This is a genomic window from Massilia niastensis DSM 21313, from assembly GCF_000382345.1.
In the GTDB taxonomy this organism is placed as follows: Bacteria; Pseudomonadota; Gammaproteobacteria; order Burkholderiales; family Burkholderiaceae_D; genus Telluria; species Telluria niastensis.
The window spans coordinates 56853-113605 of record NZ_KB908087.1 but is presented as its reverse complement, the minus strand read 5'-3'; the positions used below and the strand labels follow the sequence as shown (position 1 = coordinate 113605).

The following is a 56753-nucleotide window of genomic DNA, read 5'->3' as shown; positions in this document are numbered from 1 at the left end:
GGCACCTAGCTGCTCCGCGCCGAGCGCGCCGTTGGCAAGGGCCACCAGCACCGGCGCGCTGCCGCGCATCAGGGGATAGGCGTGGCTGATGTCGGCGTCGCGGTAGATGGCCGACAGCAGCAGGTAGTAAACGGTTTGCAGCAGCGCCGAGGCGGCAATGAAAGGCCAGCTTGCCATGGCCGGGCCGGCAAGGAAAGGCAGCGCCAGCGCACCCAGCACGCCGGCGCCCGCCGTCACCGCGACAGCGGCGCAAAAGCTGTCGTCCTGCGCCTTGAGCACCGCGTTCCAGCCGGCGTGCAGGAGCGCCGCGAACAGGATCGCGGCCAGCACCGGGGCCGGGATGGGCGCCGCCATCAGGCCGGGATGCGATGGTCGCGGAAGGTGCGCCGCGCCACCATGATCGCCACGATCTGCATCGCCGCGCACAGGAAGAAGCTGCTGCCGATGCGCCAGTCCGAGGAGGGCAGGTGGCTGACCGCGCCCAGGATGCCGGTGCCCACCAGCGGCGTGACGATCACGCCCAGGCTGCTGATCGACTGCAGGGAACCCATCAGCTCGCCCTGCTGCTCGGCCGGCGTGGACTTCGACACCAGCCCCTGCAGGGCGGGCCCGGCGGCGAACGCCAGCAGGTTACACAGGATGAACACGTACATCATCCAGCCGCTGGTGGCGAGGCCGTACAGCAGATAGGTGATGGCGCCCGAGCTCAGGCCGAGCAGGGCCAGGCGCACCTCGCCGAAGCGCCGGATCAGCCATGCCAGCAGGCCGGCCTGCACCACGGCCGAGGCCAGGCCGACGCAGAACATCGCGATCCCGTTGTCGCGCGGCGTCCAGTCGAAACGGAAGGTGGTGTACAGCACCCAGGTCGACTGCAGCATCATCTGGGCGAAGGTCACCAGGGTGAACACGATCACCAGGCCGCGGATGTCCTTGCGCCGCACCAGGCGCCCGAGCGCGGCGAGCGGGTTGATGCGCGCCAGGCGGAAGGGTTCGCGGCGCCCGGGCGGCAGCGACTCGGGGACGAAGAAATAGCCGTACAGGAGATTCGCGGCCGACAGCGCGGCCGCCACGTAGAAGGGCAGGTGCAGGCCGGCGTCGCCGAGCAGGCCGCCCAGCATCGGGCCGCAGATGAAGCCCAGGCCGAAGGCGGCGCCGATCTTGCCGAAGCTTTTCGAGCGGTTCTCGTGGGTCGAGATGTCGGAGGCGTAGGCCGCCGCCACCGACATGCTGGCCGAGGACATGCCGCCGATGACGCGCCCCACGAACAGCCAGGCGAGGCTGGGGGCCCAGGCGGTGATCAGGAAGTTCAGGCACATGCCGCCCATCGAATACAGCAGCACCGGACGGCGCCCGACGCGGTCGCTGAGGGCGCCGAGGGCCGGCATGAACAGGAACTGCATCAGCCCGAAGATGGTCGCCAGCGCCCCGAACCACAGGGCCTGCTGCTCGCGCCCCGCGACGAACTGCCCGACCATCAGGGGCATCACGGGGACGATCAGCCCGATCCCGAGCATGTCGATGAAGATGCAGACCAGGACGAAGTTCAGCTTGCCGGTACCGGACTTCTCGGGCGTGGTCGATCTGGGCATGGACACCTCGGGCTGTTGGCGGGTCGCCTATCTTAGCATTGCGTAAACACGCTCAGGCATCGGGGCCGGCGCCCCACTCGGCGGCGAAGGCGGCGCGGAAGGACTCCAGCAGCGCCATGCGCTCGCGCGCCAGCGCGCGTCCGCCCTCGGTCTGCATCATGCCGGGCAGGGTGGCCAGCTTGACCGGGATGTGGTCGAGCGAAAAGGCGCGGTCGTCGAGCGGACGGTCGAGCGCCAGCGGATCGTCGGGATGCGCGAGCGCACTGCCCATCCGTCCGGCGATGTAGAACATGCGCGCCAGCCCGACCGCGCCGAGGGCGTCGAGGCGGTCGGCATCCTGCACGATCTTCGCTTCGATGGTCTCGGCGGGAATCGCGGCCGAGAAGCTGTGGGCCTCGATCGCATGCGCGACCGCGTCCAGGCGGTCGGCCGGGAAGCCCATCCAGGCCAGCTGGTGGCGCGCCAGCTGGGCCGAGCGGCGCGAGGCCTGGGCGCGCTCCGGGTCGTCCTTCGGCAGGTTGACCAGGTCGTGCAGGTAGCAGGCGGCCATCACCACCAGGCGGTCGGCTTCCGGGTGGCGTTCCAGCAGGGCCTGGGCGCTGCGCCAGACGCGTTCGAGGTGGTTGGCGTCATGGGCGCCGTCGTCGCCGGCGGCGCCCGCGGCCAGGGCCGCGAATTTGGTGCGCCAGCCGGCCAGGTCGTGGCTGGTGTCGGTATCGCTGGTGTTCATGCTCATGCGGGTTGTTCCATGGTGGTGAGCGGGATGGCGCGCTGCGACAGCGCGTCGGCCCGGCTGTTCTTGTGGCGCGGGATCCAGCGCAGGGAGGCCTGCGGCAGGCGCGCCAGCAGGGCCAGCGCTTCGCTGCGCAGGGCGCGCAGCGCGGGGGCGCCGGCGTAGTCGGGGCCGTTGACGTCGTCGACCACGACCTGGCTGTCGCCATGGATCGCCAGGTCGCTGGCGCCGTGCAGCACGGCGGCCTGCAGCACGGCGATCAGGGCGCGGTACTCGGCTTCGCTGCTGTTGCCGTAGCCGGCGTCGGACGACAGTTCGATGTGCTGGCCGTCCGGGCCCTCGAGGATGGCGCCGATGCCGCAGCGCCCCGGATTCGGGCGCGCCGAGCCGTCGAACCAGGCATGCCATGCGGCCTGGCGCGGGTCCGGACGGCGCGCCCTGGCGGTCGCGGCGCTGGCGGCGCGCGCGGCGGCGCGCTGGAGGGCATGTTCGCGCTGGGCCAGGCGCTCGGCCAGCAGTTTTTCCAGCCCGGCCGCGCCGGCGCGCAGGCTCAGGACCTGGCGCAGGGCTTGCGCCTCGGGCATGCCGGTGCGCTGGGCCAGCTGGCGGCTCGCGGCGAGCTCGGCCTTGAAGGCGGCGGTTTGCAAAGTCACGAAATCAGGCATGCCGAGAGGATAACCGGTTTCCCGTCTATTGACACATGTTAAGGGTTTTGCAAGACTGCAACTTTGTATCCCGTCCCTTCCAATAGGAGAAACCATGCGTCCGTATCGCCATGCAGTCCGCCTGTCCGCGCTCGTCCTGCTCGTTTCCGCAGCCTTCGCTCCCGTCCACGCCGCCGGCACCGCCGCCAAACTGGAAAAAGCCCAGCCGGCGAAGAAAGCGACGAAACGCTATACGATCGAGCAGTTCATGGCGACGACCTCGATGAGCGGCGCATCGTTCAGCAAGGACGAGAAGCAGATCCTGTTCAGCAGCAACGAATCCGGGATCTTCAACGCCTACACGATGCCGGTCGGCGGCGGGGCGCCGCGCGCGCTGACGGCGTCGACCACCGACAGCACCTATGCGCTCGGCTACTTCTACGACGACGACCGGATCCTGTTCACGCGCGACCAGGGCGGCAACGAACGCAACCACATCTACGTGCGCGAGCTGGACGGCACCGAAAAGGACCTGACGCCGGGCGAGAAGCACAAGGCCTCGTTCGCCGGCTGGCGGCCGGACGGCAGCGGCTTCTACGTCGTCACCAACGAGCGCGATCCCAAGTTCTTCGACGTCTACCTGTACGACGCGAAGACCTATGCGCGCAGGATGGTCTACCAGAACGAGAGCGGCATGAACGTCTCTGCCATCAGCCGCGACGGCAACTGGCTGGCCTTCGACAAGCCGAACACCACCTCGGACAGCGACGTCTACCTGTACAACCTGCAGACGCGCGAGATGAAGCACATCACGCCGCACAAGGAGACGGCCAGCTATTCCGCCGCCACCTTCGATCCGGAGTCGAAGCGCCTGCTGTTCACCACCAACGACGGCGCCGAATTCGAGCGCATCCTCGGCTACGAGCTCGCCAGCGGCGCCACCGTCGAAGTCGAGAAGGCCGACTGGGACCTGATGGGCACCAGCTACTCGCGCAACGGCCAGCACCGCGTGAGCCTGGTGAACCGCGACGGCAGCACCGATGTGCGCGTCTACGAGGCCGCGAGCGGCAAGGCGGTGGCGCTGCCGAAGCTGCCCGGCGGCGAGATGCGCGGCGTGACCTTTTCCCCGAGCGGCAAGCTGATGGCCTTCTACGTCAATGGCGACCGCTCGCCGAGCAACCTGTACGTGCACGACTTCAGGTCGGGCAAGACTTCCCGGCTGACCCGCAGCCTGAGCAGGGAGATCGACCCCGACGACCTGGTCGAAGCGCAGGTGGTGCGCTTCCGTTCCTTCGACGGCACCGTGGTCCCGTCGATCTTCTACAAGCCGAAGGGCGCCTCGCCCAACGCGAAGGTGCCGGCCGTGGTGTACGTCCATGGCGGCCCGGGCGGGCAGACGCGGCGCGGCTACAGCGCCCAGATCCAGTACCTGGTCAACCATGGCTACGCGGTCCTGGGCATCAACAACCGCGGCAGCTCCGGCTACGGCAAGACCTTCCACCGCGCCGACGACCGCAAGCACGGGCGCGAACCGCTGTGGGACTGCGTCGAGGCCAAGACCTGGCTGGCCAGCCAGGGCTATATCGATCCCGAGCGCATCGGCATCATGGGCGGCAGCTACGGCGGCTACATGACCCTGGCGGCGCTGGCCTTCCGTCCCGAGACCTTCAAGGTGGGGGTCAACATCTTCGGCGTCAGCAACTGGGTGCGCACCCTGGAGAGCATCCCGCCTTACTGGGAAGCGCAGCGCAAGGCGCTGTACGACGAGATCGGCGACCCGGTCAAGGACAAGGACCTGCTGGTCGCCACCTCGCCGCTGTTCCATGCGCACCATATCCGCACGCCGCTGATCGTGATCCAGGGCGCGAACGACCCGCGCGTGATCAAGCCGGAGAGCGACGAGATCGTCGAAGCGGCGCGCAAGAACCAGGTCGAGGTCGAATACGTGGTGTTCCCGGACGAGGGCCACGGCTTCTCGAAGAAAAAGAACCAGATCGAAGCGAATGCCAGGATCCTGGCCTTCCTCGACAAGCACCTGAAGCCTTGATCCTGGCGCGGACAAGGAAAAAGCCGTCCAGGTCACCGGACGGCTTTTTTTTGGTTCATCGCTGTTTGCCGGGCCCCGATCCGCTTCAATCGCGGTAGGGATTGTCGGGACGGTCGTCACGGCGGTTGCGCACGCCGTCGCCATCGCGGTCGCGGTCGTACTCGTTACGGATGCCGTCGTTGTCGAGGTCTCGGTCGTAGCGGTTCGGCACGCCGTCGCGGTCGAAGTCGCGTCCACCGCCGTGGCCGTAGCCGTAGCGCGGACGTTCGAAGCGGTCCGGCACGCCGTCGCGGTCACGGTCGCGGCCCGCGTAGTGCGGCTGGTAGCCATGGCGCTCGTAGCGGTCCGGCACGCCGTCGCGGTCGCGGTCATGACGGTTCCACTGCGCGGGCCGCATGTACCAGCCGCCGTTGCCCCGGTGCCAGGCCGGCGGCGCATACACATAGCCGGGACGCGCGGCGACGTAGTTGCCAGGGATCCAGTGGTGGCGATGGTGGCGCCACTCCCAGTAACCCGGCGTCCACACGTACCCGTGGCGCGGGGCAGGAATGCGTTCGTACACCGGCGCCGGTGGCGCCGACCCGATCACCACTTCGACGTGGGCCTGCGCCAGCGACGGCAGCGGGGCGAAGGCGGCGCCGGCTGCGATCAGGACGGCAAGGGCAAGGGTGGGTTTCATGTTCGGTCTCCAGATCCAAAAGTGGATGACTGCACTATAGCAATCCGGGATCGGGACGAGGAGTCTTGAAGCAGATACTTACAACTGAAACAGTCAGCAGGGAGAGCCTGTAACAAGCGCGTAACAGGTGCGCCCGCGTGACCGCCGCGCGCAGGACCGGGGCGCGGCGCGGCGGTCTGCTGCGGTCACATCCGGCTCCCGGCGGCGGCTTTCTCGTCGGCGGTCAGGCGCCTGGCGGTGACGGTCACGACGGCCGTCTTGCCGGAGGTGGCGATGGCGTCCGCGCTCGCGCTGTACGGGCGGGCGTGGGCTTCCGGGATGGCGCCGTCCAGGGTGCTGGCCGACACGGCCATCGTGGCGGCGACGATGAAGACGGCTTCCATGTGCTTGAGGATGTTCATGGCCTTGCTCCTTGCTGTGTGCGGGTTGTCGATGTCTGCACTGTAGGACAGGCGCGCCCTGGCCTCCAGCGGTGTGCGACGAGACGCGCAAAAGGCGGCATGACCTGCACAAAAGGGCGCGTGAACGCGCCCCCGGAATCCGCCAACCCGGCCGTGTTTCCATGGCCCTCCGCTAGGCCTGCCCATGGCGGCCACCCGGCGCCGCCCGCACCCCGGACATCCGCATGACAGGCATGCTCTTCTCGATGATCGACCAGCTCGCGGCCAGCCGCACCGCCTGGCGCCGCGCGCGCAACCTGCGCGCCGGCCGGCGGCGGCCGGTGCGCGCCCGCGCCGCATGGCGCCTTGCGCCGCCTTCCGCGTGGCGCCTGCCGCTGCCTGCCGGGTGGGCCTGGGCGGCGCTGGCGCTGGCGGCGGCGGGAGCGCTGGCGCTGGCGCTGCATGCGCGCGCGCTGGCGCTGGCGGGCGGCGACGGCGGCGATGCCGGCCTTGCCAGCCTGCAGCCGCTGCTGCCGGGCGTGCGGATCGAGGTGCCGGCCGGCGGCGGCGCCACGCTGACCCAGCACGACGGCGCGGCGCTGCTGGTCGCCCCGGGCATGCGCGCCGATCCGCCCGTACGGGTCGACCTGTGCACCCAGGTGCTGGCTCCGCAGCGTCCGCTGTTGCTGCCGCTGCGCATCGGCTATACCGTCGAGGAAGCGGCGGCGCTCGCCCGCGCCAGGGGCCTGCCGCCCCGCAACGTCCTGGCGACGCAACCCGGCTCGACCATGCCGCGCGTCGAGATCAGCGGCAACGCGGCCCCCGGTTCCCAGCTCAAGCTTGCCTGGGACGCCGGCGGCAGGGCGGCCTTTGGCGGCGACGCCACCCGGGGCGCCGTGATCCGCGCCGCGCGCGGCCAGGCCGCGCTGTGGCAGGCCGGCTGGCTGGTCTGGCAAGGCGAGGCGCTGCGCTTTTCACGCCGCGCCACGCCGGGCTGTCCGCAGGCCGGCGAACTGGTGGTGCAGCGCTACCGGCCGGACGCCGCCGCCGCCGGACCTGCCCTGGTCCAGGCTTTCGGCGCAGGCGCCGCGCCGGTGCGCCTGCACCTGGCGCCGGGGCGTTACCAGGTGCCCGCGGCCGCCGCGCCCGGGATGGAAGACCAGGCGCTGTTCGACCAGCTGTACCGGCGCGGCCTGGTCCGGCTCGGGAAGGATGGCCTGGCCGAACTGGCCCCGCGCGACCTGGCTGCCTGGGGCGCGGCCGGGGCCGGGGTGCGCGCCGACCTGCCCGGCTGGGAAAACCTGAGCCTCGACGAGGGCGACCGCCGCCTGCTCGAGCGGCTCTACCACCGCGCCGACGGCACCTACGTGCGCGAGCAGGTGCGGATCTTCAACAGCGAACGCCGGCTGGTCGCCTGGCGGGTGCGGCCCGGCGGCTCCGCGCCCTGGCATGCGAGCCTGGGCGGGGCGCCGGCGGCGCTGGCGGAAGGCTTGCCGGTGGCGGCCATGCGCCTGTTCGCGCGCCTGCCGGAAGGCTGGAAGCCGTGGACCCGGGTCGCCGGCTGGGATGGCGGCAGGACGGGAACCAAGGTCACCCTGCGCGCGCCGGCCGGCGCCGGTCCCGTGGAACTGCTGCTGGCCGGGCGTCTCCTGGCAGTGAGCGGCGCCAGGGTGATGGCGACCGACGCCTGCGACGGCCGCGCCTGTCCCGCGCCGGGAGCGGTGCAGCGCGTGGTCCTGGCGCCGGAGCCGGGCGCGCGCCAGGTCGCGCTCGAGGTCGAGCCGCTCGACCTGGCCGCGCTGTCCGGCGCGGCCGACGCGGCCTACCGCCACCTGCGGCTGGAAGAGGGCTACCTGGTCTGGCGGCCGCTGCCGGGCGCCGCCGGCGCACCGGGCGTCGGCGCCGTGCCGGTACGCCTGGCCGATCGCGAAGGCGCCGTCCTGTGGGCCGACGGCCAGCCGTCCGGGCCGGCCAGCGCCGCCGGCCTGGCGCCGCTGCTGGGCGTGCACCGCGAACATGCGGGCAGCGTGGCCGGGATGCTGGCGCGCCTGCCAGGCGCCGGGCATGCAGCGCGCCTGAGCCTGGACCTGGGCATCCAGACCCTGGCGCAGGCGGCGCTCGACTGCGTCGGCCTGCGCCAGGGCCGCTGGGATGGCCGCGCCTGCGAGGCCGGCCAGGCGCCGCCGCCGGAGCGCAGGGCGGGCCTGGTGCTGCTCGACGCGGCTTCCGGCGATATCCTGGCCGCGGCGTCGAGCGGCGCCGGCCGGGCCGATCCGCGCCGCTGGCGCGAGCTGCGCGACTTCGACCGCGCCGACCCGGCGCGCAGCCCGCTGCGGGTGGCGGCGTTCCAGCACGACGGCGGGGCCCACCGGGCGCCCGGCTCGACCTTCAAGGTGATCAGCGCGCTGGGACTGGAGCAGGCGGCGCGCCACGACGGCCGGCTCGACGCCATGCTGTCCGGACTGCCGCTGGCCGAACTGGATGCGCTGGCGCGCGCGCAGGGCTATGCCTTCCGCAGCGGCGCCGCCACCTATCCGGCCGACAGCACCCGCGCCCACATCACCAACTTCCGCGAGCAGGTGGCCGGCAGGCGCGCCGACGGCGGCCGGCTCGGCCTCGGCCCGGCGCTCGCGCACAGCGTGAATACCTGGTTCGCCTGGGGCGCCGAACTGAGCGACCGTACCCTGATGGGCCGCCCGGAAGGGGGCGTGCCCGGCGCGCGCGCGCTGGAGCCGGGCGCGCTCGACGCCCTGCGTCCGGTGGCCGGGATGGCGCGCCGGCTCGGCTTCGGCCAGCCAATGCGGCTGGACGGCGGCCTGCTGCCGCCGGATTACCGCTGGGCCGAATGGGACGCCCTGCAGGCCAGCGCGTCCGGCCTGGACCCGGTCCATACCCGCCACGAGCTGCGCCAGATGGCGATCGGACTGCGCATGCAGGCCACCCCGCTGCAGATGGCGCTGGCGGCGGCGGCGGTCGGGGAGGGGCGGATCGTCGCCCCGCGACTGCTGCTGGCGCTGGACGGCCGGGCGGCCGTCGCCGCGCCCGGCGTGGTCCTGGACGTGCGGCTCGACCGGATCCGCGCCGGCATGAAGGGGGTGGTCGACGCCGGCACGGCGGCCGGCGCCTTCCGCGCGCCCGGGTTCGACGCGCTGCGGCCCGGCCTGTACGGCAAGACCGGGACCGCGCCGGCCGGGACGGACGGGCTGGCCACGGTCTGGTTCATGGGCTGGCTGGAGCCCGGCAGCCTGCCGGGGCAGACCCGGCGCCTGGCGTTCGCCGCCTTCGTCAGCCATTCCGGCGCCACCGGCGGGGCCCACGCGGCGCCCGTCATCGCCACGTTGTTGCACGCCTTGCAGGACCAGTCCGTCAAACAGAAGGGGAAATAGCCGCTTCCTGAACGCCTCGAGACTGTGTTTGTATGGCATTATTTGTTTCACACCGCCAGCGTGCGGGTGCCAGTGAGGATGAGGAAGGTATGCGTTTGCCGGGAACCCGGTATCAGGAGCACGGTTGGGAGCAGGTCCGCAAGCTGTTGGGACAGTGCTCCCTGCAGGCGCTGGGATGTGTCGATGTCGCCCGCCTGCTCGATGCCGACACCGATGCCACGCTCGTCCTGTATGTCGAGGCGGTGGCCGCCAGCCTGCACGCCAACGCGGCGCGCGGCGCGCAAGCCGGCAACAGCTATGGCGACACGGTGCTGGAGCTGGCGCTGAACCTGGTGGCCGAGCTCCAGGCCCGCCCCGGCGACTGGACCGCCCTGTGCGCGGCGCTGGGCGGCGACCACGCGCGCAATCCGCACTTCTGGCGCCAGCCCGGCGGCGAAGGACTGCTGCGCAAGAAATTCAACGACCTGTACGCCGGCCTGCGCGACAAGGTCGACAGCGAGGCCTACCAGGTCGCCTGCGGCCGGCCCTGCAGCCCGAACCGCATGTACGCCTACCGCATGCTCGATACCGCCTACCATGAGATCGGCCGCCTGTTCGACGGCTGGCGCGAGCATGCCGCGCAGGTCGGCGCCATCCTCGGACGCGCGATCCAGGCGCAGCCGATCGAAGCGCGCCAGCTGCGTTCCATCGCCGACTGCAAGGCCGAGTGGGTGATGCGCTGGAGCGAGAGCCAGGAGCGCTTTGGCGGCGCGCCGGGACCGCTGCACACCCGTTCCAAGCGCTTCGCCAGCCTGAAGACGGGGCCCGCGCGGGTCGAGGCGATGCTGCGCGAGATCGGCGACTACGAACAGCTGTCGTCGAACCAGGACCGCGACTGGCTGCACGAGGCGGGCGACGTGGCCGCCTGGCTGGACGATGTCCAGCGCGTGCTGGACGAATCCGTCCAGGCCACCACGCCGGGCCCGGACCAGCTGCTCGCGGCCCGCGAGGATGAATTCGACGCGGACGGCGCGCCCGACGAGGCGCAGGCCGCGCCCCTGGATGCCCTCGAGGAGGCGCGCCTGGCCGCGGTCGCCCTGCGGGTTTCCCTCCCCCCCGGCTATATCCAGTCGGCGGCGTGCGCCCAGGACCGCGGCAGCTGGGTGGCGCGCCACATGGCGGACGATTCGCTGCCGGTGCGGCTGGCGGTCTACCTCAGGATGCTGGGGCCGTTCGACGACAGCTATCCGGCCGCCTGGCTGGACCCGGCGACGGGCGAACTGCCGACCATGCAACAATTGGCCGTGCTCGACGACATCTCGCTGCCGACCCTGCGCAAGCGCCGCGACGCCGCCATCGCGCGCCTGCACGGTTCGGCCACGAAGGAGAAGGAATGATGGAAACGACGGAACTGGACCGCAAGTTGCGCGCACGCCTGCTGCTGGGGCGCCGGGTGGAAGGCGACCGCCTCATGCTGGGCGACGGGGTGCTGCGCGCCGCGCTGGACGGCAGCCGGCCCTTGACGCCGGGCGAGCGCGCGGCGCTGCAGGAGTCGCCGCTGACCCTGCGGCGCCTGCGCCACCTGGCCGACGAACGCCGCGCCCGGGCCCGGGCCTGGCGCGGCAGCGCCGGCCTGCTGCGCGCGGCCGACGGCGGCGCGGCGCTGCAGGCGCTGGCGACCGACGACGGCATGTGGCGCCTGCATTTCGTGGGCGAAGGACAGGCCTGCCAGGTGATTCTCCAGCTCGCGCCGCAGGCGGCGGGCGCGCACGCGGTGCTCGCGCAGCGCCCGGCGCTGCGGGTGACGGATGGCGCGGGGGCGGTGGTGCTGGAAGGCCGCCTCGATGGCGACGGCGAGTGCGAGGGCCGCTGGCCGTTCGCATCCGCGCCGGCGCAACATTTCCAGCGGCATGGCGCAGGCTTCAAGGTGGAGCCCTGCAAGGAAGGATGATGATGTTTGCTTCGTTGTTCAAGCGCCCGTTGCGGCAACCCGAATTCAATGCCGCCGGCCTCGGCGCCGGCGCGATCGCCCTGCCGGCGCCGGCAGGCTGCACGGTGCCGGCCCGCTGCGCGGCGGTGCTGGTCGACCATGGCGGGCACACGCGCCGCCTGGGGGAGGGCGCGCGCATCGCCGTGATCGAAGGCGAGCGCGCCTGGTGCGTGCATCCGGGCCCCTACACCTGCGACCTGGCTCCCTTCGCGCAGGCGCCCGAGATCGGCCTGCGGGTGAGCTTCGCCATCGATGCGAGCGATCCGCGCGCCAGCCATCACCGCTTCGACCTGTATATCGCCAGCGAGGTGGGCGGTCCCGTCATGCTCGACGGCTTCGCGCAGGCGCTGGAGCACGCCCTGCAGCGCGAGCTGGAGCAGGGCAACCTCGACCTGCCGCCCTGCACCACCCTGGAAGAATGGAATGCCTTCCGCTCCGGTTTCAACCAGCTGATGTACTCGCGCTTCGGCGTGACGGTCGACGACTGCGTGCCGGTCGACCTGGGCGCGGCGCGCGACTATGCGCGGGTGCTGGAAGCGCGCCTGGCCGCGCAAGCCGTGCCGCGCCCGGTGCAGGCGGCGGCGGCCGCGCCGCAGGAAGCCTTCGACCCGGCCCGGGAAGATGCGCGCGCCCTGCGCCGCCTGTTCCTGGAACTGCCCTGCCTGATGTGCGCGCTGCGGGTGGCGGTGCTGCCGGCCGGCCAGCTGCAGTTCCGCCAGCACCAGGACCTGCTGCGCCGCCTGGACCTGGTCGCCCTGTCGGTCGGCACCATGCCGGCGCTGGAGCTGGCCGCTCCTGGCCAGCCGCTCGCGGCCTTTGATCAGCTGCGCCGCGCGCGCCACAGCCGCCGCGCCGCGCTCGCCATGGACGACGCCTGGGCGCTGCTGGCGCGCCTGAAGATCGCCGGCGAGGGACCGCTGGCGCTGCTGTTCGACGAGGCCGACCGCATCGTCTCCAACCTCGAGCTGGACACCGCGGCGCGGCGCCTGGCCGTGGCCGAGGAACGCGAGGAGGAGCCGGCATGAGCGCGCACCCGGAGGAAGCGGTCTGCCGCAGCCTGGGCGCGGACGGTTCGCTGTTGACCATCACCGCGACGCGCCGTCCGCGCGCCGGGCGGGCCGAGGTCAAGTGCAGCGTGCCCGGCGCGCCCGAGCTCGCGCAGCGCATGCAGCAGGTGGTGCGCCTGGCGCGCCATACCGAAGCCCGCTTCGACAGCCGCGAGCAGGTCGTGCTGAGCATGGACCGCATGCCCGGATCCGGCGCGCGCGACTGGGAACTGGCCGCCGTGCTGGCCGACCGCATCGTGCGCGGCGTCGTTCGCCCGCAGCGGGCGGTGGTGGCGAACGGCTGGTCCGACGCCTGGCACCTCGGCCGCATCGACGGCCGCTCGTTGGCGCGCGTCCCGGAAGGCGTGCTGGCCGGCGGCCCCGATGGGCTGGCCCACCTCGGCGCCCTGAACGGCCAGCCCGACCCGGGCGCCGGCGTGTCGAGCGCGCGCGCCTGGTTCCCGCTGCACAGCGGTGGCGAACAGGATCGGCTCGGCTGGGTCGAGGTCAGCGTGCGTCCGCTGGCGCAGCAGCCGGGCGCGGACGAGGACAGCGCGGTCGGCGTGCCGGACCTCGATCCGGCAAGGCAGGAGCAGGTGCGGGCGGTGTTGGCCGGCGCGCGCCACTTCGACGGCCGGGGCCAGGGCCAGTGGCGCACCACGGTGCGCTTCGGCGAGCCGCGCTTCCAGGGCGATTCCTACGAACTGGCGCTGGTGATCGCCGACCGCATCGCGCGCGGGCGCGAATTCCTGGCGCGCGGACGAATCATCGCCAGCGGCCGTTCGTCGGCCTGGCATGCGGGCAGGGTGGAAGCGGTCGATGCGCTGGCGCCGAAATGCGCGCTGATCGCGCGCGAGGCGGCGCCGGGGGACCGGGTGTTGCTGCCGAAGGATTGGGAAGGCGCGCTGCCGCGCGGGTTGCGCGAGGAATTGCGGGCGCGCGGCGCCAGCCTGGCCTGCGTGGAGCGGATCGGCATCATTTGAGCGCGGCCGCAAGGCGGCGTGCGCCACGCCCTGATAGAATCGCCGGGTGCGTGGGTGTTGTAGAAAGATAAACGGAGTCGATATGTTCCAGATGTTCGGAATGAAGGGCGCAGGCTGCCCGCGCTGCGAGCGCAAGAACGGCGGCGACGCCAGCTACTGCGCCGGCTGCGGCCTGGTCCTGGGCGCGCCGCGCAATGCGCCGCTGCTGCGCGAGAACCGCTGGATCGCCGGTCCCGACGAACTGGCGGTGTTCTTCGGCGTGCGCGAGCTGTCCGGCGTGTTCGTCAAGACCCTGCGCGTGCCCGCCACCGCGCGCGCCTACATCCTGCAGGGCGACAAGGCGACCGAGGTCCCGCAGGGCGAGTACGAGATCGAAGGCTTCTTCACGCGCCTCAACCACCTGCTGCGCGACCAGCATGCCGAGATCCTCGTCACCCGCACCAATGCGCTGCCGGTCGCCTTCGATTTCGACGATCTCCAGACCTGCGAGCACCTGGCGGTGAGCGCGCGCTTCACGGTCAGCGTCAAGATCGAGAATGTAGCGGCGTTCGCGCGCCACTTCATGACCGCTCCCGGGACCATCGGCAGCGCCGGGCTGCGCGAGCTGCTGGCCCATCCGGTGCGCCAGCTGGCGGCGGAATTCGTGGGCGCGCGCTCGATCCGCGAGATGGCCGGCAACCGCGCGCTGCGCGAACAGCTCGACGAACGCCTGCAGGGCGGCCTGAAGCTGCTGCTGGCCCGGTACGGCCTGGCCGTGACCCAGGTCGACACACTGGAGCTGCGGCACGACAAATACGACGCCAACCGCGCCCGGGTCGGCAGCCTGTGGCTGGCGGCGGACGACAGGCAGGTCCAGCTCGAACATGCGCGCCACCTCGACGAGCTGTACAGCGCCGAGGAATGGCAGCGCATGCGCCGCGCCGAGGAAGACCTGCGCCTGCGCCAGCGCCGCGCCGAACTGCGCCAGGACGAGGCGATCGCGCGCGCCGAACTGTCGCTGCAGGGCGCCGACCGCGCCCATGGCGTGCGTGCGCGCCAGATCGAACTTTATGGACGCATCCTCGAGGCGCAGTCGCGCAAGCAGGCCCTGGAACGCGGCGCCGGTGAAGTGCTGGCCGAACTCGAACACGACATCGCGCAAAAAGGGGCTCAGCGCGCCGACGCAGCGCTCGAATGGCAGCACCTGCGCGCGCTGGCGCAGGTGCGCATGCGCGCCGAGCTGGCGGCCGCGCAGCAGGAATCGCAGCAGGCGCGCCAGCTGGCGCAGCAGCGCTTCTCGCAACAGCTGCTGCTGCAGCAGATCCGCAACAAGATCGAGCAGGCCAGCCAGATCGAGGACGCCGCGCGCCAGCGCGCCGAACTGCTGCGCCTGCGCGAGAGCGAGGAACGGGCGGCGCGCCAGCTGCGCGACATCGACGAAGCCGAACACCTGGCGCGCCACCAGGCGCTCCAGCTGGCGAACGCGGCGCGCCTGCGCGAAGCCGAACGCCTGCAGGAATGGGAAGACGAACAGGCGCGCCAGCGCATCGACGGCGCGCGCCGCAGCGCCGGCCAGGCCGAGTCCCTGGCCCGGCACGAGAAGCTGCTGCGCACCATCGAAGCCGACGCCATGCACGCGCGCAGCCTGCAGGACGTCGGACTGGCCGGCGAGGAACGCCGCGCCGCGCTGGGCGAAGCCGCACGCGCGGCCGAGCGCGCCCACGCGCTGGAGCTGGCGCGTCTCGAGATGGCGCGCTTCGAAGCACTGGGCGCGATGGACGACACCGCCAAGCTGGCCCTGGCGCCCACCCCGAACGCCGCCGTGCTGGGCGAGTTCATGAAGACGCGCGTACACGCCGGCATGGACGCGGGGCAGCTGTCCGCGCTGGCCGAGGTGGTGGGTGCGGGGAAGGTGGCGCCCGACGAGGCCGCGCGCGCCGCGCTGGCCCTGGTGCGCGAGGAACAGGCGCGCCGCGAGCTCGAGGTCGACAAGGACCGGCGCCACCAGCTCGACCTGCTGGCGCTGCAGAACGACGTGAACAAGGCGGCGCTGTCGTCCCAGGCCCAACTCGGCGCCGGGATCGCGGCGGCGCGCCAGTGCATCCACGGCCACCAGGCGCGCCAGGACGACCGCTACTGCGCCTCCTGCGGAGCGGCGCTGCCGGGCTGACGCTGACGATGCAAAACGCCATCGACAAGATCCGCGAGCTGCGCGCGCTGCACGAGGATGGCCTGCTGAGCCGGCACGAATTCGACCTGCGCAAGAACGCGATCCTGGACGCCGCCTACTCGCCCGAGGAAGGTTCCGCGCCACCGGCGCAGGCCGCACCGGCGGCGCCCGAACCTGTCCGTCCCGGCACCGAGATCGGCCTGATGGCCGGGCAGGAAGTCGGCCCGCAGAACCGCCGCTACCGCCTGGAGCGCCTGGTCGCGCATGGCGGCATGGGCCAGGTATGGCAGGCGACCGACCTGGCGACCCACGCGGAGCTCGGGCACAGCGCCCAGGTCGCGCTGAAGATCCTGTCGCCCCAGATGACCCAGGCGGCGAGCCACGCCAAGCTCCTGATCCAGGAAGCGACGCGCGCGCGCCGGCTGGCCCACGAGCATATCGTGCGCGTCTACGAATGGGCGCAGGACCCGGCCACCGCCAGCTATTTCATCATCATGGAATACCTCGGAGGCGAAGACCTGGACAGCGTGCTGGCGCGCGAAGGGCGGCTGTCCCTGGAGCGCGTGACGACCCTGCTGGCGCCGGTGGCCGCGGCCCTCGACTATGCCTGGGAGCGGCACCGCCTGGTGCACCGCGACATCAAGCCCGGCAACGTGTTCGTCACCCGCAAGGGCGAGGTCAAGCTGCTCGACTTCGGCATCGCCGCGCGCGCACGCGCCAGCGGCGCCGCCTCGCCGCTGGAAGCGCCGGGGTCTTCCGGCACGGCCGGCTACCGCGCCCCGGAAGCCTCGAACGGCGAGCGCCAGCCGGAGCCGGCGCTGGACGTCTACGCGGTCTCGGTCATGATCTACCAGATGCTGGAAGGCGCGCTGCCGTTCGAGGCGGCTGGCAGGCCGGCGCGCCCGCAGGCGCTGGGCGAGCGCCAGTGGGCGGTGCTGCAGGCGGGCTTCGCGCGCGATGCCGCCGCGCGCCCGGCCAGCGTGCGCGCCCTGCTCGAGAGCCTGCTGGCGGCCGCCGGGCCGTCGCCCGAGGAACGGGCGGCACAGGAAGCGGCGCAGCGTGCGCAGCAGGAACAGGCGGCGCGCGAACAGGCGGCGCGGCGCAAGCTCGAGGCCGAGGCGGCGGCCGCCGCTCAGGCCGTGGTCGAGCACCAGCGCCGCGAACAGCTGCGCGAACAGCAGCGCCGCGAACGCGCCGCCGCCGAGGAGGCCAGGCTGGCGCGCAAGGAAACGCTGCGCCAGCAACTATTGGCCAGGCGCGACGAAGAGGCGGCCAAGGCGCGGCTGGCGCAGGAGGAAGCGCAGCGCAAGGCGGCGCAGGCCAAGGCCGCCGCGGCCTACCTGCTCGAACAGAAGCGCGCGCGCGAGGAACAGGCGGCGCGCAGCGCGGCCGAGCTGCAGGTCATGCTGCCGACGCCGGCCAGTCCGGTCGCCGACAGCAATGGCGTGCTGCGCGACGCCTTCCTGGACGCCAGCGGCAGCGCGCCGGCCCTGGTCCTGGTCCCGACCGGCCGCTTCCAGATGGGCTCACCGGAGCACGAGCGCCGCATTGCGATGGCGGCCGGGGCCCAGAAGAACTGGCTGGCGCGCGAGACGCCCCAGCATTGGGTCGGCATCGAGCGGCCGTTCGCGCTGGGACGCTATCCGGTCACGGTGGGCGAATGGCGCGACTTCGTGCAGGCCACCGGCTGGCAGCCGGCCGGCGAGGTCAACTGGGCCGCGCCCGGCTTCCCGCAGACCGATGCGCACCCGGTGGTGGGCGTGACCTGGTTCGACGCACTGAAGTACGTGCAATGGCTGAGCGCAGCGACCGGCAAGCGCTACCGCCTGCCGAGCGAGGCGGAATGGGAATACGCCTGTCGCGCCGGGACCCAGACCGCCTTCAGCTGCGGCGACACGATCGACACCGGACAGGCCAACTACGACGGCAGCTTCACCTACAACGGCGGCCCGCGCGGCGAATACCGGGGCGGCACCACGCCGGCCGGCAGCTTCCCGCCGAATCCCTGGGGCCTGTACGACATGCACGGCAATGTCTGGGAATGGGTGCAGGACGTGGTGCACGACAACTACGAAGGCGCCCCGGGCGACGGCAGCGCCTGGGAACTGGGCGGCGACCAGGCGCGGCGCATCCTGCGCGGCGGTTCCTGGCTCTACAATCCGCGCTACCTGCGCTCGGCGCTGCGCAACGGTTTCTCGGCCGTCCTGTCGAACGACATCGTGGGCTTGCGCGTCGTGCGCGAGCTGATGTAATTCCCATCCATGAAGGAGATGCCATGCGGGTGACCGCGATCGGGGCGTTCGCCCTTGCCCTGTCGATGGGCCCGGCCATCGTGGCGGCCGGCCCGGCGCCGGCGCCGGCCAGCATGGTGCTGCTGGACCAGGCCCGTGCACGGCCGGTGCCGGTGGCCCTGTATTTCCCGGCCGGCGCCGCCTGTACTCCGGCACGGCGCTGCCCGGTCGCGCTGCTCAGTCCCGGCCTGGGGATCGGCCATCTCGAATACGGCTTCCTGGCCGGGCGTCTTGCGCGGCAGGGCTACCTGGTGGCGAGCATCGGGCTGGACCTGGCGGGGGATCCGACGTTCGATCCGGACGGCGACGTGGTGCGCCAGCGCGCCGGACTCGCGCGGACCGGCGCCGCGACGATCCGGTTCGTGCATGGCGTGCTGGCAGGGACGCATCCGGGCTACGACTGGGACAAGGTGGTGCTGGTCGGGCACTCGCGCGGCGGGGACAGTTCGGCGCTGCTGGCGGCGACCGACCCGGCGGGAATAGCGGCGGTGGTCACACTGGATAACCGGAGAGCGGCGCTGCCGCGGTCGGACCGGGTGCGGGTGCTGTCGCTGCGGGCGTCGGATACGGGGGCGGAACCCGGGGTGCTGCCGGACGAGGAGGAGAGGAGGAGGTACCGGGCCTGCATCGTCGACCTGAAGGAGGCGCGCCATGACGATATGTTCGATGGCGGGCCGGAAGAGTTGAAGGAACGGATTGGCGGCATCGTGGAAGGCTTCCTGCGGCCCGGCGCCAAGCGACAGGCCAGCTTCGCTTGCCGCGTCACGTCCGCCAATGGCGGGAATGACGATAGTGGGGCTGCTGGTGTACAGTAAGGCCTTGTCATTTCCCCCAGGACCACGACCATGGCCATTGCACACCTGTTCAAATCACACGACAAAGACCTGGGCGGCGGCTTCACCGTGCGGCGCGTCCTGCCGGCGGCGGCGCGCCAGTCGGTCGGGCCCTTCCTGTTCTTCGATCACATGGGGCCGGTCGAGGCCCAGGCGGGCGCGCGCCATGACGTGCGCCCGCATCCGCACATCGGCCTGGCCACCGTGACCTACCTGTTCGAGGGCGCGATCATGCACCGCGACAGCCTCGGCACCGAACAGCGCATCGAACCGGGCGCGATCAACTGGATGACGGCCGGCAGCGGCATCACGCATTCCGAACGCACGCCCGAAGACCTGCTCGACAAGACCCGCCGCACCCACGGCCTGCAGCTATGGGCCGCGCTGCCGCGCGAACACGAGGAAGCGCCGCCCTCGTTCAGCCACACCCCCGCCAGCGCGATCCCCGAGCTCACTCTCGACGGCGCCACCGTGCGGGTGCTGGTCGGCAGCGCCTTCGGCAAGACCTCGCCGGTGCCGACCTTCGGCGAGACCCTGTATCTCGACGTCCAGCTCGACCCCGGCGCCGCCATCGAACTCGACAGCCTGCCGCAAGAGACCGCGCTGTATGCGCCCTTCGGGAGCATCGAGGTCGACGGCGAGGAAGTCCCGCACAACAACATGGCGATGGTCGAACCGGGCGCGGCGGTGCGGGTCAGCACGGCCGACGGCGCGCGCTTCGTCGTCATCGGCGGCGCGCCGCTCGACGGCCGGCGTTTCATTTTCTGGAACTTCGTCTCGTCCAGCCGCGAGCGCATCGAGCAGGCGGCGCGCGACTGGGAAGACCAGCGCTTCGTGCCGGTGCCGGGCGACAACGAGCGCATTCCGCTGCCGTCGTGGCCGCCATCGTGGCGGCGCGAATGAGCCTGCCGCGGGACTAACGGGCGCACACAGGGGACAAGCAGGAGTAGACTCGGAGTTCTCGAATGGGGTTGTTTGTCACTCTCTTACACGAGGATGAGCCATGAAAATTCCTGAGAACCTGCGCGCTCCCGCCATCGTCTTCGCCCTGCAAGCAGCCTTGCTGGCCGGCGCCGCACTGATCTTCCTGGTCCTGCGCCCCTGATCCCTCAGGCGCCGTGGTCGGCGTGGATGTGGCTCCGGCGGTCGCCGGGGCTGCGGCGGTGTACGCGCGTTTCCGGATACGGTTGGGCTGTGAAGCGCCAGGGCTGGCCATGGCTGCCCAGGCGTTGCGCAGCGTTGCCGGGCGCCAGCGGCGTTTCCTTGCCGCTCGCGCGATCGAGGTGCCAGAAGCCGCCGTCGCGATGGAACAGCATGGGCAGGGCAGCGGCGCGCGGCATGGCGCCAGCCGCCGCTGCGGCCGGGGCCTCGTCGGGCGCCATCAGGTAGAAGCACTCGGCCTGGGCGCCGGCGTCGATCCGGTGCAGCACCACCGCGTGCGCCAGCAGGGCCGTCACTTCCAGGCTGACGATGCCCTTGATGCTGGCCGTCAATTCGATTCGCATGCCCAGCCGTAGCGGCACCGGCGCGTGCTTGCCGGGCCAGACGCCGTCCAGCAGCAGGCCGTAGCGCGACACATCCTCGATCTCGAAACCGTGGCGGCCGCGCCGGATGAGGGCATGGCGGCCCGACAGGCGCCGGGTGAGGCCGCCGCGGTCCTCGCCCTGCTCGCCGTGATGGGCCAGCAGCAGGTCGGCCTCCGGTTCGGCCGCTTCGAAGCGCCCGAGCACGCATTCGTCCAGCGCGAACAGGCGCACGTGGCGCTGGGTCGCCGAGTCGGCCTCGGCATGCACCAGGCAGGCACGGTCGGCGGGGCAGGGATGGGGCCTGGCGGCGGCCGGCAGGTCGATCTCGATCAGGTCCTCGTCCCAGGCGATGGTCGAGAAACCGAGGTCGATCTTGCCGGTCTGGCCGGACTGGCCGGACAGGTCGAGCTGGGCGATCGAGGCGTTGCGCGCGCTGACGTCGATGTCGAGCCGGCCGCTCACCGCGGGCAGGTGGACGCGCGCGATGCCGGCGTCGTCGGCCGTGACCCGCACGTTCTTGTGCGTGGCCAGGAAGGTCTGGTGGATCTCGCCCAGGCTGGCGTCCTGGCGCGGCACCAGGATCACCGGCGAGCAGGTCCAGGTGCGGGCGGATTCCGGCGCATGCGGGTGGCGGCTGTGCAACTCGACGTCGATGCGGTACTGGCCGTGTTCCAGACCGCGCGAAGAGAATTCCAGGAACAGGGGCCGCCAGTCGCCGCGCGAGGTGCGCTGGAAGGCATAGCTTTCGCCGCCGTGCAGGCGCAGCGCCGAGTGCACCAGCATGCGCAGCTCGGGGGCGCAGTCCATCGGCATGCCGCGCAGTTCCAGCCGGATGGCCTGGCGTCCGCCGGCCGTGCGCGGGTCGAAGCCGCTGATGTGCAGTTGCGGGCGCTGCAGGATCGGCGCCGCGGCGGGCGGGCCGATGACGGTGTCGCGCCTGCCGCGCAGGGCCGTGATCGCGTCGAAGCTCGAGGGCAAACCCTTGCCGGCCTCGCGCGAGGCCGAGGCAACCCCGGCCGGCTGCGGATGCCCGTGGGCGCATGCTTCCTCGCCGGGCATGACCCAGACGGTGCAATGCGGGTGATCGGGGTTGCGGCAACGGTTCATGGGCGCGGGACAGGGGAAACAAAGTCAATACAGCAATGTTGCTAGCTTACGCTATTTGCGTCATCCGTGGCGCGCCGAGTTTGTTGATTGATAACACTAAATTTTTCCTTGTGGAACTTGCGCCGCATCGAGCGGCAGGGCGGTTTCGTCCGGATGACGGGCGACCGGACGCAGCACCAGGGCCGTGAGGTTGTCGGGCTGCAGGCCCGGCGGCGGCTCGCGGTCGAGCGCGGCGAACAGGCTCTCGACCATGGCGGCGGCGTCCGCGCAGTGCGCGAACAGGCCGGGCCAGCGGCGCACGAAGGCATCGGGATGGGCGCAGGACCAGAAGCCGTCGGTGGCCAGCAGGTAGGCGCAATCCGGATGCAGGGTGAGCGCGCGCCGGTCCGCCAGGTGGCCCAGCCAGGATGGCAGCCTGGCCGGCGTCAGCTCGTACAGCGGATCGTCCAGGCGGGCCGGGTGCGCGAACGCATTCCCGAGGATGAAGGCCTGGGAGATCTGCGGTGCGTGCTGGCCATGCACCTGGCGCCGCCAGTCGCCTTCGCCGATGCGGCCGGCCATCGCCGCGACGGTGGCCGGCACATGGTCGACGGTCAGGGGCAGCGCCCGTTCCCGGCCGAGCTCGTACAGGCGCGAGTCGCCGACATGGTAGAGCAGCGGCGCCGTGCCGGGCGGCAGTTCCAGCAGGGTGAGGGTGGTGCCGGGGCGGGCCAGGCCGTCGCTCTCGGGGAACTGGCGCTGCAGGCGGGCATGCAGCGCATCCAGGTGCCGCGCCAGTTCGGCGCCGCCGGTGCAGGCCGGCACCGCCAGCAGCCCGGCCGCCACCGCTTCCGCCGCTTCGCGTCCATGGCCATGCCCGCCCATCCCGTCCAGCACCGCGATCCGCCCGTGACCGGCCGGCCAGTCGGGCAGGGTGAGCCGGTGCGGGACCTGGTCCAGCATGTGGCAGGCGCAACCGTCGACATCGATGACGACGAAGTTGTCCTGGTTTTCCAGGCGGGTCTGCGCGCCCGTTCCGACGCGGCTGAGGACGGCCACCTCGAAACGGGGCCCGAAATGGAAGTCGGAGAGTACGGACGACATTGGCAGGGTAATCAGGATAATGCTGACACTTTACTACCGATCGCCCGGGTTCGAAGCATGGATTAGAGGGGGTTTTCGTGCCTGCCGGTGGCCAGCACCAGGGCGTTGACGAGCACGCAGGCGCCCGCCGCGCCCAGGGCCGCCCGGATGCCCCAGGCATCGGCGACCCGGCCCCAGAACAGGCTGCCGGCCACATAGCCTCCGGACATCACGAACAGGTAGATCGACAGGGTGCGGGCCCGCACCTCGGCCGGGAAGGACAGCTGGGCGGCGGCATTCAGCGTCGACACCGTGGCCGACCAGGCCATGCCGCCGCACAGGATCAGCGGGACCAGCACCGCCAGCGCGCGCGTGAACGACATCGCCAGCAGCATCGCGCCGTACACCAGCAGCGCCCCGGCCAGCACGCCGGTCTTGTCGACCCGGGCGCGGATGTGCGGCAGGAAGAAGGCGGCGACCACGGCGCCGCCTCCCAGGCAGCCCATCAGGGTGCCGTAGACGCCGGATTCCATGCGCAGCACGTCGCGCACGAACACCGGCAGCAGGCTGGCGAAGGCGATGGTGGCGAAGAAGACGCTGCACACGTTGCGCAGGATGCGGCGGTAGCGCGGACAGCCGAGGGCGCAGCGCAGGCCGTGGCGGAAGCGTGCGCGGAAGCCTTCGCGCGGCGCCGCCTGCGGGCTGCGTTCGCGCCACCACAGCCAGTAGATCGCCAGCAGGCCGGTGAAGGACAGGGCATTGGCCAGGAACAGCGCGCCGGGACCGATCCAGCCGAACAGGATGCCGCCCAGCGCGGGGCCGATCACGGCCGACAGGTTATAGGAGAGATTGTTGAGCGTGGCGGCGGCCTCGACTTCCTCGGGCTCGACCAGTCCGGACATCGCCGCCTGCCAGGCCGGCCAGATGAAGGCGGTGCCGATGCCGAGGCAGAAGGTGATCGCGAGCACCGGGCCGCTGGCGACCTTGCCGGTCCATGCCAGCAGGGCCATGGCGCCGGCGCAGACGGCCATGAACAGGTTGCAGAAGAACAGGAACTTGGGCCGGTGCACCGCGTCCGCGACCACGCCGGCGCACAGCGCGAACAGGAACACCGGCACGTAGGTCGCGGTCTGCACCAGCGAGGTGATCGCCGCCGACTGCGACAGCGAGGCCACCAGCCAGGCCGCGGCGAAGGTCTGGATCCAGGTGCCCAGGTTCGATACCAGGTTGGCCAGCCAGATGCTGCGGTAGCGCGCATGGCGCAGCGGACGGGTCAGCGCTACCTTGCGGCGCGGCGCGGACCCGGCGAGCGGGGTGGTCGGGCTGGCGTTCGACATGTTCCCGCCAGTGTAGGCATGCTCTGCGGTAACGGTCAAGAATATTGCCCTACGGAAAATCAGAAGGGTGATATATTGTTGCTTTCCCATGCATACTATTCGTACAGGTTATGGAGATCCGACCCCTCGTCGCCGCCGATATCCCGGGCGTGGCCGCACTGCTGCGCGAACTGGCGCGCGAGTACATCGTGCATGAATCGCCGCGCGAAGGCGCCGTCACCTTCCTCGCCGAGAACGACGAGGTCGGCGTGCGCGGCTTCCTGGCGCGCGGCCATGTCTACCATGTGGCGGTGGTCGAGGGCGAGCTGGCCGGCTTCGTCGCGGTGCGCGACCGCAGCCATTTGTTCCACCTGTTCGTCGGCAAGCGCTGGCACCGGCGCGGCATCGCGCGCCGGCTGTGGGAAGTGGCGCGCGAGGCGGCGATCGCCGCCGGCGGCGACGGCGGCTTCACCGTCAATTCATCGAACTACGCGGTGCCGGTGTACGAGGCCTTCGGCTTCGTGCGCGTCGGGCCCACGCAGTTCGCCAAGGGCCTGTACTACAACCCGATGCGGCTGCCGGCGCTGGACGACTGAACACGCTCGTCGGCGCGGCGCAGCCACAGGCTGCTGGCCCATCCTTCCAGGTCCCTGCTGCCCACCGTGGCGCGCACCTGCCACCAGTCGCCCTGGCTGCGCCCGGTCGCGACGATGCGGCTGCCGGCCGGCACCACCGCGAGCCGTGGCGCGTTGACGCCGACGGCGGCGCGCAGGTTGAGGGCGTCATGGGTGCGGTAGCGCGCGCCCGCGACCGGGATCGCGGGCTGCGCGGAAGGTGGCGGGGCGGCGGCCAGTGCGGCCGGCGCTGCCGGGGCGTCCACGAACAGCGCGGCCAGCGCGGCGCCGAGGGCGGCCGTGCCCGCGGCGAGCAGGCCGAGGGCGCGCAGGTTCGGACGGCGCCACCAGGCGCGCGGCGTCAGCCAGGCGCAGGCGCACAGCGTCAGCGCCAGTCCGGCGCCGTAGGCGGCAAGGTGGGCGGCGGACATCGCGCGCTCAGGCATCGAAGCGCAGCACGTAGTGGCCCGCCACCAGGTGGTGACCCGGCGGGATCAGGTAGGGACGCTCCGGCGTCGCCTCCTCGATCTGGGCGACCGGGCGCAGCTGCTCGTCGAGGTGGAACAGCGCCTGGGTCGGCGCCAGGCGCGCCACCCGCAGGCCCTCGGCGCTGGCTTCCCAGCTGAACGCGCTGCGCGACAGGCCCAGGCGGTCGGCGCTGCCGGCGGCGCTGCCGTCGGACTGGCGCAGGAATTGCGGCGTGTCGAGCACGCGCAGCGCGGCCAGGGCCGGTGCGCCGCGCCCGAAGTGCAGGCGCGAACCGGGCGCGGCCTGCTGGCTCGGGCCCTGCGGCAGCACCAGCAGGGCGCAGTAGCGGTCGGCCAGCTGGGGCGGGGCGGCCAGCAGCCGGATGCTGGCGTTGTCCAGCGGCGCGAAGCTGGACGGCGCCGCGATGCGCTGGCGGCCGGCCGGGGTGATCGCATGCAGTTCGTCGGCGTCGTCGACCGCGAAGCGGATCACGCTGTCCTTGCCGGGCGCGGACGGCAGCAGCTGCGCGTTCAGCCCGACTTCGAGCGCCTGGGCGCCGGTGTCGCGGTAGCGGCTCAGGCGCGGCAGGGCCAGCGCGGCCAGGGTGACCCGGTGGCGCGCCACCGGGGCACAGGTCGCATCGGTCTCCGGCTGGATCGCGGCCGGCGCCTGGCGGACGGCGAGCGGCATCGCGGTGAGGTCGGCCTGCGCCGGCGTGGCGCGCGGCTTCCATACCGCGGGCGGGCGCGCGGGCGGCACGCCGGGCGTGTCGATGGTCGGCGCGCGCGCCGGAGCGGCCGGGCGCGCGCCGCTGGCGCGGCCGATCTTCAGCAGCAGGCGCTGACCGTCGGCGCCCTTGCCGCGCAGGACGTAATAGCCGTTGGAGGGATCGAAGCGGCAGTCGAGCGTGTCCTTCGGGCGCACCTGCACTTCGAGCGCGGCGTCGGGGCCGTCGTTCACCAGCAGCAGGCCGGCGTCCTGGCCGAAGGGCCAGCCGGGCACGGCGAAGGTGGCGCCGGCTTCGTCCTGGCCGACCAGGGTCAGGCGCTGGTTCGGATAGATCGCGCATACCGGCTGCCAGATGGCGCTGTCGCGCGAGGCGGTGACGGTGTACTGTACCTGCTCGCCGGGGGCCGGCAGGTAGACCGCATGCCCGAACTTGACCTTCACTTCGCCCGGCCCGACGGCGTCGGCGCCGACCACGTGGTAGCGCACTTCGTCGCCGCCCAGCAGGTCGCCGAAATCCTTCTGGTGCAGGGCCGCCAGCGACTGCGCCAGGTCGCGCACCCGCGCGCCGCGGGTCAGGTGGCGGTCGTCGTCGACCGCGTCCTGCGGCAGCATCAGGGTCACGTGCGTGAAGCAGCGGGTGGCGGCGCGGCCGCGCTGCTCGCGCGGGCAGCGTTCGAGCAGGTCGCGCAGCAGCGGACGGCGCGCGAACAGGGCAAGTCCGGGCGTCTGCCACAGGGCTTCGGCGTTGAACACATCGTTGACCTTGCCTAGCACTTCGTGTTGGACATAGACCGGCATGATTGACTCTCCTCGAAAGATTGGGTGCTCGCCACGCCGAACGCTAGCAGGGGGCAGATGAAAAACAGCAGGTGCGAGCCGCCGGCCGACAGGAAGCTCATCGGCTGGCCCATGATCGGGAACATCGCCAGGTTGGTGCCCCACGAGAGCAGCAGGTGGCCGCCGACGAAGGCGGCGCCGCCGCACAGGGCGAAGCACTGGAAGCGTCCCAGCCAGGCGCGCCGGAAGTCGCCCGCCGCGCCGCCGGCGCGCCAGGCGTGGCAGGCCGCGCGCAGCAGCGCGGCGAGGAACAGCACCTGCGCGCACCATAGCGCGAGCCCGGCCGCCAGGCCGTGGCGCTGCAGCAGGAAGCTGGGAGCGAAGTCGTCCTGCACCGCGGGAATGGCGAGCGCATCGCCCGCCGCCAGGCCGAGGGCGCGCGCGCCGAGCAGGCCATCGGCGCCCAGCCAGCCGCCCTGCGCCACCGCGCGCGCGCCGAGCAGCATCTGCTGGCCGGTATGGGGGTGCGCTGCCGGATCGTGCCAGACCTGGAAGCGCTCGGGGTAGAAGCCCAGCTCGCCCAGGGCGCCGCTGGCGCGCTGCAGGGCCATGCCGCCGGCCAGCAGGCCGCAGGCGGCCAGGGCCAGCAGCGCCGCCGGTGCGCGCATGCCGGTGGCGCAGCACCAGGCGAGCGCCATGGCGGCGGCCCACACCAGCAGCAGCAGCAGCGGCGAGTAATCGTCGACCCGCACCAGGGCGGCCGCCAGCAGGAACAGGAACAGCAGCACCGGCGCCGCCATGCGCAGCCAGAAGCGCCAGCCGCGCGCGCCGCCCTGGCCGCTGCCGGCCGCCAGCGCCAGGCAGTGCGCGCTCAAGGCGGCCAGGGCCAGCTTGGCGAATTCGACCGGCTGGATGTCGAACACGCCGGTCTCGCTGCCGAGCGCGACCTGCAGCAGCAGGGCGCCGAGCGCCAGCGCCGCCAGCGCCAGCAGGACCCGTTCGGCGCCCGGCCGCGACACGCCGCCAGGCTTGAGGCCGGACAGCAGCAGCAGGCCCCCGGGCAGGCCGAGGGCCAGCAGCGCCGCCGTGTTCTGGAAGTGCCGCAGCCAGGCGCTGTCGCGCGCGCCGAGACCCATCTCGAGCTGCACCAGCAGCCCGGCCCCGAGCAGCACGGCGGCGCTCAGCGCCAGCAGTTGCGGCCGGCGCGGCCACAGGATGAGCAGGGCCAGCGCGCTCCAGGCGAGCAGCAGGGAGACGCCGGCCCCGGGGGCGCCGATGCTGCGCTGGGTGACGAGCACCAGCAGCGCCACGGCGCCCAGCATGCTTGCGGCAAGCGGACGCCCCGGCCCGCCGGCCGCGCCGCGCCGGCCCGGTCGCAGCAGCGTCAGCAGGGCGCCGGACAGCAGCACGGCGAGCGCGCCGGCCCAGGCCAGGGGCGGCGGCGCGGGCATGGCCCATGTCCCGCGTTCGCGCCAGCGCCAGGTGACGGCCGGCGCCAGCTCGGCGGAAGGCTCGGCGAACAGCTGCACCTGGCCGGAAGGGACCAGGTGCAGCGACGCGCCGTCGGCCCGCAGCGCGAACGCGGTGCGGCCCAGCGCGAAGGCATCCGCGCCGGCCAGCGGCTGCTCGCGCCGGGCCGCGTCTTCCCAGGTATCGCCGGCCGCGACCAGCACCGGATCGGGACCGCGCACCGTCAGCGCCAGTTGTCCGTCGCCGCCGCGCGCGATCGCGGCGCCGCCCGGCTCGATGGCGGCGGCCGCGATCCGGTTGCCGCAGTGGAGGTTGCCGCCCAGGGTGAGCGGGCGCGCCAGCGTCCATGCGTGCGGCGCCCAGCGGTTCCAGAGCGCGCCGAGCCGCACCGGCAGCGCAGCGCCGGGACAGGCCGGCTGGGGCGCGCCATCGCGCAGCACCGTGGCGCCGTCGTAATCCCAGGCATGCGGCCCGTCCCGCAGGCCGAGCCGTCGGTCGCCGTTCGCCACGACGATGAAGCGCGCGGTGCCGGCCTGGAGCCGTTGTCCGGGGCGCAGCACGGTGTCGCCGGTACTCGTGCGCGCCTCGCCGCGGCGCAGCAGCACCGCTTGCGCCGGCTCGAGATTGCGCAGCAGCCAGCGGCCGCCGGCGTCGCGGCGCAGCGCCAGCTGGCGCAGGCCGGCGCGCGGGGCGGCCAGTTCCTGGCGGCCGAGCGTGAGCGCTTCTCCGGGCTGCAGCCGGATCGTGATCGCTTCCGGCATCCAGGCCGCGGGCGCACGCAGCAGCGCCAGCAGCGGGACCGCGCCCAGGCAGCCCAGGATGGCCAGCGGCAGCGCCAGCCCGGCCAGGCGCGCCTTCATGCGGCGCTCCGCCAGTCCGGCGCGGCCAGGACGGCGCCGGCGGCCGCCAGCGCGCGGCTGATCTCGAGCGCGTGGGCCGGACGGTCCGCGGGCCGCTCGGCCAGCAGGCGGCGCAGCAGGCCGAGGGCGGGAGCGGCGGCGGCATGGCCGATGCGGCCGGCGAACAGGGCCGCCTCGTCCGGCTGCAGCACGGCCGGGCGGCCCTGGTGGGCGTCGAGCAGGGCCGCGGCGGCGTCGCGGCCGTGCACCTGCCAGGCCTGGCCGCAGGCGGCGCTGTAGCGCAGCAGGCGTCCGCAGACCAGGTAGTAGAGCAGCGCCCCGAGCGCGAAGTAATCGGTCCTGGTGTCGGTCGCATAGCCGCCGTCGCCCGGGAAGAACTGTTCCGGCGCCTGCCAGTTGGCGGTGCCCACATAGGAATGGGCGCCCAGGTCGTCGAGGCGGCGATTGGTGCCGAAATCGGCGAGCTTGACGGTCCGCGCCTGGCGGTCGAGCAGCAGGTTGCCGGGCTTGAGGTCGAGGTGGCGCCAGCCGTGGGCGTGCACCCTGGCCAGCGCGCCGTTCACCTGGCCGGTCCAGGCCAGGGCCTGGCCGGGCGCCGGCGGGCGGCCCGCGGCCTGTTCGGCGGCCAGGTGGGCGCCCAGGTCGCCATCCAGCAGTTCGAGCGCCATCGCCGGCATGCCCTGGTGCTCGCCGCTGTCGAGCAGGCGCACGATGTGGCGGCCGTCCCAGGGCGCCAGTCCGCGCAGGAAGGCGATCTCGGTGTGCGCGCTGGATTGCCAGCGCGCCTGCAGGGCGGGCGGGGCGCGCCGCATCTGTTCGAGGTTGACCAGCTTGACGGCCACCCAGCCGGTGGCGTTCAGCGCCTGTGCGCGCCACACCACGCCGTAGGCCGAACCGGCCAGCGGCGCGCACAGCCGGTACTGGCCGCCGGCCAGCGAGATGACGGTGCCTGTCTCGTCCATGCTGCCCCCCAAGCAAGGCGCGGTGCGCCGATGGAGAGCATCAGCCGGGGGGAGGTGAAACCGGCTGCCTACCAGCCCCGCTCGAACCACTTCCCGAGGACGTAGGCGCCGACGGCAAGCACGCCGAAGAACAGGACGACCAGGTTGCGGATCAGCGCCTGCTCGCGCGCGGAGCGCGACAGCAGCGCGTCCGAGGCCGACTGCGCCGACGCCGCCAGGCGCAGGTCATCCGGATGGGTATAGGTCTTGTCGGGCGTCTCGTAGGTCTCGTGTTCGTCGCCGCGCAGGCGGGCGCCGAGCACCTCGGCCAGGACCAGCAGGTGGCAGATTTCCCAGGTTTCCGGATTGTTGGTCCAGAGTTCCCCGTCCTGGTGCCACAAGGTGCAGACGCCCTGGTCGGTATGGCGCGAGAAGGTGGGCGGCTGGTCGGCATAGATCCAGCCGAGCTTCAGCGCCGCCAGCTTCGCCTCGGCAAGGGAGATCGGGATGTAGGCCTGCGCCGAGGAGCGCAGGATGGTGAGGTGATAGCCCATGCCGTTTCGCGAAGAAGCGATGCCGAGTGCATCGAAGAAGCTTATCCTCGCATCAACGCTTCCTGATGGCAATTCGCCATGCATGGAATCCGGTCCGGCCGGACCGGGGGCGCCGGCCGGACGAACAAAGAGCCGCGCGAGGCGGCTCCCTTCACTCAGCGGCCATGATGGCCACGGTCTCCGCGATCGCCACGGTGTCCGCGGTCATCGCGATCCCAGCGGTCATCGCGATCCCAGCGGTCGCCGCGATCCCAGCGGTCGTCCCGGCGGTTACGGTCCCAGCCGCGGTTGTCATGGTCCCAGTGTCCATGGCCAGGGTGGGCGTTGCCGCCGCGCGGCTGGACGTAGACCGGACGCGGCTGTACATAGACGGGGCGTGGCTGGACATAGTAGCCGCGCGGCTGCTGGTAATAGCCCGGCTGTTGCTGGTAATAGCCCTGATGCTGCTGGTAGTGACCGTGATTGCCCTGGTGGCGGCGGTCATCGCGGGTGGAAATCGAGTTGCCGACCGCCGCACCGAGCACGCCGCCGGCAAGGGCGCCGCCGCCGCCGCCGACGCTGTGGCCGATGGCCGCGCCCAGCACTGCGCCGACTGCCGTATTCACACCACGATCATTCGCCATTGCCAGGGGCGACGTGGCGGCTGCCGCCAGGAGCACCGCACCGAAGGTTTTCGAATTCAACATGGTTTATCCTTTGCACCCCCAGCGGAGATCGGAATGATCGTGACAGCGCCGGGCATGGAGGAACTATAGTCGCGGCGTTCCGCCGTGCCATTCGTTAATACAGATTTTTACAACTGCGTCCCCCGCTGTAACATGGGGAACGGGGCTTGCAGCCATGCCGGCCCACCCCAGATAGCTCCCATTAACGATTTCACCGGCTTCCCATGCGTCCCAGTCGTAGTGCCGTGGTCCTGTTGTCTCTGCTTGTGTTGCTCGAGGTATATATTGGCATGCGGGTGCTGCCCGACCTTGCGCTCGGGCTTGCCGGCAACTGCGCCGGCGTGCTGCTGCTGGTCCTGCTGGGCGTGCTGGTGCCGGTGGGCCTGATGTCGGCCTCGCTGCGCCGGCGCCGCTGGTCGACCCTGGTCGCGTGGACCGGCCTGATGTCGATGGGCTTTTTCTCTTCGCTGCTGGTGGCGACCCTGCTGCGCGACATGGGGCTGCTGGTGCTGGCTGTCGCCGGCGCGCTGACGCCCCGGCTGGCCCACGCCAGCGCGATCGCCGTCCCGCTGCTGGCGGCCGGCGTGACGCTGATCGGCTTCGTGAATGCGCGCCGGGTCGCGCGGGTGGTCCGGGTCGAGGTGCCGATCCGGGGCCTGCCTCCCGCGCTGCACAACTATGCGATCGCCCAGATCTCGGACATCCACGTGGGGCCGACCATCAAGCGTCCCTTCCTGAACGCCATCGTGAACCGGGTGAACGCCCTGGGCGCGGACGCGATCGCGATCACCGGCGACCTGGTGGACGGCAGCGTGCAGCGCCTGGCGCTGCACACCCAGCCCCTGGAGCGGCTGAGCGCCCGCGACGGCGTGTTCTTCGTGACCGGCAACCACGAATACTATTCCGGCGCCGAAGAGTGGATCGCCGAGGTGCGGCGCCTGGGCGTCATCGTGCTGCTGAACCAGCACGTGGTGCGCCGGCGCGGCGGCGCGGCCCTGATGATCGCCGGCGTGGCCGACTACACCGCCCACCATTTCCATCCCTCGCACCGCAGCGATCCGCGCGCCGCGGCCGCCGGCGCGCCGCCCGACGTCGACGTGCGCATCCTGCTGGCCCACCAGCCGCGCAGCGCCGCCGAAGCGGCGGCGGCCGGCTACCACCTGCAGCTGTCGGGCCATACGCATGGCGGCCAGTTCTTTCCGTGGAACCTGTTCGTTCCACTGCAGCAGCCTTTCGTTGCCGGGCTGAAGCGGGTGCGCGAGATGTGGGTGTACACCAGCCGCGGCACCGGCTACTGGGGTCCGCCGAAGCGTTTCGGCGCACCCTCCGAGATCACCCTGGTGCGGCTGGTTCCCGCTTAGGGGTCATGTGCATACGGCAACAAATGGGAGCAAAAACCGCCGGGATGCGATATTGTTCGTCCTTTGACACGATCATAGGATTTGCTCGCATGAACCGCCGCACCCGTCCGCCTGTCCTCACCCTCCTGGCCGCTTCCCTGATGAGCGCATCGGCGCTGGCCGCCAGCCCCGGCAACGACCCGGCCGCGCTCGTCAAGATCCGCGACACGGCGCTGCAGAGCGACTATGCCTGGGAGCGGATGGCCGACATGACCGACCTGATCGGACCGCGCCTGTCCGGCTCGCCGGGCGCGGCGGCGGCCGTGACGCAGGTGGCCGAGGCGATGCGCAAGCTGGGCGCCAGGGTGAGCCTGCAGCCGATCAAGGTGCCGCACTGGGTGCGCGGCAAGGAAACGGGCGAACTGGTCGAGTACAGGGGCCGTCCCGCCGGCGTCACCCAGAACGTGGTCCTGACCGCGCTGGGCGGATCCGGCGCCACCCCGGACAGCGGCCTGGTCGCGCCGGTGCTGGTGGTCGCGAATTTCGATGAACTGAAGGCGCTCGGGAGCCAGGTGAAGGGCAGGATCGTCCTGTTCGACGTGCCCTTCGACCAGCACATGGCGGCGCGCGGCCTGGCCGGCCAGGCCTACGGCCACGGTTCGTCCTACCGCCGCGACGGCCCGCGCCTGGCGGCCGAGATGGGCGCGGCGGCGGCGCTGGTGCGCTCGGTCGGCGGGGCGGCCTACCGCCTGCCGCATACGGGCGCGTCGGGCCTGCAGGAGAATGCGCGCATCCCGGCGGCGGCCGTCACGGCCGAGGATTCGATGCTGATGGCGCGCCTGGCGCAACGCGGCCCGCTGAGCATGCGCCTGGTGCTGACCCCGAAGAACCTGCCGGATGCCGACAGCTACAACGTGATCGCCGACCTGCCGGGCAGCGACAGGCCGGACGAGATCGTGATCGTCTCGGGTCACCTGGATTCCTGGGACCTGGCGACCGGCGCGCATGACGACGCGGCCGGGGTGGCGAGCGCGATGGCCGTGCTCGACACGCTGAAGAAGCTCGACTACCGCCCGCGCCGCACGATCCGCATGATCGCGTGGATGAACGAGGAGAACGGCACCCGCGGCGCGCGCGGCTATCTCGCAGCCGAGCAGGCCAATACGGACAAGCACTTCGGCGCGATCGAGAGCGACAACGGCGCCGGCCGTCCGTTCGGCCTGCGTTCGAGCGTGGCGCCGCAATCGGTCAAGTTGTTCCAGCCGCTGCAGGCGGCGCTGCAGCCGATCGGCGCAGGCGTGTTCCAGCGCCAGGATGCGCTGCAGACCGGCGACCTGTCGGGGCTCGAGCGCGCGGGCGTGCCGAGCTTCGCGCCGCTGATCGATACGTCGGCGTATTTCGATTACCACCACACGGCCGCCGACACGCTCGACAAGGTCGATCCGGACAACCTGCGCCGCCATGTGGCGCTGATGACGGCGACCGCGTGGTTCCTGGCCAATATGGAGCAGCCGATCGGACGGGCGAACGTGCCGGAGCGTTGACGCCGGGCCGTACCCGGCAATCGCTGGGCGGCCGGGTACGCAGCAGCTTGCGCTCACCCGCTGACGATCCTCCTCACCGCGCGCGCATGGCCGCGATAAGGCCGTCCGTAAATGGTCTGGATGCCGCTGGCAAAATTCTGCCCCCAGACCAGTTGCGACCGGGTCTCGTGCGGTTCGCTCGACCAGTACCATTCGCGCGCGAAGACTTCGCGCTGGTTCGCGAACAGCAGCGCCAGCTCGCGCCGCGTCGGCAGGCCGCCCGCATGCGCGGCCGCCCACTCGCAGGCCGCCGGCCAGCTGACATCGTGTGCCTCGCCCGGTAACAGCACCAGGTGGTAATCGGGTTCTTCCTTGCCGAGGATGATGCCCGCATAGTGCTCGCCTTCCTGCAGCAGTCCCCGGATTTGCATGTACTCGCCCATTGAGTTTCCTTCCCGTGTGGTGGCTCTGGATATGACTGTCGGCCCCGCCTTTTGGTTGCATCGATGACGCGATCTGGATCAGGTCCCTGTTCGATTTCTAAAGGGAAATACTTCTTCGCGCCTTGATGCTCCGCGAATTTTTTCCAGAAGAATTGTGATTGAGGGGGATGGCGCAAGCGCGTGGGGCGGCGCGCTCAGTCTTCGATCGGCAGCGCGATCCGGGGACCGTCGGTGCCGACGCGGTTCACCGCGGTGCCGACCTTGTGCCACTCGAAGGCTTCCGGGGGCAGGGCGGTGCGGCGCGCCAGTTCCGCGGCCTGCTCGGCCGACAGGTCGGGATCGAGCCAGAGCGCGGCGTCGGCGGCGTCGAGCACCACCGGGCGGCGGTCATGGATGTCGAGCATGCCGCCCGAGGCGTCGTCGGTCACGATCACGAAGCCGGCTTCGGCCCGGTTCTCGGTGAAGCTCCCGAAGTGGGCCAGGGCCAGCATGTACAGCGGCGTACGGTCCTTGCGGTGGATGTGCCAGGGTTGCTTGTGGCCCTTCTCGCCCGTCCATTCGTACCAGCCGTCGGCCGCCGCGATGGCCCGGCCGTTCTTGAGCAGGCTGCGCCAGTAGCGGTTGGTGAGTTTCTCCATGCGCGCATTGATGCAGACAGGCACTTTGTCCTTCGCCCAGCGCGCCTGGTAGCTCCAGAACACGTCGTCGACATGGCGCACGCCATCCTGGAGATGCATGAGCGGACGGTAGGTGCCCGGCGAAACGTTGAACGCAGGCTCGGACTCGCTGTCGAAGACAGCGTCCGTCCAGCCGAAGGCCTTGGCGTAGTCGCGCGCAGTCTGGCTCTGATCGAATCGTCCGCACATGCGTCCATGGTACTCCAAGCGCCGCGCTTGCGGAGCGGGCGGCACGCACGTGTGCCGTTTGGTCCGTCCCGCGATGCAATGGTATGCTCAGGGGTAAGACGACAGACATGGAGCAGGTATGGCAGCTGGCTGGTGGAGTGTATTGAAGACCGTGCCCTGGAGCGAGGTGATCAGCGCCGCGCCCCAGGTGGCGAATGGCGCGCGCCGGCTGTGGGATACGGTGGCCCGAAAATCGGGCAACGCCGGCAGCGCCGGCACCGCGCCGCCGGGGCCGGTCGACGCGCTCGAACCCGAGGAAGATTTCTTCGACGCCTTGATCACGCGGGTGGACAAGAACGAAGCCATGCTGGGCGAGCTGCGCGGCCAGATGCTGTCCGCTTCCGAGATCATCGCCAACCTGGCCGACCAGAACGCGCAGCTGATCGCCAAGATGGAAGTCGCGCGCACCCGCATGCTGTGGCTGGGCGTCGCGACCGGCGTGTCCTCGATCCTGGCGCTGGTGGCCCTGGCGCTCGTGGTGGCGCGTACCTGAATGAAAGCAGTCCTGATCCTGGCGACCTCGTTCATCTTCATTTCCATGCTGATGAACGGCGCGCGCCGGCGCGGCAAACTCAACGACCAGGCCAACCGTGCGGTCAGCGGCCTGGCCAATTCGATGCGCTATTTCGTGTACGGCCTGCTGTTCTTCGTCGGCGTCGTGTGCCTGGCGATGGCCTGGCAGATGCTGTAGGAGAGCGGCTCAGCTTCCCCGCGCCGGCTGTCCGAACACCAGCGCCAGTTCCTCGATGGCGCGCGCCGCGTGCCGCTTCAGGTAGAGCCGGTGACCGCCGTAATAGATCGCGACATCGTCGTGGTAGTCGCAGCCCAGGGTCCTGTCGTCGAGCTGCATGGCGCGCGGACAGTAGCCGGCGACGCGGTGGAAGCGGTAGACGGTCGACCTGGCCGCGCGGGTCCACACGTGGCAGGCCGCGTTGCGGCTCCTGGCCACCAGTTCGGTGACGTCGCGCGCATCCTCCCTGGCGTCGATATGGTCGGCGAAGTCCACCGGCCTGCCGATCGACCTGGCGGTCTGCAGCAGGTCGTTCAGGTTCACCAGCAGCATGGCCGCGCAGGCCTCGTGGATCACCTCGGACAGGTCGTACTGGCCCAGCGTCTGCATCAGCGCGCGACAGGTCCGCAAGGCCTCCGACGCATCGAAGTCCGCCGGTGGGGCTGGCGGGGCGCGGCGCTCGAAAGGAACGACGTTATCGGTGATCATGGCGTGCAAAGAATGTTGTAGTTATGAAAACCATATCACATCCGTAGCAATTGTTCAGTCTCCTTTCGTGCGCTTGGTATGGGTGCGCACGGACGCGTGGGCGCAGGCCGGCAAAACCCTCCGCAATGCCGGTGATTTCCGGTATCATCGCGCCGGTTATTTTCTTTCTTTTAACTAACTGTGATCACTGCCAAGCCTGAACCGGGCGCGGGACTGTCGGCGCGCGCACTCAACCTGATCGATGGCGGAATCATCGTGGTGGACGCGGACCAGCAGATCGTGGTCTGGAACGGCTGGATGACGCCGCGCTCGGGCCGCTCGGCGGCGCGGGTCCAGGGACACCCCCTGTGGGACGTGTTTCCCGCGCTGCGCGGTTCACGCATCGAGGCGGCGGTGCTGGCGGCGCTGACCGAAGGCACGGCCGCCGCGATCGCGCCGGCGCAGGACCGCACCCCGTTCCCGCTGCGCGAGGCGGGCAGCTTCGACGGCGCGCTGATCGAGCAGGCGGTGGCGGTGACGCCCTTCAGCGAAGGCGGGGAACGCTACTGCCTGATCGAGATCCGCGACGTCAGCGGCGCGGCCGTGCGCGAGCGCCGGCTGCTCGACCATGCCGAATCGCTGCGCGCCCGCTCCTACGTGGACGGGCTGACCGGGATCGCGAACCGCCGCCACTTCGACGTGGCGCTCGACCGCGAACTGCGGCGCGCGCAGCGCGTGGGCGGCGCGCTGGCGCTGCTCCTGATCGACATCGATTCGTTCAAGGCCTACAACGACCACTTCGGCCACCAGCAGGGCGACCGCTGCCTGACGACGGTGGCGCAGGCGCTGGCCGCGATGCTCAAGCGTCCGGCGGACATGGCGGCGCGCTACGGCGGCGAAGAGTTCGCGGCCATCCTGCCGGACACCTCGCTGGAACAGGCGCGCGCGCATGCCGACGCGATCCGCGAGCACGTGGCCGCGCTCGGCCTGCCGCACGCGCCGGCGGCGGTCCATCCCCACGTGACCCTGAGCATCGGCGTGGCCGGCGTCGATGGCGGCCGGCTGAACCAAGCGGCCGCCCTGATCGAGGCGGCCGACAAGGCGCTGTATGCCGCCAAGCGCAGCGGCCGCAACCGGGTGGTGGCCGATGGCGACGCGGCGGCCGGCGGCTAGCGCCGGGTTCAGGCAGGGACCGGCATCTTCGCGATCAGCTTGTCGAGCGTGACCGGATACTCGCGCACCCGCACCCCGGTCGCGTTGTAGATCGCGTTCGCGACCGCCGCCGCCACGCCGCAGATGCCCAGTTCGCCCACGCCCTTGGCCTTCATCGGCGAGGACAGCGGATCGGTCTCCTCGAGGAAGATGACTTCCTGGTGCGGGATGTCGCCATGCACCGGCACCTCGTAGGACGCCAGGTCGTGGTTGACGAAGAAGCCGTGGCGCTTGTCGACCACCAGTTCCTCCATCAGCGCGGCGCCCACGCCCATCGTCATGGCGCCGATCACCTGGCTGCGCGCCGACTTCGGGTTCAGGATCCGGCCCGCCGCGCACACCGCCAGCATGCGGCGCACCCGGGTTTCGCCGGTGGCCGCGTCGACCCCGACCTCGACGAAGTGGCCGCCGAAGGTCGACTGCTGGAACTTCTTGTCGAGGTCGCCGTATTCCATGCTGTCTTCGCCGACCAGCTCGCCTTTCGAGGCCAGTTCGGCCAGCGGCACGCTGCGCCCGCCCGCGCGCACCGCGCCATCGGCGAATTCGGCCGTGTTCGCGGCCACGCCGAGCCGGCCCGCCACCGCCTCGCGCAGCTTGACGCAGGCGGCGTACACCCCGGCGGTCGAACTGTTGCCGCCCCACTGGCCGCCCGAGCCCGCGGACACGGGAAAGTCGGAGTCGCCCAGCCGCACCTCGACCCTGTCGATCGGCACGCCCAGCATCTCGGCCGCGGTCTGGGCGATGATGGTGTAGCTGCCGGTGCCGATGTCGGTCATGTCGGTCTCGACGATCACCATGCCGGCGCGGTCGATCCGCACCCGCGCCGCCGACTTCTGCACCAGGTTGTTGCGGAAGGCCGCGGCCACGCCCATGCCGACCAGCCAGCGTCCGTCGCGCACCTGGGCGGGGCGCGGGTTGCGCGCCTTCCAGCCGAAACGTTCCGCGCCCTGGCGCAGGCATTCGGCCAGGCGGCGCTCGGAGAAGCGGCGGATCGGCTTTTCCGGGTCGACCCTCGTGTCGTTCAGGATGCGGAAGGCGATCGGGTCCATGCCGAGCTTTTCCGCCATCTCGTCGATCGCGACCTCCAGCGCCATCATGCCGGGGGCCTCGCCCGGCGCGCGCATGGCGTTGCCTTCGGGGAGGTCGAGCGTGGCCAGCAGCAGGCGCGTCATCCGGTGTTCGCCGGCATACAGCAGGCGGGTCTGCTGGACCGCCGTTTCCGGCTGGCCGCCGGGCAGGTCGCCCGACCAGCTCTCGTGCCCGATCGCGGTGATCTTGCCGTCGCGCGCGGCGCCGATCCGGATGCGCTGGATCGTGGCCGGCCGGTGGGTGGTGTTGTTCGGGATGAGGGCGCGCTGCAGGGCGACCTTGACCGGGCGTTTGGCGGCGCGGGCGCCGAGCGAGGCCAGCACCACCTCGGCGCGCACGAACAGCTTGCCGCCGAAGCCGCCGCCGATGTAGGGCGAGACCATGCGCACGCTGGACGGCGGCAGGCCGAGGGTGCGGGCCAGGTCCCTGCGGCTCCAGTCGACCATCTGGTTCGAGGTCCACACGGTCAGCTTGCCGTCCTTCCAGCTGGCGGTGGTGGCGTGCGGCTCCATCATGCAGTGCGACTGGTCGGGCGTGGTGTAGGTCTGGTCGAGGCGTACCGGCGCCTGTTCGAAGGCGCGCGCGAAGTCGCCCACCTTGGTTTCCGGCTTTTCCTCCTTTTTCGGCAGCTTGGCCGCATCCTTCTCCCTGGCCAGGTCGTAGCGGCCGTCCTGCTTGATGTAGCGGACCTGTACCAGCTGGGCGGCGGCGCGGGCCTGCTCGAAGGTGTCGGCCACCACCACCGCGACGGCCTGGTGGTAGTGCTCGACGTTCGGGCCGGCCAGCAGGTGGGCGGTATTGAACTTGCCCTTGCCCAGCTTGCCGGCGTTTTCCGCCGTGACCACGGCGAGCACCCCCGGGGCGCGCCGCGCGGCGCTCGTGTCGATCGAGGCGATGCGCCCCTTGGCGATGGCGGAACCGACGATGACGCCGTGGGCCGCGTCCGGCGCGACGTCGTGGCGCTCGTAGGCGTAGGGGGCGGCGCCGGTGCACTTGAGCGGGCCGTCGACGCGGTCCAGCGGATGGCCGACGACTTTCAGCCGGTCGATGGGATTGGTCGTGGCTGGCGTGAGGAATTTCATGGCTCAGGCTTTCTTGGTGTCGGCCAGCACGGCGGCCAGGGTGCGCTGCACGAGCGCGATCTTGAAGGCGTTGTACTCGGTGGTCCGGGCGCCGGCCAGCAGTCCGTCGGCGACGGCGCGCGCGCCGGACCGTATCTGCTGTTCGGCGGCTTCGACGCGCCACGGCTTGTGGGCGACCCCGCCCAGCGCCACGCGCCCGCTGCCGTCGGGCTGGACGATGGCGGCGACCGACACCAGCGCGAACGCATACGAGGAGCGGTCGCGCACCTTGCGGTAGACCTGGGCGCCGCCGGGCGGCCTGGGCAGCTTGACGTGCGTGATCAGCTCGCCGGGTTCGAGCGCGTGCTCGACGTGCGGGGTGGCGCCCGGCAGCCGGTGGAAGTCGGCGATCGGGATGGTGCGCATGCCGCCGTCCGGGCGCACCGTCTCGATCTGCGCGTCGAGGACCCGCATGGCCACCGCCATGTCGCCCGGATAGGTCGCGATGCAGGCCTCGCTGGCGCCGACCACCGCGTGGTGGCGGCTGAAGCCGCCGATGGCCGAGCAGCCGCTGCCCGGCTGGCGCTTGTTGCAGGGCATGTTGGTGTCGTAGAAATAGTAGCAGCGGGTGCGCTGCAGCAGGTTGCCGGCCGTGGTGGCCTTGTTGCGCAGTTGTCCGGACGCGCCGGACAGCAGGGCGCGCGACAGCACCGCGTAGTCGCGGCGCACGCGCGCGTCGGCCGCCAGGTCGGTATTGCGCACCAGCGCGCCGACCCGCAGGCCGCCGTCGGGCGTGGCCTCGATCCGGTCGAGCGCGAGGCTGTTCACGTCGACCAGGTGGGCCGGCGTCTCGATCTCGAGCTTCATCAGGTCGAGCAGGTTGGTGCCGCCGGCGATGAAGCGCGCGCCGGGCGTGCGGGCGGCCGCGGCGGCGGCTTCGGCGGGCGTCGTGGCGCGCTTGTAGGTGAAGGCCTTCATGCTTTTCCTCCGCCCACTTCGGTGATCGCATCGAGGATGTTCGAATAGGCGCCGCAGCGACAGATATTGCCGCTCATGCGTTCGCGGATCTCGGCGCCGGTGGGCTGGGGAGGGGCGTTCAGGTCGGCGCTGACGTGGCTGGGGATGCCCTGGCGGATCTCGTCCAGCACCGCGACGGCCGAACAGATCTGGCCGGGGGTACAGTAGCCGCACTGGTAGCCGTCGTGCCGGACGAAGGCGGCCTGCATCGGGTGCATCCGGTCCTTGTCGCCCAGGCCTTCGATGGTGGTGATCTTCGCACCCTCGTGCATGATGGCCAGGGTCAGGCAGGAATTGATGCGGCGTCCATCCACGATCACGGTGCAGGCGCCGCACTGGCCCTGGTCGCAGCCTTTCTTGGTCCCGGTCAGGCGCAGGTGTTCGCGCAGGGCGTCCAGCAGGGTGGTGCGGGTATCCAGCTTCAGGGAGGCGGGTTTGCCGTTGACGCTGAAGCTCACGTGCGATGCGACCGGGCCTGCCTGGGCCTGGGGCGGCTGCGCCATCGCGCTGGGGACCGCGGCCCCGGAGACCGTTACCGCGCCGGCGATCAGGAGGTCGCGCCGGCTCATTCTCACTTCACTCGATTCGTCCATGCTCCCGCTTCCCTTTCCTGTGGCGTTGACCGGTCCGCAGCGCGTGGTCGGGCCAGCACGACGGAGCCGGGAAGGCTGCAAATGGATAGCAACAAAACAACGCGATTCTAAGTCAGCGGGCTGAAACGGCGCGTTCGCCAGGGATGGGAGCGAGATCGGCCCGATTGTATGTACGGGGCGGGCGTGCGTACGCAGGCCCGGGTGGCGCGCGGCCGGACGGGCGTGCCGCAGGCGCCCTTCGGGCGGGCGGATGCGGCGGTCTGCGCCCGCGGCCGGCCCGATGGCCGGCCGCGCCTCAGTGGGCCAGGAGGAGCGGGGTGGCGCTGCGGGCGAGCAGCGCCCGGGTCACGCCGCCCAGCACGATCTCGCGATACCGGCTGTGGCCGAAGGCGCCCGTCACCAGCAGTCCGGCCGAGGTATCGCGCGCGAACGTCATCAGGGCGTCGCCCGGGGTGCTGCGCGTGCGCTCGAGCACCACCTCGACCTTGACGCCATGGCGCGCCAGGTTCAGGGCCATGTCGGCGCCCGGCTCCTCGCCATGGGCGGTGGTGAGCGTCTCCGGATTGATGAGGACCAGCTTGACGGAGTCGGACTGCTGCAGCAGGGGCAGGGCGGCGGTGATGGCGCGGATGGCCTGGGTACTGCAGTCCCAGCCGACGACGGCGTTGCCGGGCAGCGGCTGGTCGTGCCAGGCCGGCGGAATCACCAGCACCGGGCGCGCGCCATGCAGCGCGACATATTCGGGCAGGCCGCGCGCCGTGGCCGCGACGCCGGGGACGGGGATGGGTTCCGATTCGCGGCTGACGACCACCAGGTCCGCGTAGCGCGATTCGAGCAGCAGGGCGTAGCGGGAGTCGTCCTCGATCATCCGGCTTTCGACCGATTCCACCCCGAGGCGTTGGGCGGCCGTCAGGAAATGCTCGAGACGCTGCTGGACCGCCTCGCGTACGCCGTTGAAGTCCGACTCGGGCATCATCGGCGCGCCCATCGACCCGGTCAGCAATGCATAGTCGAGCCAGGAAATGCCGGTGGCGCTGCTGCCGACGAGGTGCGCGTCCTGCGCGATCGCCAGTCGGGCGGCGGCGCGCAGGCGGGCGTCCTGGGCGGGGCTGCCGTCGACATGAACCACGATGGTCTTGTACATGGTCGTTCCTTTCATGACGTGGATGGGCGGGGCCATGCACGTCATGAAGGGACGCGCTGGTCCTTCGAAATCATCGTTGTTGTCTAGCGGATTACTCCTTGGATGACTCAATCGCTACTTTATTCCCATCTTGGACCTGTGTCAGGAGCCTGTTTGATGCAGGTCAAAACGAGGCGAATAAAGATGCCTGGGCGCATCGGGGATGGAGGCCGGAGCAATGCTTGTTTCCCGGTGAATGTCCGACCAGGCTTACGTGCTGACGAGGCATCGATCCCCAACAAAAGACCCTTGCAGACCGGTCGACCGGCCCCACCTCGGGAGTGTACCGGCGAGAGCGTGTCGGTTCTCTTTGTGTCTCCTGTCTCAGTTCATCTGAGGATTTGGCCGCTGGCCGCGTTGCGCGGCAGCGGCTTTCTTTTTTGTCCGGACGGTCTGGTGATGTGGGTGCAGCCCGGCTGCCGGGCGGCCTGGGCATGGACGAGGGGGCTGAACAGTGACGTGCGCGCGATGGAACAGGGTAGAACGTCGCCTACGAGAGGTTGACGCGTGCAAGGATGGCCCACGCCACGGTAATCACCACCATGCCCGTCAGCGTCACGCATGACCAGGTAAAGAACCAGGCCGACAGCAGGCTCGCCTGCAGGGCCCGTTCGAACAGGAGCCCGAGGCCAAAGTCGAAAACGGTCAGGAACGACCAGCGCCGCAGGTACACGGGCAGGTAGCGGCTCATGTAGCGGTTGTGCTGCCAGGCCGCATGGCGCTCGAAGCGGTTGCGTGCTGCGCTGACGTCGGTGAAGAGCCAGTCGAAAAACAGGAATCGGTACAACAGGGTTCCGAAAGGAAGTTCCGAAACGCTGCCGTCTGATGAAGAGTGCTTGGAATGTCTGTCGCTGGTCATGATCACACCACGAATTTCTCATCGAGCATGCCGGGTTACGCCGGCATGGCGCTACAGGCCGATCCAATGGGTGAGGCACTTTCAGGCAGAGTAGGGGCGGTTCATGTCTTCTGCAGCCTGACGGAACATCGTGCGCGCCATGGACTTTGTCAAGAATAGTACAGGTCATTGCACGAAGGCCGCGCGCGGCCGTCATCTTTTGTGTAATTGCGGTGTCAGCTTCGTTCATTGACACCCGCCAAATTGCCGCTAAACACTTCCAATACCATGCCCGACTACAACAGGAATCGTTGCCTTGGCCAGTCTTTGTGTAGCGAAAATAGAACGTATCGAGTGAGGCCAGTTGGTCGCGAAGCAGGTAGCAGTGCCAGCGATCTCACGGGCAGTTGATCTGGCCTGGCGCGCCGATCGCGCTGGAGAGGCGCTCAATGCTGGCTGAGGATTTTCTCGACCCGACCGTTCTGGTCGAGATGTCGGGGCCGGAGAAGCGACGAATGGCGATAGTGCGGACACGGTCGCATCTCTCGCCATTCTGTCTTGCATGGGAGGCGGCTCGCTGCCCATGCGGCTGCAGCGCGGTGGCGCCAGGACCGGTCGAGCGTCCGCGGGCGACCCCCGCTGCTGCTTGCCGCCGCGCGCCATCGCCGGCGCGGTTCAGCTGCGGGCCGGTTTCTGCCCGCCCCGGGTCCGCCACAACGAGTACAGGATACCCGCCAGAATCAGCGCGCCGGTCACCCCCAGCGACAGCCCGGCAGGGACCTTGCCGCCAAACACGAAGTCGCCAAGGAAGATCTTCGAGCCGATGAACACCAGCACGGCGGCGAGCGAATACTTCAGGTAGGTGAAGCGTTCCACCATGGCGGCCAGCGCGAAGTACAGCGCACGCAGGCCCAGTACCGCAAAAATGTTCGAGGTGTACACGATGAACGGGTCGCTCGTGATGGCAAAGATCGCAGGCACGCTGTCGACGGCGAACACCACGTCGGTCAGCTCGACCATGCACAGCGCCAGAAACAGCGGCGTTGCGAACAGCAGCGATTTGCCCGGACGGGCCGGATCCGGCTGGCGCACGAGGAAGGCATTGCCGTGCAGCGTGCCGGTGACGCGCAAGTGGCGCTTCAGCCACGACAGGAGCGCGCTGTCACGGATATCGTCGCCGCCGGTCGACACGAAGAACATCCGGATGCCGGTGACGACCAGGAAGGCGCCGAAGACATACAGCGTCCAATAATAGCTGGCGACCAGTGCCGAGCCCGCGCCGATCATGATGCCGCGGGTGAGGATCACGCCCACGATGCCCCAGAACAGCACCCTGTGCTGGTAGGCCGGCGGAATCGCCAGGGTAGCGAAGATCAGCGAGATGACGAAGATGTTGTCCAGCGACAGGCTCTTCTCGATCAGGAAGCCCGTGTAGAAGTGCAGGCCTTTTTCGCTGCCGAGTTCGAACCACACCCACAACCCGAACGCCAGGCCGGCCGTCAGGTACAGTGCCGACAGCTTGAGGCTTTCCTCGACCCCGATGACGTGGTCGCGCCTGTTCAGCACGCCGAGATCGAATGCCAGCAGGACCACGACGATCGTCAGGAACGCCAGCCAGCTCCATACCGGTGTTCCAAGCCAGAGTACGTGGAGCATTTCCATGATTATCCCTCCTCAACATGACGTAAGACCACTATAGAAACGCTCAATCCCAAAGTAAAATCGATTAATCTTTGGAGAACCGTAAGTTTTTCTTGAGGTATGGCGTGATCAACTATAAGCACCTCCATTACTTCCATGCGGTCGCGACTCACGGCACGGTGGCGCGTGCGGCCGAGCAGCTGCACGTCACGGCACAGGCCATCAGCATGCAGTTACAGGTACTCGAATACCAGCTGGGCGAAGCGCTGTTCAGCAAGAAGGGCAGGGTGCTGGAACTGACCGAAGCGGGCAAGATCGTGCTCGGCTATGCCGGGCAGATCTTTGACCTCGGGAACGAGCTGGAACAGGCGGTGCGCAGGGGCGGGCTGAGGACACCGGAAATGCTGCGCGTCGGCATCTGCGACATGATCGCCAAAACGATGGCATTCCGCCTGCTCCAGCCGGCGCGCGAGGCGGGCCTGGCAATGCGCCTGATCTGCCGCGAAGGACGCTTCGACGACCTGATGATCGACCTGACGGCGCACAAGCTCGACCTCGTTATCTCGGACCAGGGTTTGCCGACCGGGGGCGCCATCCGTGGCTATACCCATTTGCTCGGATCGAGCACGGTGACCGTGCTGGGGCACCCCGGCCTGTGCATGGCCTGGCCGGGCGAATTCCCGCAAAGGCTGAGAAATGCTCCCTTCCTCATGCCGGGAGCGGATGCGGCTGTGCACAGCCAGCTCAACAGCTGGTTCGAAGCGAACGATGTGCGTCCGATCGTGGTAGGGGAATTCGACGACGGCGCACTGCTCAAATCCTTCGCGCGCGCCGGAACCGGTTTCATGTTCGCATCGACCGTGCTGGCCGACATCGTGCAGGCCGAAAACGGACTCCAGCCTCTGGGCACGATTGCGTCCATCGTCGAGCACTTCTACGCGGTATCGGTGGAGCGGCGCGAGCACCATCCCGCGGTGCGCCGCATCCTCGACAAGGCGGGACTGGTCTTTGGTGCGCAGGCCCTTGAAGAGAGGCCGGGAAGCATCGAACGACCGCCAGGGTCTGTCTGACCGGGGCAGGAGGAGTGGCGCGATGCATCCTGCACGTCGCACCCGCGCAGGCAGCGCGCCGCAGCGCGCAGCGAAATGTCGAGTGGTTCTTTCCATACAGCGGTGCCGTCGGACGCTCGCCATATCTGCGTGACTTTGCTAGATTGAGAGGCTCGGGATCCCGCAAGGTACGCGGATCGACACGAGCTGGAGAACACCATGTCCATCCTGATCAGGCGTAGTTGCATGATATTGCTCGCGTTGCCGGTCGCTGCCCTGGCCGATCCGGTCGCCGTCACCACGCATTCGACCGGTACCAGCACTGTAGACAACACCATACTGAGCGCACTCGGACTGAACAGCGTAGCGACCACGGCGCCGCTTCCCTATGAGCTGACGCTCAGGTCGACGTTCGATCCCGGCAGTGATCCCCTCTGGCCACCCGGATGGGCCTACGACTTCGATAGCGAGGTGGTGATCGACTTTCGCATCGGGAGCCAGGTCTACCACTATGACGGTACCGCCAACAGCTCTGTCAATCGTGTTTCGGTGTCCATCTTCGACAGCTATGAACACAACATCTGGTTCACCACGGCCGGCCCGCCGGATGCCAATTATACGGTCCATTTTCACAACCGCTTGTATGACCTGCCGGGCAGCATGGGCCTGGGCGGGCCGCTGACCCCGTTCGACGCCAACGAAAGCTCGGGCGAAAACGTATTCGGTTACTACACCATCAACGCCACGCCGAGCAATCCCGATGTGCCACTTTCGTGGAGCATGCAAGGCCCCCCCGCGACCTTATCGGTGCACGTAGCGGTCGTGCCGGAACCGGCATCGTTCGTCCTGTTGGCTGCTGGGCTGTTGACGCTGGGTCTGCGTCGGCGCTTCGGTCGCGTACCGATGTAAAAAGCCGGAGCGCAGCATTCGGGGAATAGCGAACAATGTTCCGCGAAGCGGCCGGCGGAGCCGCGGTCACCCGAGCCATCGTCCTGGGCTGATGCTGCCGACCGGTGCGATGGTGCTCGGCGCCTGTCGTTGGAGTCTCGCGCCATGGGCCCGGGCATGTCCTGCTTCGGGATTGGGCCGTTCATCGTTCATGCAGGACCCGAATCAGTCGCTGGTCGTGTCCATACACATCTTGGGTGAACAGGGCGCGGCCATGCCGGTCGACCACGGCCGTTGCATAGAACAGGACCACGGGAACGACCTCGTCGAGATCGATCCTGCGCGTCTGGCCGGTCCTGATGGCGGCCTTCAGGGCGCCGGCATCCCACCGGCCCGGATCGGCCAGCACGAATTGCGCCAGTTCGATCGGGTGCTCCACGCGGATGCATCCATGGCTGAGGTCGCGCCGTGTCCGGTTGAACAGCTCTTTCGACGAGGTGGAATGGAGATAGATATTCATCGGGTTCGGCATGGCGAACTTGAGCTCCCCCAGGGCATTCATCGCACCCGGCCGCTGTCTGACCCTGGCTGTTCCGGCCCGCAAGGACGCCAGCGCAGCCCCTGCCTCATCGGGCAGGACGCCTCCGCGCTGCGATACGAGTTCCATCCGGTGCTGTCCAAGATAAGCCGGGTTGCGTGCCAATGCCGGAATGATTTCTTCCAGCACGATGCTGCGCGGGACATTCCAGTAGGGATTGAGCTCGAGATAGCGCATTTGCCCGATGAACAGCGGCGTCGGCGTCCGCGCCGCTTGGCCGACGATCACCCGCATTTCAAGCGGCTGCACGGTGTCCGTCTCACGATTGTCGAAGGCCCACAGCCGATAGGCGGGCAAATTGATCACGATCATGCGCCCCTTCGGCTGCGGCGGAATCCAGCGCAAGCGTTCCAGCGTCAGTTCGAGTTGCATGACGCGGTGGGTGAGCGGCACCGACAGGGCCGCCATCGTATCCTTGCCCAGCACCCCATCTTCTTCAAGACCGTGGCGCGCCTGGAATTGCCTGACAGCCGACGCCAGCTCCGACGTGTAGCCAGGGCCGCTGGCGCCGGCATCGGTGGCATCCTCGCCGAGATCTCCCAGCAGGCGAAGGCGTTCGCGCAGCAGCGCCGCACCGTCATAGTTGCTGCCGGCCGCGATGGCGCTGCCCCGCTCGAACGGCAGGGCGGTCCATTCCGGATAGAGCCGGGCCAGGTCGCGGTACCGGCCCAGGGCCGTCTTGACCCGCTGGTAGAGCGGGTTCGCCGGCGCCGCCGCGTCCATGGCTTGTTCCAGCCGCTTGGTGCGCAACGCATCGAGCAGGCGCTCGACCGGATCGAATTCGGCGATCGCGCCGGACGCTGGCCGATACGGGGTCTGCGTGCGACCAAGGTGGAGGTCGGCCATGAACTGAAGCACGGCGGTGCTGAGGTCGCGCTCGAAGGTGGCCGCGGCAGCGGGACTGTCCAGCCGGTCGAGCCTGGACGCCAGTCCGTCGACGGCATAGTCGGAGGGTTCGAGGCCATGGAGCGGGGCGTCGGCAAGCAGGCGCAGCGCAAGCCGGGCCTGTTCCTTGTCCCCGGCGAGCCAGAGCGGGGCCGTCTCGTCCGACGGGTAGAGGCGCAGCGCCAGCTCGCGCCCGTCGAGCGGTTTCCCGGCGACTGGCGGCCCCGGCGGGGGGGCGGCAGCGGCCGGACCAGCCTGGCTCGACGCCGCGCAGCCCATCTGCACCGAGAGGAACAACAAGATGCCGCAGATGCAGGGCCAGGTGGATCGCGGAATGGCAGGCAGGCTTCTGGTCGCGTTCATTGAACTGGGATGGTCTCGAACACCGGCGCCGGGAGCGGACATGCTCAGGTCCGCCGCAGTCGTCGCGCTCGCCGCGCGATCTGGATCCGGTATAGCACGCTGCATGCGTCGCTGCAACCAGCTTCAGCCCGAAGTCCGGCGATGCCTGTCGGTCGACCGGGGACAGCGGAGGAATACGGGCGTATAGTCGTTTTCGTGTTCACGATGCGGCCGGCTCACGGCGGGCCTCCCTTCGACGGCGGCAGGTTGGCGAATTTGATTTGTATCATATTCAGCAATTGACGCAGCGCATATAGTAGCGACAGATTGGCACGATCTTTCCATCCCGGCCCCAATGAACAGGACACTACTGCGGCGCGCAGGCATCACGCTCCTTGTCCTGTTGATCGGGGCAGGGGTCGCGCATGCATGGCGCAGCGCCCAGGTACAGCGTCCGCTGGAAGGTTTTGTCAGTGGCAACGGACGGGTGGAAGCGGTCGAGATCGATATCGCCACCAGGCAGCCGGGGAGGATTGCGGAGATCCTGGTCGACGAGGGCGACCCGGTCCGTGCCGGCCAGGTCGTGGCGCGCATGGACCTGCAGTCGCTGCAGGCGCAGCGGGTCGAAGCGCTGGCGCGCGAACAGCAGGCGCGCGACGCGGTCGCGGGCGCCCAGGCGCAGCTGGCGATGCGGCGTAGCGACGAGGCCGCCGCGGGTGCGCTGGTCGTGCAGCGGCAAAGCGAGCTCGACGCCGCTAAACGGCGCCTGGCCCGCTCCGCCACGCTGGCGGCCAGGGGCGCCGTCGCCGAGCAGGAACTGGACGACGACAGTGCCCGCGTGCGCAGCATCGCCGCCGCGGTGAAGGCGGCGCAGTCCCAGCAGGAAGCGGCGCGCGCCGCGGTCGCATCCGCGCAGGCGCAAGTAGTGGGTGCGCGCTCGGCGGTCGCGGCCGCGGAGGCGACGACCGGGCGCATCGATGCCGAACTCCAGGAAGGCGTGCTGCTGGCGCCGCGTGCCGGACGCATCCAGTACCGGGTAGCCCAGCCGGGCGAAGTCCTGCCGGGCGGCGGGAAGCTGCTGAACCTGATCGACCTGACCGACGTCTACATGACCTTCTTCGTCCCGGAGGCGGCCGCCGGGCGCCTGGCGCTGGGGGCCGAGGTGCGCCTGCAGCTGGACGCGGCGCCGGACTTCATCGTTCCGGCCACCGTCACCTATGTCGCCAGCACGGCCCAGTTCACGCCCAAGACCGTGGAGACGGCCAGCGAGCGCGAGAAGCTGATGTTCCGCGTGAAGGCCCAGGTCGACCGGCGCGTGCTGGAGCGTTACGCCGACCATGTCAAGGCAGGGGTGCCCGGCGTGGCCTGGGTCAGGCTGGACCGCCGCCAGCCCTGGCCGCCCGCACTGGCCTTGCGGAGCGCGCCATGAGCGCTCCGGCGCCGTTCGCCACGGTCCGCGGCCTGGGCCTGCGCTACGGGAAGGTGAACGCCCTGGACGACATCGACCTCGTGCTGCCGGCAGGACGGATGACGGGACTGATCGGACCGGACGGCGTCGGCAAATCGAGCCTGCTGGCGGTGCTGGCGGGGGCGCGCAGGATCCAGCGGGGCAGGGTGGAGGTGCTGGGCGGCGACATCCGGCAGGCGCGCTTCCGGGCCCGGATCTGCCCGCGCATCGCCTACATGCCCCAGGGCCTGGGAAAGAACCTGTACCCGACCCTATCGGTGGAGGAAAACCTTCAGTTCTTTGCGCGCCTGTTCGGCCAGGATGCGCGCGACCGGCGTGCGCGGATCGACGCGCTCGCGCGCAGTACCGGGCTGTACGCCTTCCTGGACCGCCCGGCGGGACAGTTGTCGGGCGGGATGAAGCAGAAGCTGGGCCTGTGCTGCGCCTTGATCCACGATCCGGACCTCCTGATCCTGGACGAGCCGACCACTGGCGTCGACCCGCTCGCGCGCGCCCAGTTCTGGGAGCTGATCGGCGCCATCCGCCGCGCCCGCCCCGGCCTCAGTGTGCTGGTGGCGACCGCCTACATGGACGAAGCCGGCCAGTTCGACTGGCTGGTGGCGCTCGACGGCGGCCGGGTGCTTGCAGCGGGAACGCCGGGCGACCTGCTGGCGCATGCCGGATGCGACAGCCTGGAACAGGCCTTCGTGCGCCTGCTGCCGGCGCAGCGCCGGGCAGGCTACCGGCCGCTGGGGGCGGCGCCGCCTCCAAGGACGCTGGAGGGGGAGCCGGCAATCGAGGCGCATGGCCTGTGGCGGCGCTTCGGCGACTTCGTGGCGGTGCGCGACGTCAGCTTTCGCATCGCGCGCGGCGAGATCTTCGGCTTCATCGGCTCGAATGGATGCGGCAAGACCACCACCATGAACATGCTCACCGGCCTGCTCGAACCGAGCAGCGGCGAGGCGCGCGTGTTCGGCCGGCCGGCCGAACACGAGGATGCGGCCACCAAGCGCCGGGTCGGCTACATGTCGCAGGGCTTTTCCCTGTACCAGGAACTGAGCGTGCGCCAGAACCTGCTGCTGCACGCGCGCCTGTTCGACCTTCCCGAGGACCGGGCGCGGGAGCGCTGCGCGGCCATGGCGCGCCGCTTCGGGCTCGAGCCGGTGCTGGATGCCTTGCCGGGCAAGCTGCCGCTCGGGGTGCGGCAGCGGCTCTCGCTGGCGGTCGCGATGGTGCACGAGCCCGAGCTGCTGATCCTGGACGAGCCGACTTCCGGGGTGGACCCGATCGCGCGCGACCAGTTCTGGGAACAGATGCTGGCACTGTCGCGCGAGGAAGGGGTGACGATCTTCATCTCGACCCACTTCATGAACGAGGCCGAGCGCTGCGATCGCGTGGCCCTGATGCATGCAGGCCGCGTGCTCGCCAGCGGCACGCCGGCGGCATTGCGCGCCGAGCGCGCGGCCGCCACCCTCGAGCAGGCCTTCATCGCCTGGCTGCGCGAAGCCGACGGAGACACGGCCCAGGCCGCGCCGCAGCTTCCGCCGCAGCGCGCTCGCGCGTCCGGCGGATGGCTGCGGCGTGCCGGCAGCTACTGCTGGCGCGAGACGCTCGAGCTGCAGCGCGATCCGGTGCGCGCCGCCCTGGCGATGTTCGGCTCGCTGATCCTGATGGTCGTGATCGGCTACGGCATCAGCATGGACGTCGAGGAGCTGCGCTATGCCGTCCTCGACCGCGACCAGACCGTCCTGAGCCGGGACTATGCGCTCAATTTGTCCGGCTCGCACTATTTCGTCGAGCACATGCCGCTCTCCAGCTACGAGGAGCTCGACCGCCGCATGCAGACCGGCGAGCTGGCGCTGGCGCTCGAGATTCCGCCCGGCTTCGCGCGCGCGGTAGACGCAGGGCGCGCGGTCCAGGTCGGGGCCTGGATCGACGGCGCGAATCCGGTGCGGGCCGAGACCGTCGAGGGCTATCTGCAGGGCATGCACGGCGAGTGGCTGCGCAGCCGCACCCCGGGCGCGGGCAGCGCGCCGCAACGGGAGACCGTGGCGATCGAGACCCGCTTCCGCTACAACCCGGACGTACGCAGCCTGCCGGCGATGGTGCCTGCGATTATCGCCTTGCTGCTGCTGAACCTGCCGGCCATGCAGGCGGCCCTGTCCGTCGTGCGGGAAAAGGAGCTGGGATCGATCATCAACCTCTACGTGACCCCGGTGGGGCGCAGCGAATTCCTGCTCGGCAAGCAGGCGCCCTATATCGTGCTGGCCCTGGTGAATTTCATGCTGATGACCCTGCTGGCCGTGGCGGTGCTCGAGGTGCCCCTCAAGGGCAGCCTCATCGCACTCACGGCGGCGGCCTTGCTGTTTTGCGTCTGTTCGACCGGCATTGGCTTGCTGGCATCGACGTTCACGCGCAGCCAGATCGGCGCGATCTTCTTCACCATGATCGGGACCATGGTGCCGGCCATCCAGTATGCCGGCCTGATCAATCCAGTGACCGCGCTGGAAGGGGCCGGGCGGGTGGTGGGCGAGCTGTACCCGGCATCGCACATGCTGACCATCAGCCGCGGCGTGTTCGGCAAGGCGCTCGGATTCGGCGAACTGGCCCCCGACTTCCTGGCCCTGCTGGCGGCGATCCCGGTCATCCTCGGCCTGGCGATCGCCGTGCTGCCCAGGCAGGAACGCTAGGCATGCTGGCCCGCTCCTTGCGCAAGATCTGGCGCCTGGGAATCAAGGAACTGTGGAGCCTGGCGCGCGATCCTGTGATGCTGATCCTGATGGTGTATTCGTTCACGGGCGGCGTCTACATGGCCGCGACCGCGCAGCCGGACACGCTGTCGAAGGCGGCGCTGTCGATCGTCGACGAGGACCGGTCGCCGCTGTCGCTGCGCATCCGGGGCGCGTTCGTGCCGCCGCAGTTCCTGGCGCCCGAACTGATCACGCTCGACCAGGCCGACGAGCGCCTCGACCGCGGCCGCGCCACCTTCGTGCTGGTGATACCGGCCGGTTTCCAGCGGCGGGTACTGGCCGGGCGTGACGCCGCGCTGCAGCTGAACGTGGATGCGACCCGCATGAGCCAGGCCTTCACGGGGAGCGGCTACATCCAGCAGATCGCCCTGGGAGAGGTAAGGGGGTTCCTGCAGGGTGTGCGCATGCAGGCGGTACCGGCGATCGACCTGGCGGTCCGCGCGCGCTTCAATCCGGCGCTGACGCCGTCCTGGTTCGGCGGCCTGATGGAGATGGTGAACAGCATCACCATGCTGTCGGTGATCCTCACCGGCGCCGCCATGATCCGCGAACGCGAGCACGGCACCGTCGAGCACCTGCTGGTCATGCCGGTCGCGCCCCTGGAGATCCTGCTGGCCAAGCTGTGGTCGATGGCAGCCGTGGTGCTGCTGGCGACCCTGGTCGCGCTGCTGCTGATCCTGCGCACCCTGCTGCAGGTCGGCGTGCAGGGCTCCATCCTCCTGTTCCTCGCCGGCGCCACGCTGCACCTGTTCGCGACGACCTCGCTCGGCATTCTGATGGCGACGGTCGCACGCAACATGCCCCAATTCGGTCTGCTGGTGATCCTGGTTCTGTTGCCGCTGCAAATGCTCTCCGGTGCGAATACGCCGCGCGAAAGCATTCCCGCCGGACTGCGCGAACTGATGCTGCTGGCGCCCACCACCCACTTCGTCGAGTTGAGCCAGGCGATCCTGTTCCGGGGAGCCGGGCTGGACGTGGTCTGGACGTCCTTCCTGGCGCTGCTGGGCATCGGTGGCGTACTGTTCGGGCTGTCCCTGGCCCGTTTCGGCAGCGTCATGCGCTAGTGCGCGCTCCGGCCGACCGCTCCGGCTCGGCACCGCCGCTTAATCTGCAGTTAATCTTGGCCCCCTAGGCTGGTGCCGAACTACATTAACTTCGGTAAATCCTATGTCACGCTTGATGGCGTTTCCTTATCCGTTGGAGGAGGGCGGGGGGCTTGACGCCCAGCAGCCGGCGCTGGGGCACCGCGTCGAATCCCACTCCCGCGCTTCCCCGGGGCGTGCCGAGCTGGAAGACTTCATCGGCAACAGCTTCTTCGCTACCTACGGCGCCCATGTCGGCCACTTCTGCGAGACCCTGGTCGCGTGCCGGGATGCGGGCGGCGCCCTGATCGCGGCGCTTGGCTACTCGCCGGCGGACGCCGGCCCGACCTTCCTCGAGCAATACCTCGATGCGCCGCTCGAAGTGGAAATCGGCAGGCGCCTGGGGCGCCCGGTCACGCGCTCGCAGGTCGTGGAAGTCGGCAACCTGGCGGCCATCCGCCCCGGCGCGGCGCGCATCCTGATCGTGCGCACCACCCGATTGCTGTACAGGATGGGCTTGCACTGGGTCGCCTTCACGGCGACCGCCAGCGTGCTCAATTCCTTCGGCCGCCTGCACCTGCAGCCGCAGCCGCTGGCAGCGGCCGATCCGTCCCGGCTGCCCGATGGCGGGCGGCAGTGGGGCAGCTATTACGACACCCAACCCCATGTCATGTTCGGCGACATCCACTATGGCTATGCACAGCTTGCTCAATTCTCTTCCAGCCAGCGCCAACTTGCTGAGTGACGGTATGCATGACCTGGACCGCGCCGGCCTCGCGCGCAGGATCGAGCGTGTTGGCACGGCCTTGCTGGCGCGCCGCCAGCCGCGGGCGCCGGTGGCGATCCTGGCTGATAACAGTCCGGAGTGGCTGGCGATCGACCTTGCCGCCCAGGCGCTGGACATTTGCCTGGTGCCCTTGCCCCTGTTCTTCACCCCCGCCCAGTGGATGCACGTGATCGTCGGGAGCGGCGTCCAGGCGATCTTCTGCGCCGATCCGGAACAGGCGGCCAGGCTCGGTTTCGGCGGCGTCATCGATTGCGCAGGGCCGCTTGCCCTGTGCGAAGCTCCCAGGGCGGGGTCCATCGTCCTGCCGGAGGGTACCCGGAAGATTACTTTTACCTCGGGCACCACCTCGGCGCCCAAAGGCGTCTGCCTGGGCAGCAGCCAGCAATGGGAGGTGGCGCAGGCCCTCCACGAGGCGCTGGCCCCGCTCGGCATCGAACGCCACCTGTCGCTGTTGCCGTTCGCGGTCCTGCTGGAAAACATAGCCGGCGCGTATACCGCATTGCTGAGCGGCGCCACGGTCATTTGCCCGCCGCTGGCGGAGACGGGAGTGCGCGGCGCGAGCGACTTCGATCCCGGGACCTGCCTTGCGGCGATCGCGCGCTACCGGGCCGAGAGCATCATCCTGGTGCCCCAGATGCTGCAGGCCCTGGTCGCCGCGACCGTTCCGCACGATCCCCGTATCGCCAGCCTGCGTTTCGTCGCGGTCGGCGGGGCGCGCGTCTCGGCGCGCCTGCTGGCGTCGGCGCGCGAGCGCGGCTTCCCGGTCTACGAAGGCTACGGACTGTCCGAGTGCGCCTCGGTGGTGGCGCTGAACCTGCCCGGCGCGGAGCGTGCCGGCAGCGTCGGGCGCCCGCTCGCGCAACGCCAGGTGCGCATCGCCGCCGACGGCGAGATCCTGGTCGCCGGGCAGGCGGCCCGCTACCTCGGACAAGCGCCGGAGGCGGGGCCGGCATGGCTGGCGACGGGCGACCTGGGCCACCTGGACCGGGACGGTTTCCTCCATGTCGAAGGACGGAAGAAGGATGTCCTGATCACCGCGTACGGCCGTAACGTCTCGCCGGAGTGGCCCGAGGCCGCCCTGGCCGGCACCGGCGCCCTGGCGCAGGCGCTGGTGGTGGGTGAGGCCCAGCCCTATCTGGCCGCGCTGGTCGTGCCGTCCGCGCCGGGTGTCGGCCCTGACCGGATCCAGCAGGCGGTCGATGCGGTGAATGCCGATCTGCCCGACTACGCGCGGGTACGGCGCTGGATCGCTGTGCCCCCCTTTACAACGGCCAACGGCCTGGCCACCGCCAACGGACGGCCGCGGCGTGCGGCCATCCTCGACCACCATGCGAGCGACATCGCCTCGCTGTTCGATCTACCGGAGTCCATCACGTGAATTTCTTCGACACCCTGACAAGCCTTACCGAGCCCGAGCGGCAGCAACTGTTGTCGATCCCGATCATCCAGGATGCGTTGCAGGGCAAGGTGGTGACGGCGCAATACATCGCCTTCCTGAGCCAGGCCTATCACCATGTGAAACATACCGTTCCCCTGCTGATGGCGTGCGGCAGCCGCCTCGACGGCAAGCACGAATGGCTGCGCACGGCCATCGCCGAGTACATCGAGGAAGAAGTCGGGCACCAGGAATGGATCCTGTCCGATATCGCCGCCTGCGGCGGGGACCCGGAACGGGAGCGGCATGCCCGGCCGCATGCGAGCACCGAGCTGATGGTGGCGTACGCGTATCACCAGATCGACCGCGGCAATCCCGTGGGTTTCTTCGGGATGGTCCATGTGCTCGAAGGCACCAGCACGGCCCTGGCGACCCATGCGGCCGATACGATCCGCACGGCCTTGTCGCTGCCGGGCGAGGGCTTCAGCTACCTGAGCTCGCACGGCAGCCTGGACGTCGAGCATGTCGCCTTTTTCGCCGGCCTGATGAACCGGCTCGAGGACGAGAGCGACCGGGAGGCGGTGATCCACATGGCGCGCATGATGTATGGCCTGTACGGGAATGTGTTCCGCAGTTTGCCGCGCGGCGAGCAACTGTTCGCGGGGGGGCGGTAAGATGGCCGCCCACGG

The 56753-nt window shown here is 70.2% G+C and carries 50 protein-coding genes (2 of these 50 cut by a window edge); 25 read left to right on the top strand and 25 right to left on the bottom strand.

What is annotated here, in order from left to right:
- The 4 genes in view from H162_RS0109500 to H162_RS0109485 are tightly spaced (at most 52 nt apart) and all read right to left on the bottom strand, a layout consistent with a single transcriptional unit that may run on beyond the window.
- Positions 1-354, bottom strand: the start of a protein-coding gene (locus tag H162_RS0109500) for an EamA family transporter (protein WP_020653231.1). 501 nt of this gene lie to the left of the window's left edge; 354 of the gene's 855 nt are visible here — the first part of the coding sequence; the start codon lies at positions 352-354; its stop codon lies off the left edge, out of view.
- On the bottom strand, positions 354-1589 hold the full coding sequence (locus tag H162_RS0109495; protein ID WP_020653230.1) for a tetracycline resistance MFS efflux pump: 1236 nt from the start codon (positions 1587-1589) through the stop codon (positions 354-356). The genes H162_RS0109500 and H162_RS0109495 overlap by 1 nt, the downstream gene beginning before the upstream one ends.
- 52 nt (positions 1590-1641) lie before the next feature.
- On the bottom strand, positions 1642-2325 hold the full coding sequence (locus H162_RS0109490; protein WP_020653229.1) for an HD domain-containing protein: 684 nt from the start codon (positions 2323-2325) through the stop codon (positions 1642-1644).
- Positions 2322-2975 carry a ribonuclease HI family protein gene (locus H162_RS0109485; RefSeq protein WP_229452000.1) on the bottom strand — a complete coding sequence of 218 codons (654 nt, stop codon included), beginning with the start codon at positions 2973-2975 and terminating at the stop codon, positions 2322-2324. The genes H162_RS0109490 and H162_RS0109485 overlap by 4 nt, the downstream gene beginning before the upstream one ends.
- Before the next feature lie 106 nt (positions 2976-3081).
- Here H162_RS0109485 and H162_RS0109480 point away from each other — a divergent pair, with 106 nt between their 5' ends.
- Entirely contained in the window at positions 3082-5013 is a 1932-nt protein-coding gene (locus H162_RS0109480; RefSeq protein WP_020653227.1) for a S9 family peptidase, read from the top strand.
- A gap of 85 nt (positions 5014-5098) precedes the next feature.
- On the opposite strand, the gene H162_RS0109475 is transcribed toward H162_RS0109480, so the two are convergent.
- Both H162_RS0109475 and H162_RS0109470 read right to left on the bottom strand, forming a co-directional pair.
- Entirely contained in the window at positions 5099-5692 is a 594-nt protein-coding gene (locus tag H162_RS0109475) for a YXWGXW repeat-containing protein (protein WP_020653226.1), read from the bottom strand.
- Between the two features lie 185 nt (positions 5693-5877).
- A complete protein-coding gene (locus tag H162_RS0109470) occupies positions 5878-6093 on the bottom strand; it encodes a hypothetical protein (RefSeq protein ID WP_020653225.1) in 216 nt (71 codons plus the stop codon).
- Positions 6094-6317: 224 nt separating this feature from the next.
- Here H162_RS0109470 and H162_RS0109465 point away from each other — a divergent pair, with 224 nt between their 5' ends.
- The 9 genes from H162_RS0109465 to H162_RS0109425 all read left to right on the top strand — a co-directional run bounded on the left by H162_RS0109465 (position 6318) and on the right by H162_RS0109425 (position 19632).
- Positions 6318-9458 (top strand): penicillin-binding transpeptidase domain-containing protein, encoded by a 3141-nt coding sequence (locus H162_RS0109465; RefSeq protein ID WP_229451997.1) that lies wholly within the window; start codon positions 6318-6320, stop codon positions 9456-9458.
- Positions 9459-9547: 89 nt separating this feature from the next.
- A complete protein-coding gene (locus tag H162_RS0109460; RefSeq protein WP_026354447.1) occupies positions 9548-10834 on the top strand; it encodes a hypothetical protein in 1287 nt (428 codons plus the stop codon).
- Positions 10831-11388, top strand: coding sequence for a hypothetical protein (locus H162_RS0109455; protein WP_020653222.1), 558 nt, complete (start codon positions 10831-10833; stop codon positions 11386-11388). Before H162_RS0109460 ends, H162_RS0109455 begins: the two co-directional genes overlap by 4 nt.
- Positions 11388-12452, top strand: coding sequence for a hypothetical protein (locus H162_RS0109450; RefSeq protein WP_020653221.1), 1065 nt, complete (start codon positions 11388-11390; stop codon positions 12450-12452). Before H162_RS0109455 ends, H162_RS0109450 begins: the two co-directional genes overlap by 1 nt.
- A complete protein-coding gene (locus H162_RS0109445; RefSeq protein WP_020653220.1) occupies positions 12449-13456 on the top strand; it encodes a hypothetical protein in 1008 nt (335 codons plus the stop codon). The genes H162_RS0109450 and H162_RS0109445 overlap by 4 nt, the downstream gene beginning before the upstream one ends.
- A gap of 82 nt (positions 13457-13538) precedes the next feature.
- Positions 13539-15605, top strand: a complete 2067-nt coding sequence (locus H162_RS0109440; protein ID WP_020653219.1) for a coiled-coil domain-containing protein — start codon at positions 13539-13541, stop codon at positions 15603-15605.
- An 8-nt stretch (positions 15606-15613) separates the two neighbouring features.
- Positions 15614-17857: a bifunctional serine/threonine-protein kinase/formylglycine-generating enzyme family protein gene (locus H162_RS0109435; protein ID WP_020653218.1), complete on the top strand. Its 2244-nt coding sequence runs from the start codon at positions 15614-15616 to the stop codon at positions 17855-17857.
- Between the two features lie 23 nt (positions 17858-17880).
- On the top strand, positions 17881-18711 hold the full coding sequence (locus H162_RS30485) for an alpha/beta hydrolase (RefSeq protein ID WP_020653217.1): 831 nt from the start codon (positions 17881-17883) through the stop codon (positions 18709-18711).
- A 30-nt stretch (positions 18712-18741) separates the two neighbouring features.
- Positions 18742-19632: a pirin family protein gene (locus tag H162_RS0109425; protein ID WP_020653216.1), complete on the top strand. Its 891-nt coding sequence runs from the start codon at positions 18742-18744 to the stop codon at positions 19630-19632.
- A 206-nt stretch (positions 19633-19838) separates the two neighbouring features.
- On the opposite strand, the gene H162_RS30480 is transcribed toward H162_RS0109425, so the two are convergent.
- The 3 genes from H162_RS30480 to H162_RS0109405 form a co-directional block, all read right to left on the bottom strand.
- On the bottom strand, positions 19839-21362 hold the full coding sequence (locus H162_RS30480; RefSeq protein ID WP_051109903.1) for an FHA domain-containing protein: 1524 nt from the start codon (positions 21360-21362) through the stop codon (positions 19839-19841).
- A gap of 96 nt (positions 21363-21458) precedes the next feature.
- Complete coding sequence (locus H162_RS0109410; RefSeq protein WP_020653213.1) at positions 21459-22445, bottom strand: PP2C family protein-serine/threonine phosphatase; 987 nt, start codon at positions 22443-22445, stop codon at positions 21459-21461.
- A gap of 62 nt (positions 22446-22507) precedes the next feature.
- A complete protein-coding gene (locus H162_RS0109405; RefSeq protein WP_229451995.1) occupies positions 22508-23800 on the bottom strand; it encodes an MFS transporter in 1293 nt (430 codons plus the stop codon).
- A gap of 71 nt (positions 23801-23871) precedes the next feature.
- On the opposite strand from H162_RS0109405, the gene H162_RS0109400 reads away from it, so the two are divergent.
- Positions 23872-24336: a GNAT family N-acetyltransferase gene (locus H162_RS0109400; RefSeq protein ID WP_020653211.1), complete on the top strand. Its 465-nt coding sequence runs from the start codon at positions 23872-23874 to the stop codon at positions 24334-24336.
- Here H162_RS0109400 and H162_RS0109395 read toward each other — a convergent pair.
- The 6 genes from H162_RS0109395 to H162_RS33160 form a co-directional block, all read right to left on the bottom strand.
- Entirely contained in the window at positions 24300-24785 is a 486-nt protein-coding gene (locus tag H162_RS0109395; protein WP_020653210.1) for an SH3 domain-containing protein, read from the bottom strand. The two genes, H162_RS0109400 and H162_RS0109395, sit on opposite strands and share 37 nt — an antisense overlap.
- A 7-nt stretch (positions 24786-24792) precedes the next feature.
- On the bottom strand, positions 24793-26349 hold the full coding sequence (locus H162_RS0109390; protein WP_020653209.1) for a hypothetical protein: 1557 nt from the start codon (positions 26347-26349) through the stop codon (positions 24793-24795).
- Positions 26319-28658, bottom strand: a complete 2340-nt coding sequence (locus H162_RS0109385) for an FtsW/RodA/SpoVE family cell cycle protein (protein ID WP_020653208.1) — start codon at positions 28656-28658, stop codon at positions 26319-26321. Before H162_RS0109385 ends, H162_RS0109390 begins: the two co-directional genes overlap by 31 nt.
- Positions 28655-29620: a protein kinase domain-containing protein gene (locus tag H162_RS0109380; RefSeq protein WP_020653207.1), complete on the bottom strand. Its 966-nt coding sequence runs from the start codon at positions 29618-29620 to the stop codon at positions 28655-28657. The genes H162_RS0109385 and H162_RS0109380 overlap by 4 nt, the downstream gene beginning before the upstream one ends.
- A 68-nt stretch (positions 29621-29688) precedes the next feature.
- Positions 29689-30153 carry a hypothetical protein gene (locus H162_RS0109375; RefSeq protein WP_020653206.1) on the bottom strand — a complete coding sequence of 155 codons (465 nt, stop codon included), beginning with the start codon at positions 30151-30153 and terminating at the stop codon, positions 29689-29691.
- A 155-nt stretch (positions 30154-30308) separates the two neighbouring features.
- Positions 30309-30839, bottom strand: coding sequence for a PXPV repeat protein (locus tag H162_RS33160; RefSeq protein WP_084676977.1), 531 nt, complete (start codon positions 30837-30839; stop codon positions 30309-30311).
- A 203-nt stretch (positions 30840-31042) separates the two neighbouring features.
- Here H162_RS33160 and H162_RS0109365 point away from each other — a divergent pair, with 203 nt between their 5' ends.
- Both H162_RS0109365 and H162_RS0109360 read left to right on the top strand, forming a co-directional pair.
- The gene (locus H162_RS0109365; RefSeq protein WP_026354446.1) at positions 31043-32179 is read left to right on the top strand and encodes a metallophosphoesterase; all 1137 of its coding nucleotides are present in this window, start codon (positions 31043-31045) and stop codon (positions 32177-32179) included.
- A gap of 89 nt (positions 32180-32268) precedes the next feature.
- Positions 32269-33702 (top strand): M20/M25/M40 family metallo-hydrolase, encoded by a 1434-nt coding sequence (locus H162_RS0109360; RefSeq protein ID WP_020653203.1) that lies wholly within the window; start codon positions 32269-32271, stop codon positions 33700-33702.
- 53 nt (positions 33703-33755) lie between these two features.
- Here H162_RS0109360 and H162_RS0109355 read toward each other — a convergent pair whose 3' ends face one another.
- Positions 33756-34112, bottom strand: a complete 357-nt coding sequence (locus H162_RS0109355) for an Lcl C-terminal domain-containing protein (RefSeq protein ID WP_229451993.1) — start codon at positions 34110-34112, stop codon at positions 33756-33758.
- 206 nt (positions 34113-34318) lie between these two features.
- A complete protein-coding gene (locus H162_RS0109350; RefSeq protein WP_020653201.1) occupies positions 34319-34990 on the bottom strand; it encodes an SOS response-associated peptidase in 672 nt (223 codons plus the stop codon).
- Between the two features lie 118 nt (positions 34991-35108).
- Between H162_RS0109350 and H162_RS0109345 the strand changes: the two genes are divergently transcribed.
- Both H162_RS0109345 and H162_RS0109340 read left to right on the top strand, forming a co-directional pair.
- A complete protein-coding gene (locus H162_RS0109345; protein ID WP_026354445.1) occupies positions 35109-35522 on the top strand; it encodes a hypothetical protein in 414 nt (137 codons plus the stop codon).
- Positions 35523-35720 carry a hypothetical protein gene (locus H162_RS0109340; RefSeq protein WP_020653199.1) on the top strand — a complete coding sequence of 66 codons (198 nt, stop codon included), beginning with the start codon at positions 35523-35525 and terminating at the stop codon, positions 35718-35720.
- A 9-nt stretch (positions 35721-35729) separates the two neighbouring features.
- Here the strand turns inward: H162_RS0109340 and H162_RS30475 are convergent, their stop codons facing one another.
- Entirely contained in the window at positions 35730-36248 is a 519-nt protein-coding gene (locus H162_RS30475) for a hypothetical protein (protein WP_020653198.1), read from the bottom strand.
- Positions 36249-36428: 180 nt separating this feature from the next.
- Here H162_RS30475 and H162_RS0109330 point away from each other — a divergent pair, with 180 nt between their 5' ends.
- The gene (locus tag H162_RS0109330) at positions 36429-37400 is read left to right on the top strand and encodes a diguanylate cyclase domain-containing protein (protein ID WP_020653197.1); all 972 of its coding nucleotides are present in this window, start codon (positions 36429-36431) and stop codon (positions 37398-37400) included.
- 8 nt (positions 37401-37408) lie between these two features.
- Here H162_RS0109330 and paoC read toward each other — a convergent pair whose 3' ends face one another.
- The 6 genes from paoC to H162_RS0109300 form a co-directional block, all read right to left on the bottom strand.
- Positions 37409-39610: an aldehyde oxidoreductase molybdenum-binding subunit PaoC gene (gene paoC, locus H162_RS0109325; protein WP_020653196.1), complete on the bottom strand. Its 2202-nt coding sequence runs from the start codon at positions 39608-39610 to the stop codon at positions 37409-37411.
- Positions 39611-39613: 3 nt separating this feature from the next.
- Complete coding sequence (locus H162_RS0109320) at positions 39614-40567, bottom strand: FAD binding domain-containing protein (RefSeq protein WP_020653195.1); 954 nt, start codon at positions 40565-40567, stop codon at positions 39614-39616.
- Positions 40564-41199 (bottom strand): aldehyde dehydrogenase iron-sulfur subunit PaoA, encoded by a 636-nt coding sequence (gene paoA, locus H162_RS0109315; RefSeq protein ID WP_026354444.1) that lies wholly within the window; start codon positions 41197-41199, stop codon positions 40564-40566. The genes H162_RS0109320 and paoA overlap by 4 nt, the downstream gene beginning before the upstream one ends.
- Positions 41200-41494: 295 nt before the next feature.
- Complete coding sequence (locus tag H162_RS0109310) at positions 41495-42343, bottom strand: universal stress protein (protein WP_020653193.1); 849 nt, start codon at positions 42341-42343, stop codon at positions 41495-41497.
- Between the two features lie 529 nt (positions 42344-42872).
- The gene (locus tag H162_RS0109305) at positions 42873-43241 is read right to left on the bottom strand and encodes a hypothetical protein (RefSeq protein ID WP_156885531.1); all 369 of its coding nucleotides are present in this window, start codon (positions 43239-43241) and stop codon (positions 42873-42875) included.
- Positions 43242-43895: 654 nt separating this feature from the next.
- Positions 43896-44882: a TerC family protein gene (locus tag H162_RS0109300; RefSeq protein ID WP_020653191.1), complete on the bottom strand. Its 987-nt coding sequence runs from the start codon at positions 44880-44882 to the stop codon at positions 43896-43898.
- Positions 44883-44986: 104 nt separating this feature from the next.
- On the opposite strand from H162_RS0109300, the gene H162_RS0109295 reads away from it, so the two are divergent.
- Both H162_RS0109295 and H162_RS0109290 read left to right on the top strand, forming a co-directional pair.
- Positions 44987-45931: a LysR family transcriptional regulator gene (locus H162_RS0109295; protein WP_020653190.1), complete on the top strand. Its 945-nt coding sequence runs from the start codon at positions 44987-44989 to the stop codon at positions 45929-45931.
- Between the two features lie 198 nt (positions 45932-46129).
- A complete protein-coding gene (locus H162_RS0109290; RefSeq protein ID WP_020653189.1) occupies positions 46130-46819 on the top strand; it encodes a PEP-CTERM sorting domain-containing protein in 690 nt (229 codons plus the stop codon).
- A 181-nt stretch (positions 46820-47000) separates the two neighbouring features.
- Here the strand turns inward: H162_RS0109290 and H162_RS30470 are convergent, their stop codons facing one another.
- Positions 47001-48644 carry a L,D-transpeptidase family protein gene (locus tag H162_RS30470; protein WP_169444460.1) on the bottom strand — a complete coding sequence of 548 codons (1644 nt, stop codon included), beginning with the start codon at positions 48642-48644 and terminating at the stop codon, positions 47001-47003.
- A 334-nt stretch (positions 48645-48978) separates the two neighbouring features.
- On the opposite strand from H162_RS30470, the gene H162_RS0109280 reads away from it, so the two are divergent.
- The 7 genes from H162_RS0109280 to H162_RS0109250 form a co-directional block, all read left to right on the top strand.
- Entirely contained in the window at positions 48979-50052 is a 1074-nt protein-coding gene (locus H162_RS0109280; protein ID WP_026354441.1) for an HlyD family secretion protein, read from the top strand.
- Positions 50049-52760, top strand: a complete 2712-nt coding sequence (rbbA, locus tag H162_RS0109275) for a ribosome-associated ATPase/putative transporter RbbA (RefSeq protein ID WP_020653186.1) — start codon at positions 50049-50051, stop codon at positions 52758-52760. The genes H162_RS0109280 and rbbA overlap by 4 nt, the downstream gene beginning before the upstream one ends.
- A 2-nt stretch (positions 52761-52762) precedes the next feature.
- A complete protein-coding gene (locus H162_RS0109270; RefSeq protein ID WP_020653185.1) occupies positions 52763-53884 on the top strand; it encodes an ABC transporter permease in 1122 nt (373 codons plus the stop codon).
- Positions 53885-53987: 103 nt separating this feature from the next.
- Positions 53988-54647 (top strand): thermostable hemolysin, encoded by a 660-nt coding sequence (locus H162_RS0109265; protein ID WP_229451991.1) that lies wholly within the window; start codon positions 53988-53990, stop codon positions 54645-54647.
- A 4-nt stretch (positions 54648-54651) separates the two neighbouring features.
- Positions 54652-56067, top strand: a complete 1416-nt coding sequence (locus H162_RS0109260) for an AMP-binding protein (RefSeq protein WP_020653183.1) — start codon at positions 54652-54654, stop codon at positions 56065-56067.
- Positions 56064-56738, top strand: a complete 675-nt coding sequence (locus H162_RS0109255; RefSeq protein WP_020653182.1) for an iron-containing redox enzyme family protein — start codon at positions 56064-56066, stop codon at positions 56736-56738. Before H162_RS0109260 ends, H162_RS0109255 begins: the two co-directional genes overlap by 4 nt.
- 1 nt (position 56739) lies before the next feature.
- Positions 56740-56753, top strand: the 5' portion of a protein-coding gene (locus H162_RS0109250; RefSeq protein WP_020653181.1) for an SDR family oxidoreductase. The gene runs 787 nt beyond the window's last position; only the first 14 of its 801 coding nucleotides appear in the window; it begins with the start codon at positions 56740-56742; its stop codon lies beyond the right edge, outside the window.

Coding starts and splice junctions, on each gene's coding strand:
- H162_RS0109495 (WP_020653230.1), bottom strand. CDS start 1,589: ATGCCCAGATCGACCACGCCCGAGAAGTCCGGTACCGGCAAGCTGAAC.
- H162_RS0109490 (WP_020653229.1), bottom strand. CDS start 2,325: ATGAGCATGAACACCAGCGATACCGACACCAGCCACGACCTGGCCGGC.
- H162_RS0109480 (WP_020653227.1), top strand. CDS start 3,082: ATGCGTCCGTATCGCCATGCAGTCCGCCTGTCCGCGCTCGTCCTGCTC.
- H162_RS0109475 (WP_020653226.1), bottom strand. CDS start 5,692: ATGAAACCCACCCTTGCCCTTGCCGTCCTGATCGCAGCCGGCGCCGCC.
- H162_RS0109470 (WP_020653225.1), bottom strand. CDS start 6,093: ATGAACATCCTCAAGCACATGGAAGCCGTCTTCATCGTCGCCGCCACG.
- H162_RS0109465 (WP_229451997.1), top strand. CDS start 6,318: ATGACAGGCATGCTCTTCTCGATGATCGACCAGCTCGCGGCCAGCCGC.
- H162_RS0109460 (WP_026354447.1), top strand. CDS start 9,548: ATGCGTTTGCCGGGAACCCGGTATCAGGAGCACGGTTGGGAGCAGGTC.
- H162_RS0109455 (WP_020653222.1), top strand. CDS start 10,831: ATGATGGAAACGACGGAACTGGACCGCAAGTTGCGCGCACGCCTGCTG.
- H162_RS0109450 (WP_020653221.1), top strand. CDS start 11,388: ATGATGTTTGCTTCGTTGTTCAAGCGCCCGTTGCGGCAACCCGAATTC.
- H162_RS0109445 (WP_020653220.1), top strand. CDS start 12,449: ATGAGCGCGCACCCGGAGGAAGCGGTCTGCCGCAGCCTGGGCGCGGAC.
- H162_RS0109440 (WP_020653219.1), top strand. CDS start 13,539: ATGTTCCAGATGTTCGGAATGAAGGGCGCAGGCTGCCCGCGCTGCGAG.
- H162_RS0109435 (WP_020653218.1), top strand. CDS start 15,614: ATGCAAAACGCCATCGACAAGATCCGCGAGCTGCGCGCGCTGCACGAG.
- H162_RS30485 (WP_020653217.1), top strand. CDS start 17,881: ATGCGGGTGACCGCGATCGGGGCGTTCGCCCTTGCCCTGTCGATGGGC.
- H162_RS0109425 (WP_020653216.1), top strand. CDS start 18,742: ATGGCCATTGCACACCTGTTCAAATCACACGACAAAGACCTGGGCGGC.
- H162_RS30480 (WP_051109903.1), bottom strand. CDS start 21,362: ATGAACCGTTGCCGCAACCCCGATCACCCGCATTGCACCGTCTGGGTC.
- H162_RS0109410 (WP_020653213.1), bottom strand. CDS start 22,445: ATGTCGTCCGTACTCTCCGACTTCCATTTCGGGCCCCGTTTCGAGGTG.
- H162_RS0109400 (WP_020653211.1), top strand. CDS start 23,872: ATGGAGATCCGACCCCTCGTCGCCGCCGATATCCCGGGCGTGGCCGCA.
- H162_RS0109395 (WP_020653210.1), bottom strand. CDS start 24,785: ATGTCCGCCGCCCACCTTGCCGCCTACGGCGCCGGACTGGCGCTGACG.
- H162_RS0109390 (WP_020653209.1), bottom strand. CDS start 26,349: ATGCCGGTCTATGTCCAACACGAAGTGCTAGGCAAGGTCAACGATGTG.
- H162_RS0109385 (WP_020653208.1), bottom strand. CDS start 28,658: ATGAAGGCGCGCCTGGCCGGGCTGGCGCTGCCGCTGGCCATCCTGGGC.
- H162_RS0109380 (WP_020653207.1), bottom strand. CDS start 29,620: ATGGACGAGACAGGCACCGTCATCTCGCTGGCCGGCGGCCAGTACCGG.
- H162_RS0109375 (WP_020653206.1), bottom strand. CDS start 30,153: ATGGGCTATCACCTCACCATCCTGCGCTCCTCGGCGCAGGCCTACATC.
- H162_RS33160 (WP_084676977.1), bottom strand. CDS start 30,839: ATGTTGAATTCGAAAACCTTCGGTGCGGTGCTCCTGGCGGCAGCCGCC.
- H162_RS0109365 (WP_026354446.1), top strand. CDS start 31,043: ATGCGTCCCAGTCGTAGTGCCGTGGTCCTGTTGTCTCTGCTTGTGTTG.
- H162_RS0109360 (WP_020653203.1), top strand. CDS start 32,269: ATGAACCGCCGCACCCGTCCGCCTGTCCTCACCCTCCTGGCCGCTTCC.
- H162_RS0109355 (WP_229451993.1), bottom strand. CDS start 34,112: ATGCAAATCCGGGGACTGCTGCAGGAAGGCGAGCACTATGCGGGCATC.
- H162_RS0109350 (WP_020653201.1), bottom strand. CDS start 34,990: ATGTGCGGACGATTCGATCAGAGCCAGACTGCGCGCGACTACGCCAAG.
- H162_RS0109345 (WP_026354445.1), top strand. CDS start 35,109: ATGGCAGCTGGCTGGTGGAGTGTATTGAAGACCGTGCCCTGGAGCGAG.
- H162_RS0109340 (WP_020653199.1), top strand. CDS start 35,523: ATGAAAGCAGTCCTGATCCTGGCGACCTCGTTCATCTTCATTTCCATG.
- H162_RS30475 (WP_020653198.1), bottom strand. CDS start 36,248: ATGATCACCGATAACGTCGTTCCTTTCGAGCGCCGCGCCCCGCCAGCC.
- paoC (WP_020653196.1), bottom strand. CDS start 39,610: ATGAAATTCCTCACGCCAGCCACGACCAATCCCATCGACCGGCTGAAA.
- H162_RS0109320 (WP_020653195.1), bottom strand. CDS start 40,567: ATGAAGGCCTTCACCTACAAGCGCGCCACGACGCCCGCCGAAGCCGCC.
- paoA (WP_026354444.1), bottom strand. CDS start 41,199: ATGGACGAATCGAGTGAAGTGAGAATGAGCCGGCGCGACCTCCTGATC.
- H162_RS0109310 (WP_020653193.1), bottom strand. CDS start 42,343: ATGTACAAGACCATCGTGGTTCATGTCGACGGCAGCCCCGCCCAGGAC.
- H162_RS0109305 (WP_156885531.1), bottom strand. CDS start 43,241: ATGACCAGCGACAGACATTCCAAGCACTCTTCATCAGACGGCAGCGTT.
- H162_RS0109300 (WP_020653191.1), bottom strand. CDS start 44,882: ATGGAAATGCTCCACGTACTCTGGCTTGGAACACCGGTATGGAGCTGG.
- H162_RS0109290 (WP_020653189.1), top strand. CDS start 46,130: ATGTCCATCCTGATCAGGCGTAGTTGCATGATATTGCTCGCGTTGCCG.
- H162_RS30470 (WP_169444460.1), bottom strand. CDS start 48,644: ATGAACGCGACCAGAAGCCTGCCTGCCATTCCGCGATCCACCTGGCCC.
- H162_RS0109280 (WP_026354441.1), top strand. CDS start 48,979: ATGAACAGGACACTACTGCGGCGCGCAGGCATCACGCTCCTTGTCCTG.
- rbbA (WP_020653186.1), top strand. CDS start 50,049: ATGAGCGCTCCGGCGCCGTTCGCCACGGTCCGCGGCCTGGGCCTGCGC.
- H162_RS0109270 (WP_020653185.1), top strand. CDS start 52,763: ATGCTGGCCCGCTCCTTGCGCAAGATCTGGCGCCTGGGAATCAAGGAA.
- H162_RS0109265 (WP_229451991.1), top strand. CDS start 53,988: ATGTCACGCTTGATGGCGTTTCCTTATCCGTTGGAGGAGGGCGGGGGG.
- H162_RS0109260 (WP_020653183.1), top strand. CDS start 54,652: ATGCATGACCTGGACCGCGCCGGCCTCGCGCGCAGGATCGAGCGTGTT.